Annotated in this window: 38 protein-coding genes, 1 tRNA gene and 1 pseudogene (1 of these 40 running past the window's edge); 13 read left to right on the top strand and 27 right to left on the bottom strand. The window is 71.0% G+C overall.

All coding sequences use genetic code 11. The features are described from left to right. The 3 genes in view from ACFXDE_RS29085 to ACFXDE_RS29075 are tightly spaced (each overlapping or abutting the next) and all read right to left on the bottom strand, a layout consistent with a single transcriptional unit that may run on beyond the window. A protein-coding gene (locus ACFXDE_RS29085; RefSeq protein WP_380497648.1) for a DUF6339 family protein crosses the window boundary here: on the bottom strand, window positions 1–153 show its start. The gene continues 753 nt to the left of window position 1, outside the view; the window shows 153 of its 906 coding nt (coding positions 1–153); the start codon lies at window positions 151–153; its stop codon lies beyond the left edge, outside the window. Further along, window positions 150–1,151 carry a hypothetical protein gene (locus ACFXDE_RS29080; RefSeq protein WP_380497647.1) on the bottom strand — a complete coding sequence of 334 codons (1,002 nt, stop codon included), beginning with the start codon at window positions 1,149–1,151 and terminating at the stop codon, window positions 150–152. The genes ACFXDE_RS29085 and ACFXDE_RS29080 overlap by 4 nt, the downstream gene beginning before the upstream one ends. Next, the gene (locus ACFXDE_RS29075) at window positions 1,148–3,292 is read right to left on the bottom strand and encodes a helix-turn-helix domain-containing protein (protein WP_380497646.1); all 2,145 of its coding nucleotides are present in this window, start codon (window positions 3,290–3,292) and stop codon (window positions 1,148–1,150) included. Before ACFXDE_RS29075 ends, ACFXDE_RS29080 begins: the two co-directional genes overlap by 4 nt. 608 nt (window positions 3,293–3,900) lie before the next feature. Here ACFXDE_RS29075 and ACFXDE_RS29070 point away from each other — a divergent pair. The 4 genes from ACFXDE_RS29070 to drmB are packed head-to-tail and all read left to right on the top strand — an operon-like array spanning window position 3,901 to window position 15,708. Then, window positions 3,901–8,667 carry a DEAD/DEAH box helicase gene (locus tag ACFXDE_RS29070; protein WP_380497644.1) on the top strand — a complete coding sequence of 1,589 codons (4,767 nt, stop codon included), beginning with the start codon at window positions 3,901–3,903 and terminating at the stop codon, window positions 8,665–8,667. Next, on the top strand, window positions 8,664–10,580 hold the full coding sequence (locus ACFXDE_RS29065; protein WP_380497643.1) for a UvrD-helicase domain-containing protein: 1,917 nt from the start codon (window positions 8,664–8,666) through the stop codon (window positions 10,578–10,580). Before ACFXDE_RS29070 ends, ACFXDE_RS29065 begins: the two co-directional genes overlap by 4 nt. Continuing rightward, window positions 10,577–13,846 carry a helicase-related protein gene (locus tag ACFXDE_RS29060; RefSeq protein ID WP_380497642.1) on the top strand — a complete coding sequence of 1,090 codons (3,270 nt, stop codon included), beginning with the start codon at window positions 10,577–10,579 and terminating at the stop codon, window positions 13,844–13,846. Before ACFXDE_RS29065 ends, ACFXDE_RS29060 begins: the two co-directional genes overlap by 4 nt. After that, window positions 13,843–15,708, top strand: coding sequence for a DrmB family protein (drmB, locus tag ACFXDE_RS29055; protein WP_380497641.1), 1,866 nt, complete (start codon window positions 13,843–13,845; stop codon window positions 15,706–15,708). The genes ACFXDE_RS29060 and drmB overlap by 4 nt, the downstream gene beginning before the upstream one ends. 96 nt (window positions 15,709–15,804) lie before the next feature. On the opposite strand, the gene ACFXDE_RS29050 is transcribed toward drmB, so the two are convergent. After that, complete coding sequence (locus ACFXDE_RS29050; protein ID WP_380497658.1) at window positions 15,805–16,812, bottom strand: DNA cytosine methyltransferase; 1,008 nt, start codon at window positions 16,810–16,812, stop codon at window positions 15,805–15,807. A 268-nt stretch (window positions 16,813–17,080) separates the two neighbouring features. Beyond that, on the bottom strand, window positions 17,081–17,584 hold the full coding sequence (locus tag ACFXDE_RS29045; RefSeq protein WP_380497640.1) for a DEAD/DEAH box helicase: 504 nt from the start codon (window positions 17,582–17,584) through the stop codon (window positions 17,081–17,083). Window positions 17,585–17,823: 239 nt separating this feature from the next. Here ACFXDE_RS29045 and ACFXDE_RS29040 point away from each other — a divergent pair, with 239 nt between their 5' ends. Then, the gene (locus ACFXDE_RS29040) at window positions 17,824–19,746 is read left to right on the top strand and encodes a DNA/RNA helicase domain-containing protein (RefSeq protein ID WP_380497639.1); all 1,923 of its coding nucleotides are present in this window, start codon (window positions 17,824–17,826) and stop codon (window positions 19,744–19,746) included. 104 nt (window positions 19,747–19,850) lie between these two features. On the opposite strand, the gene ACFXDE_RS29035 is transcribed toward ACFXDE_RS29040, so the two are convergent. Beyond that, window positions 19,851–20,780, bottom strand: a complete 930-nt coding sequence (locus ACFXDE_RS29035) for a phosphorothioated DNA-binding restriction endonuclease (RefSeq protein ID WP_380497638.1) — start codon at window positions 20,778–20,780, stop codon at window positions 19,851–19,853. A gap of 246 nt (window positions 20,781–21,026) precedes the next feature. Between ACFXDE_RS29035 and ACFXDE_RS29030 the strand changes: the two genes are divergently transcribed. Next, window positions 21,027–21,632 (top strand): hypothetical protein, encoded by a 606-nt coding sequence (locus ACFXDE_RS29030; RefSeq protein ID WP_380497637.1) that lies wholly within the window; start codon window positions 21,027–21,029, stop codon window positions 21,630–21,632. A 1,136-nt stretch (window positions 21,633–22,768) separates the two neighbouring features. On the opposite strand, the gene ACFXDE_RS29025 is transcribed toward ACFXDE_RS29030, so the two are convergent. The 4 genes from ACFXDE_RS29025 to ACFXDE_RS29010 are packed head-to-tail and all read right to left on the bottom strand — an operon-like array spanning window position 22,769 to window position 31,190. Next, complete coding sequence (locus tag ACFXDE_RS29025) at window positions 22,769–24,043, bottom strand: Wadjet anti-phage system protein JetD domain-containing protein (protein ID WP_380497636.1); 1,275 nt, start codon at window positions 24,041–24,043, stop codon at window positions 22,769–22,771. A 1-nt stretch (window position 24,044) separates the two neighbouring features. After that, complete coding sequence (locus ACFXDE_RS29020; protein WP_380497635.1) at window positions 24,045–28,307, bottom strand: TIGR02680 family protein; 4,263 nt, start codon at window positions 28,305–28,307, stop codon at window positions 24,045–24,047. Then, on the bottom strand, window positions 28,291–29,568 hold the full coding sequence (locus ACFXDE_RS29015; RefSeq protein ID WP_380497634.1) for a TIGR02678 family protein: 1,278 nt from the start codon (window positions 29,566–29,568) through the stop codon (window positions 28,291–28,293). Before ACFXDE_RS29015 ends, ACFXDE_RS29020 begins: the two co-directional genes overlap by 17 nt. Beyond that, window positions 29,565–31,190, bottom strand: coding sequence for a TIGR02677 family protein (locus ACFXDE_RS29010; RefSeq protein ID WP_380497633.1), 1,626 nt, complete (start codon window positions 31,188–31,190; stop codon window positions 29,565–29,567). The genes ACFXDE_RS29015 and ACFXDE_RS29010 overlap by 4 nt, the downstream gene beginning before the upstream one ends. Window positions 31,191–31,587: 397 nt before the next feature. Here ACFXDE_RS29010 and ACFXDE_RS29005 point away from each other — a divergent pair, with 397 nt between their 5' ends. After that, window positions 31,588–31,749, top strand: coding sequence for a hypothetical protein (locus ACFXDE_RS29005; protein ID WP_380497631.1), 162 nt, complete (start codon window positions 31,588–31,590; stop codon window positions 31,747–31,749). 199 nt (window positions 31,750–31,948) lie between these two features. Here ACFXDE_RS29005 and ACFXDE_RS29000 read toward each other — a convergent pair whose 3' ends face one another. Then, window positions 31,949–33,070, bottom strand: coding sequence for a Fic family protein (locus ACFXDE_RS29000; protein WP_380497630.1), 1,122 nt, complete (start codon window positions 33,068–33,070; stop codon window positions 31,949–31,951). 71 nt (window positions 33,071–33,141) lie between these two features. On the opposite strand from ACFXDE_RS29000, the gene ACFXDE_RS28995 reads away from it, so the two are divergent. Continuing rightward, window positions 33,142–34,410 carry a tyrosine-type recombinase/integrase gene (locus tag ACFXDE_RS28995; RefSeq protein ID WP_380497629.1) on the top strand — a complete coding sequence of 423 codons (1,269 nt, stop codon included), beginning with the start codon at window positions 33,142–33,144 and terminating at the stop codon, window positions 34,408–34,410. A 394-nt stretch (window positions 34,411–34,804) separates the two neighbouring features. Here the strand turns inward: ACFXDE_RS28995 and ACFXDE_RS28990 are convergent. The 7 genes from ACFXDE_RS28990 to ACFXDE_RS28960 all read right to left on the bottom strand — a co-directional run bounded on the left by ACFXDE_RS28990 (window position 34,805) and on the right by ACFXDE_RS28960 (window position 40,793). Next, window positions 34,805–34,878: transfer RNA gene (locus ACFXDE_RS28990), tRNA-Pro, on the bottom strand. Window positions 34,879–35,028: 150 nt separating this feature from the next. After that, window positions 35,029–36,348: an MFS transporter gene (locus ACFXDE_RS28985; protein ID WP_380497627.1), complete on the bottom strand. Its 1,320-nt coding sequence runs from the start codon at window positions 36,346–36,348 to the stop codon at window positions 35,029–35,031. 169 nt (window positions 36,349–36,517) lie between these two features. Next, a complete protein-coding gene (locus ACFXDE_RS28980; protein WP_380497625.1) occupies window positions 36,518–37,324 on the bottom strand; it encodes a DUF1684 domain-containing protein in 807 nt (268 codons plus the stop codon). 235 nt (window positions 37,325–37,559) lie between these two features. Beyond that, window positions 37,560–38,420: an acyl-CoA thioesterase gene (locus tag ACFXDE_RS28975; protein ID WP_380445366.1), complete on the bottom strand. Its 861-nt coding sequence runs from the start codon at window positions 38,418–38,420 to the stop codon at window positions 37,560–37,562. A 247-nt stretch (window positions 38,421–38,667) separates the two neighbouring features. Next, window positions 38,668–39,354 (bottom strand): alpha-ketoglutarate-dependent dioxygenase AlkB family protein, encoded by a 687-nt coding sequence (locus tag ACFXDE_RS28970; RefSeq protein ID WP_380497657.1) that lies wholly within the window; start codon window positions 39,352–39,354, stop codon window positions 38,668–38,670. 117 nt (window positions 39,355–39,471) lie between these two features. Further along, window positions 39,472–39,813 carry a transglycosylase family protein gene (locus ACFXDE_RS28965; protein ID WP_380497624.1) on the bottom strand — a complete coding sequence of 114 codons (342 nt, stop codon included), beginning with the start codon at window positions 39,811–39,813 and terminating at the stop codon, window positions 39,472–39,474. A 224-nt stretch (window positions 39,814–40,037) separates the two neighbouring features. Then, window positions 40,038–40,793: a transglycosylase family protein gene (locus ACFXDE_RS28960; protein ID WP_380497622.1), complete on the bottom strand. Its 756-nt coding sequence runs from the start codon at window positions 40,791–40,793 to the stop codon at window positions 40,038–40,040. Between the two features lie 582 nt (window positions 40,794–41,375). Here ACFXDE_RS28960 and ACFXDE_RS28955 point away from each other — a divergent pair. Together ACFXDE_RS28955 and ACFXDE_RS28950 are read left to right on the top strand one after the other, a co-directional pair. Continuing rightward, on the top strand, window positions 41,376–42,260 hold the full coding sequence (locus tag ACFXDE_RS28955) for a hypothetical protein (protein WP_380497621.1): 885 nt from the start codon (window positions 41,376–41,378) through the stop codon (window positions 42,258–42,260). A gap of 241 nt (window positions 42,261–42,501) precedes the next feature. After that, window positions 42,502–43,284 carry a hypothetical protein gene (locus tag ACFXDE_RS28950; protein ID WP_380497620.1) on the top strand — a complete coding sequence of 261 codons (783 nt, stop codon included), beginning with the start codon at window positions 42,502–42,504 and terminating at the stop codon, window positions 43,282–43,284. 259 nt (window positions 43,285–43,543) lie between these two features. Here ACFXDE_RS28950 and der read toward each other — a convergent pair whose 3' ends face one another. From der to ACFXDE_RS28930, 4 genes are all read right to left on the bottom strand, one after another. Further along, window positions 43,544–44,998: a ribosome biogenesis GTPase Der gene (gene der, locus ACFXDE_RS28945; RefSeq protein WP_380497618.1), complete on the bottom strand. Its 1,455-nt coding sequence runs from the start codon at window positions 44,996–44,998 to the stop codon at window positions 43,544–43,546. A 163-nt stretch (window positions 44,999–45,161) separates the two neighbouring features. Beyond that, window positions 45,162–45,899 carry a (d)CMP kinase gene (cmk, locus tag ACFXDE_RS28940; RefSeq protein ID WP_359965486.1) on the bottom strand — a complete coding sequence of 246 codons (738 nt, stop codon included), beginning with the start codon at window positions 45,897–45,899 and terminating at the stop codon, window positions 45,162–45,164. Between the two features lie 125 nt (window positions 45,900–46,024). Next, window positions 46,025–47,083 carry a DUF4419 domain-containing protein gene (locus ACFXDE_RS28935; protein WP_380497617.1) on the bottom strand — a complete coding sequence of 353 codons (1,059 nt, stop codon included), beginning with the start codon at window positions 47,081–47,083 and terminating at the stop codon, window positions 46,025–46,027. 70 nt (window positions 47,084–47,153) lie between these two features. Next, complete coding sequence (locus ACFXDE_RS28930) at window positions 47,154–48,239, bottom strand: prephenate dehydrogenase (protein WP_380445373.1); 1,086 nt, start codon at window positions 48,237–48,239, stop codon at window positions 47,154–47,156. 311 nt (window positions 48,240–48,550) lie between these two features. Between ACFXDE_RS28930 and ACFXDE_RS28925 the strand changes: the two genes are divergently transcribed. The 3 genes from ACFXDE_RS28925 (at window position 48,551) to ACFXDE_RS28915 (ending at window position 52,921) form a co-directional block, all read left to right on the top strand. After that, window positions 48,551–50,935 carry a DUF4139 domain-containing protein gene (locus ACFXDE_RS28925; RefSeq protein WP_380497616.1) on the top strand — a complete coding sequence of 795 codons (2,385 nt, stop codon included), beginning with the start codon at window positions 48,551–48,553 and terminating at the stop codon, window positions 50,933–50,935. A 2-nt stretch (window positions 50,936–50,937) separates the two neighbouring features. Further along, entirely contained in the window at window positions 50,938–52,482 is a 1,545-nt protein-coding gene (locus ACFXDE_RS28920; protein WP_380497615.1) for a mucoidy inhibitor MuiA family protein, read from the top strand. Between the two features lie 76 nt (window positions 52,483–52,558). After that, window positions 52,559–52,921 carry a DUF952 domain-containing protein gene (locus tag ACFXDE_RS28915; protein WP_380445376.1) on the top strand — a complete coding sequence of 121 codons (363 nt, stop codon included), beginning with the start codon at window positions 52,559–52,561 and terminating at the stop codon, window positions 52,919–52,921. Between the two features lie 55 nt (window positions 52,922–52,976). On the opposite strand, the gene ACFXDE_RS28910 is transcribed toward ACFXDE_RS28915, so the two are convergent. From ACFXDE_RS28910 to ACFXDE_RS28890, 5 genes and pseudogenes are all read right to left on the bottom strand, one after another. After that, window positions 52,977–53,960 carry a helix-turn-helix domain-containing protein gene (locus ACFXDE_RS28910; protein ID WP_380445377.1) on the bottom strand — a complete coding sequence of 328 codons (984 nt, stop codon included), beginning with the start codon at window positions 53,958–53,960 and terminating at the stop codon, window positions 52,977–52,979. 213 nt (window positions 53,961–54,173) lie between these two features. Further along, window positions 54,174–55,430 carry a pseudouridine synthase gene (locus tag ACFXDE_RS28905; RefSeq protein WP_380497614.1) on the bottom strand — a complete coding sequence of 419 codons (1,257 nt, stop codon included), beginning with the start codon at window positions 55,428–55,430 and terminating at the stop codon, window positions 54,174–54,176. After that, window positions 55,430–56,086 carry an SMC-Scp complex subunit ScpB gene (locus tag ACFXDE_RS28900; RefSeq protein ID WP_380497655.1) on the bottom strand — a complete coding sequence of 219 codons (657 nt, stop codon included), beginning with the start codon at window positions 56,084–56,086 and terminating at the stop codon, window positions 55,430–55,432. The genes ACFXDE_RS28905 and ACFXDE_RS28900 overlap by 1 nt, the downstream gene beginning before the upstream one ends. Before the next feature lie 314 nt (window positions 56,087–56,400). Further along, entirely contained in the window at window positions 56,401–57,264 is an 864-nt protein-coding gene (locus ACFXDE_RS28895) for a segregation and condensation protein A (protein WP_380497613.1), read from the bottom strand. A 134-nt stretch (window positions 57,265–57,398) separates the two neighbouring features. Next, window positions 57,399–57,671, bottom strand: a pseudogene (locus ACFXDE_RS28890) (hypothetical protein); the annotation flags it as partial.

The raw sequence follows: 57,671 nt of genomic DNA, 5'->3' as shown, positions 1-57,671 counted from the left end.
GTCGGCGTGCGGGAGCGGTTCGGTGACCTGGTTGAGCGCGATGCTCGGCACGTCCTCGCGGCCGGTGAGCAGGCCCTCGGTGAGGAAGTCGCCCACCTCGGCGTTCGGCAGCAGGGCGAGGCGCTCCGGGAAGTGGCTGGGCCGGTCGGTCATGCGTCCCCCTGCGTGAGGCGTTCCAGATCGCGGATGGTGGTGGAAAGCGTCCGGGGGACGTTGGCCCGCCGGGAGGCGGCGAAGTGGATCCGGGACTGGAGTTCCCCCCACCCTGCGGCGGACGAACCGATGCGCGCCGCGTGAACCTCCCGAAGCGCCTCCTCGGGCCGGCGGTCGGGGTACATGTCGGGAAGCATCTCGCGCAGCACCTCGCCCTGCCAGCCGTGCGGGAACACCGGGGTACCGTCGTCCTCCGCCTCGAGGTCTCCGACGGCCGAGTGGAAGACGGCCGTCCAGACCTCGGAGCACATCTGCGCGAGGAGGAGTTCCCGGACGGTCTTCTCCGGGCCCGTGCCGCCGTCGGCGCCGATCAGGTCGCCGAGGCCGTCGAAGTCGATGTTGACGCGCACGGCCGGGATCCGGCCGGTGGTGTCGACCAGCCAGGGAGAATCCTTGTAGCGCTGGAGTCGACTCGCCCCTGCGCCGAAGTTCACCATCTTGACTTCGAGTTCACGGGCGAGCAGCGGCACGACCTCGATGACGTCGACGAACCACTCCGCGTCGGAGGTGGCGATCACCCGGCCGGGCACGCCGTCGACGGTGGCCACGACGTGGACGACGAGCGATGCCCGGTCGAGGAGGTCGCGCCGGTAGAGGTACAGCTCGGCGGTCCGCTCCCGGCCGTCGTCGGAGACCGGGGAGAACTCCACGCTCGTCCGGGTGTTGGTGGCCCGCTCGGTCAGGACCGCGACGACCTTGACGTCCTGCCACGGCCCCGAGGGATCGAGCGCCCTGGCCGGGAGGCCTACGGAGAGCCGCAACCGGGCCTGCGTCCAGTCGGGGCGGTCCTCGTCCGGCCCGAGTGCGACGACGCGCTCGACGGTGGAGAGGTACTTGCTCTCCACGTCCTCCCACGGCTCGCCCTCGGCCTTGGTCTGGGCGCTCTCGACGCGCCAGGACACGTTGCCGGTCAGCCGCCGGTAAGGGTAGACCTTCACGCCTGCTCCCCCTTTCCGATGCGGAGTTCGACGACCAGCCCGGTGAGTTGGGCCCGGACCGGGTGGCGCGACACGTCGGTGACACCGCGGAAGACAGCCTTGCGGCTGCCCGGCGACAGCTGCAGGGCCCCGTCGACGACCTCGCACCCGCTGATGGCGACGAGGTCCCTCCAGGGCGCGGCCGGACGAGGGCCGGAACGCACGTCGAACTTTGCGACCGGTGTGACCGGACGGTCCGTGTCCGCGCCGGACGGGACCCTGAGGTCCACAGTGACCGACCAGGCTCCGGTCTCGTCGATCAACGCGTCCACGTTGTCCAGTTCGGGCAGGACCGCGGCCGCTGCAGGGCGCGGCTTCTTCGCGCCGCCGCCCACCTTGAGCCGGCCGGCGATCTTGGCCTCTCCCCCGTTTCGGCGCTTCGCCCGCGGCACGGCGACCAGGTCGCGCACCGCGGTGTTCGCCGCCGTGGTCAGGGCGGCGATGCGCCGGTAGGCGGAGGGCGAGTAGGCGAGGCGCAGTTCCTCCGTCTGCCCCCACTTGTCGTGCTCGGGCGGTTCGGAAGCACGGAGGAACTCCTCGGCCGCCTCGGCGCCGGGGGCGTCCGGGCCCGCCGCACGACCGGTGAGGAGGATGGCCTGGAAGGGGTCGGTGCCGATCGGGAGGTTGGTGACCGGACTGTCCTTGACGGTCATGCGGTTGCCCCGCATGGAGACCAGTCGGTTGGAACCGCCATCGGCGTCTTCGGCGGCGGTGACCAGGACCACCGCCTCGTGCGTCACTCCACCGCGCACCTGGCCTCCGTGCAGAGGCACGTTGAGCGTGACGGCGGTTCGGGCGACCTGCCCGGGGCCCGTGAGGCGGTCGACGGTGGTCCCCTCCAGGAAGGCACGCAGGGCACGGGTACGGGAGGGCTGGGTGACGACCGGATCCACGTCCTCGTCACGCACGAGGGAGCCGTCGATGTAGGTACGGACGGACGCCTCCAGGTGCGGCTTGTGGTCGCCACCGCCGGTCATGGCGGCCCAGAAGTTGCGGCCGAGCGCGTCGACGAGCCGGGCGTGCATGCGGAGGACGGCGTCGTGCTCGTTCTCCTCGGCTTCCACCTCGTCCTCGGTGCCCTTGGCGGGCACTCGGCTGGCGACGTCGTGAGCACCGACGATGAGGAAGGAGGTACCGGGCGCCGCGCTCTCGCGGGTGAGGTAGAGCTTCTCGACGGTATCCTCGTCCGCCCACCAGGAGCGGGCCACGTCCGCGGACTTGGTGGTCGAGTCGGGGCGCCCGAACCAGGCCGGCCCCGCGAACTCCCGGCCGTCGACCTCACGCCAGGGCAGATCGAGCCGGCCGATCAGACGACGTTCGGTTCGACCCTCGTGAGGTTCGGAGAGCGTGGAGTTCATCAGCACGAGGCCGAGCCGGCTGGTCGCCCACAGGGTGGCCTTGCCCAGGCCGTAGGAGCCGCCCGCCCCGAGGTCCCGCTTCTGGCTGTCGAGTTGACGCCGGACGACGGCAGCGAAGATCCCGTCGTCGTAGTCGCCACCGGTCAGGCCGGTGGCGTTGTAGTCGTCGATCCGGAGCAGCACCAGGCGGTGGCTCTGGTACATGTCACGCAGTCCACCGGCGATCGTGCGCGCGACCTTGCCCTGCTTGCCGTTGTCGACGGTCAGCGCGTCGTAGTGCGGAAGGAGGTTCTCCCAATCGATGGCCTCACGGAACCGGGCAACGGCCTCGCCGGAGAGGTGGTGCAGCGTGTAGCGCACCCGAACCGGCTCCGCCGGGTCAAGGCGCGCGTCGAGACTGTTCTGCGTGGCCTCGCGGGCGAGGACCTCGACGTCGGCCTCGAACGCGAACGCGGCGGCGTTGCCGTACTCGCGACCGCCGTCGGCGTGCGCCGGCCGGTGGTACCAGGAAACGGGAAGCCCCAGTTGGGCGTCGGCACTGCGCGTGTGGATGGTCTCCAGGTCGGTGTTGAGCACCTCGGCGATCAGCCGGATGGTGTCGTCGCGGGGCACCGAACGGCCCACGATCCAGGCCGAGACCGCAGCCCGGGTCACGCCCAAGTCCTCCGCGAGCTCCGTCTGGCTCTTCCCTGCGTTCTTGAGCTGGCGCGCCAGCCAGGGGCCGAAGTCCTCAGCCGCCTTCACGTCCCACCTGCTTCCGCATGGCTTGTTTCACGAGGTGGGAGCCACGCTACCGCACCACTGTTGACAGCGACACCCCATTGTCAATCAGCCTTTGACGGGTGCCATGTCCGGCGCAAACAAACCCCGAACGCAATCGAAAACTCCGGCCCGGCACCCGATCCCATTTGCCCGAATTCCTCCAAAAAAGCCTCGAATAGGCCCGGCGAACCAGGGTCTACAGGCCCCCCATCAGGCCTCTTGCGCGCCGACGGAGCCCGTGGCAGACTTGTCGCCACTTCCACGGCGAACGTCGTGGAAGTGGCCCTCGAATGGGCCCGGCTTCGTTGTTTTCCTGGGGGGAATTCATTACGGCCGCCTCCGGAATCGCTTCCTGGATTCCGTGGATTCTCGCGCGGTCCGCTTTCCCTCCTGCCCCACCTCGCACCACTTCGTCGCATGGTCCACGAAAGCGAAAGCGCAGGTAACCCCGGTGTCCCCGCAGAATTCCCCGCGTGCCATTCAGTTCATCTGCCGCACCGCCATGTTCACCGTGCACCAGGACCGTTGACGGAACGTCCGACGTACAGCGCCGCCCGACCTCTCCCTCCGCACCCGAAGTGGAACCATCCGTGGCCGACCTGCAGTCCCCCGTGATCCGCACCGTCGTCGAACAGTCCCTCCGCGTCCTGGAGACGTACGGCATCGACGCGGGCCTGATCCCCGAACACGCCAACGGCGAACGCCGCATCACCCAGGGCGGGTACGGCGACCGCCAGCTCTTCGAGCTCGTCCAGAACGCGGCCGACGAGCTGCGTGACGAGCCCGGCGGCCGGATCCACGTCGTCCTCACCGAAACCCACCTGTACTGCGCCAACCAGGGCAACCCGGTGACCCCCGAGGGCGCGGAGACCATCCTGCGCATGAGCATGTCCCGCAAGCGCGGCGGGCAGATCGGCAGGTTCGGCGTGGGGGTGAAGTCCGTCCTGGTGGTGACGGACGCACCCGAATTCTTCTGCCTCGAAGGGAGCTTCGGCTTCGACCGGGCCTGGTCCTACGAGTTGATCCGCAACGTTCCCGGTGTGCGCGAGCGGCTCGGCGAGGACTTCGAGGCGCCCGTACTGCGCATGGCCCGCGAGCTGGACATGGTCGCCGAGCGCCTCCGCGACCAGGTATTGGACGAACTGCTGGAGTGGGCCACCACGGTGGTCCGCCTGCCGCTGCTCCCCGGCGCCGCCGACCGGCTGGGCAAGGACATGCACGGGCACCAGGGCGTGGCCGGTCACGACACCCGCGAGGAGTTCCCCTCCGGCTTCCACCTCTTCTCCCCGCACGTGGGGCAGGTCGGCCTGGAGGACCGCCGGCCCCGTCCGATCGCACGCCGGGCGCTGCGCTCCGAGCGAGCCGGCAGCCTGCACACGATCCACGAGGAGCGGGTCGGCAAGCCGCCGGCAACGTCGCAGTGGCGGGTCTTCACCCGCACCCACGAGCCCACCGAGGTCGCCCGGCGCGACGCCGGCGAGCTGCACGACCGACTGACCGTCGACCTGGCCTGGGCGGTCCCGGCGTACAGCCCGGACGAGCGGACCGGACTGCTCGGCGCCGCCGACGCGCGGGGGCGCGGCCGGTTCTGGTCGTTCTTCCCGACCAAGTACGAGATGACTCTCAGCGGCATCCTGAACGGGGCGTGGAAGACCAACGAGGACAGGCAGAACCTGCTGGACTCCTCGCCGTTCAACGTCGAGATGATCCGGACCGCCGCCGGTCTGGTGGTCGATTCCCTGCCCGAACTCGCGCCGGCGGAAGACCCCGGGGCGTACCTCCCGCTGTTGCCGGGCCGTTCCAAGGGCGTGGAGACGATCAGTTGGGCCGACCGGCTGCTCACCGAGCAGATCTGGGCCACCACCGCGGTGCGCCCGTCGCTGCCCGACCAGGACGGTGTCCTGCGCGTTCCGGCCGGCCTGAACATCCACCCGGATCTGGGGAAGGACAGCACTGCGGTCAACCGCTGGCTGCGGGCCTGGCACGCGTACCCGGGGCGCCCGCGCAACTGGGTGCACCCCTCGGCCGAGGCCACCGACCTGCGGACGGGCAAGGTCCAGCACATCCTCGCCGCGGCCCGTCGGCAGCGGGCCTCGATCGTCGAGTGGCTGGAGGCGCTGGTCTCCGACGGCACCGCGGAGGCTTCGGCGGCCGCGATCCGGATCGTCGCCGACATGATCGCTTCGAACGCCGGCTGCGCCGCCGAGGCCCGCACGGCCAGGATCGTACTCACCGAGGAGAACGGCCTGGTCGCCCCGCGGGGACGCGAAGTGTACCGCCGGACCGAGGAGGACGGCCTGCGGGAGTCGCTGGTCTACGTGGATCGCGCTCTGTCCGACGACCTGTCGCTGCACTCCGCCCTCACCGCTCTCGGCATCCAGGAGGCCGACGTCCGGGGGCGTTTCGTGAGCGTCCTCGACCAGGGCTTCGGCTCGTACGGCCCGCAGGAGTGGAACCGGTTCTGGGAGCTCTTCCACCGTGCGGGCGCCTCCGTCGTGGGCCACGAGGTGACCAAGCGGGTGGAGTCGCCGCTGGAGACGCTGATGGTGCGAACGGCTGACGGCCATTTCCACGCCATGCGCGAGTGCATGCTCCCCGGTGTCGTCGTCGCCGCGGAGAGCGACCCCGCGATCGCGGTGGACATGCGCTTCCACTCCGACGACGCGGGATTCTTCCGCGAGTTGGGCCTGCGGGACCGCCCGACCGGCAAGCACAGGCCCGAGGAGGAGCCCTGGTTCGAGGAGTACCGGACGGCCGTGCACGCGGCGTACTGCCGCACGCTGGACGACCGGGCGAGTCGACCGACCCTGGCCAGGATCAGGATCGAGGGCTCGCCCGTCGGCGGGCCGCTCCACCTGCTGCCCCGTCTCTCGGAGCCCGCACGCGCAGCCTTCCTCCGGGAGCTGCCCGAGGACGCGCTGGTCGAGCACTGGACCCGGCAGATCGGGGCTCAGGTCGACTCCCGCCGATCGGTGTCGTCCCCCATCCGTTGGATGCTCTCCCGACACGGACTGGTCGAGACCTCGCAGGGCCTCAAGCCCCTCAAGGAGGCCGTGGGGCCACAGCTCGGCGCCTATCGCGACGTGCTTCCGGTCGCGTCGATCAGCGGCGAGAAGGCCCGGAAGCTGGGGCTCGCCGACAGCGTCGAGAAGGTCCGTCCGAAGCAGTGGGAGCAGCTCCTGGAGAAGCTTCAGGAGAGTGAGGACGACACGTTCGTCGGATCCACCTACGCCCTGCTGACCCGGCTGGAGATCCCCTTCCCCGAGGACTCGCTGACCCGGTGCCGGGTCGGCAACGCCTGGGACACCCGGGCGGACAGCGAGATCGCCGTGGCCGCGAACCCGGAGGAGTACCGCTCCTTGCAGACCGAACGGGTGCCTGCGCTGCTGATGCCGAACCAGGAGTCCGCCGACCTCATGGTCGAGCACTGGGGCATGCTGCGCCACGACGACGTCGTGAGTCGGGAGACCCGGCACGAGTCGAGCGTGGAACCGGTTCCGCTGGTCGAGGAGTTCCCGACGCTGCGACAGAAGATGGGCACTTCCGTCGGCACGTACTCCCTGCTGCGCTGCTCCACGCTGGAGGAGGTCGTCCGCACTCCGCACGGCGCACGGGCGAAATCCCTGGAGAGCGCCCGCCAGAACAACGTGATCAAGGTCCTGGACTCGCTGGACCGGCTGGGCACGCTCCGGGCGGTGGATCGCGAATTGGGTCTGCGGATGGGAGAGGCCGGCTGCCGGTCCCTCCTGGAGGCCCAAGCCCGTCAGGAGCAGGACGAGAAGGTGCGGTCCGCGCTCAAGGCGATCCGCGAGGCCACGGACGTGACGACCAAGCTGGAACTGCTGATCGGCGCGGAGGCCCTGCGAGACCGGCTCCCTGCCGGCCTCATGGATGCCGAACGCCAGGACCCGGACGGGCAGGAGCCCACCGGTCGGCGGATCGCACAGATGGCGTTCAACGCGCACGGCGACACCGTGTTGAAGACCCACACGCGCGACATCCAGGAGCGCTTCCCCAGCGCCCCGTCCTCCTACAGCGGAGGGCCAGCCGCGGTCTCCTTCGTCGCCGAACTCGGTCTGCCCGCGCCGTTCGCAGGCCACCGAGCCCCCGCCCTGGAACAGAGCCTGACCGTGGAGGGCCCCCGGGACTTCCCGCGCCTGCACGACTACCAGGAACGGCTCGCGCTCAACATCTTCGAGATGCTGGACCGACTCGCCCCGCAGCGGGCCATGCTCTCGCTGCCCACCGGCGCCGGAAAGACCCGCGTCACCGCCGAGGCCGTCATCCGCTGGGTCAAGCAGACGGGCACGCTCAAGGGCCCGATCCTGTGGATCGCCCAGACCGAGGAACTGTGCGAGCAGGCCGTGCAGAGCTGGCAGTTCGTCTGGAGCAAGGCCGGCGCGCAGGATCGGCTGACGATCAACCGGCTGTGGACCTCGAACGAGGCCGCCCCGATCACGGACGGTCCGCAGCTCGTGGTGGCCACCGACGCCAAACTGCGGGTGTGCCTCGAGACCGACCGCTACGCCTGGTTGCGCGAGGCCGCCCTGGTGGTGGTGGACGAGGCTCACGTGGCGACCAGCCCGAGCTACACCGAGATCCTGAGCCTGCTCGGTCTGACCCAGCACCGGACCGATCGGCACCTGCTCGGTCTCACCGCCACACCGTTCCGGGGCCACAACGAGGAGGAGACCCGCCGGTTGGTCAACAGGTTCGGCGCGCGCCGGCTGGACGAGGGAGTCTTCCCCTCCGACGATGCCTACGGTCACCTCCAGGAGATCGGCGTGCTGGCACGCGTCGAGCACCGGGAGTTGACCGGCGGCATCATCGAACTGTCCCGCCAGGAGCGTGAGAGCGCCGAGCAGTTCAGCCTGCTGTCCAAGGCCGCCGAACAGCGACTGGCGGAGGACCACGACCGCAGCCGCCGCATCGTCGAGGAGGTCGCGGCGATGGACGAGAACTGGCCCGTCCTGGTGTTCGCCACCTCGGTGGAGCACGCCAAGCTCCTGGCGGCCATGCTGATGGACCAGAAGATCTCCGCGACCTCGGTGGACGCGACCACCTCCGACGCCGACCGCCGGGCCCGGATCCGGGAGTTCCGAGACGGCCGGGTGCGGGTGCTCACCAACTACGGCGTCCTCACCCAGGGGTTCGACGCGCCGGCCACCCGCGCGGTGGTCGTCGCCCGCCCCGTCTACAGCCCGAACGTGTACCAGCAGATGATCGGACGCGGTCTGCGCGGGCCCCGCAACGGCGGCAAGGACACCTGCCTCATCCTCAACGTCCGCGACAACATCCGGAACTTCGACAGCGCCCTCGCGTTCACCCGGTTCGAGCACCTGTGGAGCGCCCGATGACCCTCTCCCCTGCGGACGGCCCCGCCCTCACCGCCGAACAGCAGGCCGTCGTCGACCAGCCGTGGGACGCCCGGATCCTGGTCACCGCCGGCGCGGGCACGGGCAAGACCCACACGCTGGTGCGTCGCATGGACGCGCTCATCGGCCGCACCGACCCGGACGAGGCGCTGGAGGCCTCCGAGCTGCTGGTCCTCAGCTTCTCCCGTGCCGCGGTCCGCGAGCTGCGGGACCGGATCGCCCGGCACGGAGAACACGCTCGACGGGTACGGGTCCAGACCTTCGATTCCTGGGCGTACTCCCTGCTGCTGCAGGCGTACCCGGACGGGGAGTGGTCGGCGCTCTCCTTCGCCGAACGCATCCGGGCCGCCACCGAGGCGATCGAGAAGGGTGCGCTCGAAGCCCTGGAGGCCGGCCCTCCCGCGCACGTCGTCGTCGACGAGGTGCAGGACCTGGTGGGTGCTCGCCGGGAGATGGTGGAGTCGCTGCTCGACCGGCTCCAGGATTCCTGCGGGTTCACCCTGGTCGGCGACCCGGCCCAGGCGATCTACGACTTCCAGATCGAGGACCCGGAGGAGTACGCCGATCGTGCCGACCTCTTCCTGCGCTGGGTGCGGGTCTCCTTCGCGGACGACCTGGTCGAGCTCCGCCTGACCCGGAACTTCCGGTCGGTCACCCCCGAGGCCCGCACCGCGCTCCCGCTCGGCCCCGCCGTCCAGGGCATCGGCAGTGCCGCCGAGGGCGCGGACGCGTCCGCCGAGCGCCTCCACGGGGAGCTGCGCGAACTCCTCCTCGGCCTCCCCGACCTGGGTCCGCTCACCAACTCCTTCACCCTGGACTCGCTCCGGTCGTTCCCGGGCACCTGCGCGATCCTGTGCCGGGACAACCGACAGGCGCTGGTGCTCTCGGAACTCCTGCACACCCAAGCGGTCCCGCACGCCCTGCGACGTTCGCTCCAGGACCGACCGGTGCCGTACTGGGTCGCCGAAGTGCTCCGTCGCACCCGGGCCGTCACTCTCGACGAGCAGCAGCTGCGCGCACTGCTCACGGCGATCCCGTTGCCCGAAGGGACCGACGTCGACCGCGTGTGGCGCTCCCTGCGGGTAGCGGCACGCGGCGCCGGTCGCGGCACGCTCGACGTGGCGCGGCTGCGCCGTCTGGTGGTGGAGCGCCGGTTCCCGGACGAGCTGGCGGATCCGGAACCCGCGCACCTGGTGGTGTCCACGGTGCACCGCTCCAAGGGCCTGGAGTTCGACCGGGTGGTCCTGCTCAACCCGCCGGCCATGACCGAACTGCGCCGCCGGACCACCGAGCTCGACGTCCCGGCCGAGGCGCGCGCGCTCTACGTGGCGATGACCCGCGCTCGGGAGGACCTGTACCGGCTCGCCGCGCCCGACACGGCGACGGTGCTCCGGCACAGGCCGACCGGACGGTGGTACCGGGGAGTCCCGAACCCGAGTCACCGGTGGCGCCGCGACGGGGTCGAGGTGCGGGCCGGCGACGTGGACACGCTGGAACCTGCCGACGCCCCGGTCGATGCCCCCGCGGCCCAGGCCTACCTGCTGGAGCGGGTGCGTCCGGGCGACGCGGTGACCTTCCGGTTGCGCGACGACCTCCCCACCGGCCCCGAGCAGAGCCCCCGGTACGCCTTGCTGCACGGAGATCGGGAGATCGGCGACGCCTCCGAAGCCTTCAGGAGCCATTTGCACTCCGTCCTGAAGGTCGGCACGAACTGGGAAATCCGCTGGCCCGTGGAGGTCTCCGGACTGCGGATCGACTGCCTGGAATCGGTCGCGGGCAGCCGGGCGGCCGGAACCAACGCGGGCCTGGGCGACCAAGGGGTGTGGATCGCCCCCCGCATCAGTGGAATCGGACGGTTCCGGCACGCCGCCGGAACCGAGGAGGAGCAGGAATGACCATCCACGCAGGACGGCACGCCGGGCACTACGAGGTCCGCGAGGACCTGGTGGCCCGGCTCCGCCGAGAGCTGCTCGGCCCCGACACCGACGCCTCCGTCGAGGACCGCGCCGAGGTCCTCGACCAGGACGCTCCGATCACCCGCTATCCGATCGGCGTGCTCTTCCCCCGCCCGGCGGACTCCGCGGCGGGCCGTCGCCTCCTGGAAGACGCCGCCGAGCAGGACGGCCTCGACGAGGAACCCGTGAGCAGGGCGGACAGCCCCGACGAATCCGGGGCGGCCGCCGAACGCCCCAACGCCGGCGACCGCCGTCCGTCCTCCGTCGGCCTGACCTTCGCGGTCGACCTCGACGCATGCCGGGAGATCGTGGTCTCGGCCCGCGCCGCCGCATACGAGCCGGAGGACTCCGAAGGGCGCAAGGTCTCGGCCCGCCGGAGCGAGGCCCGCACCACCGCCGACCAGCGGGAGCACTGGCGCCGGGTCGAGCTGGACCTGCCGGATACCACGGTCGACGTGACGTACCCGGGCCGCGGTGCCTCCCGCGACCTGCTCGACGGCACGGCCCGGCTGGAGGTCAACGTCCGCCGGCCCTCGCCGGAGACCGGTACGGTCACCGTCACGGTCACCCTGGTGAACATCCAGAAGGTCGGCGAGCGCGAACTGCAGGACGCCTTCGCCCTCTTCCAGACCGGGCTGACGGTCCGGGCCGGCAACGGATCGAGCGCCTTCGTGGAGCGCCCGGGCGCGCTGTCCGCCGTCGATTCCGAGCTGGAGACCAGCCGACTGCTGCACCGCCACGCCCCCACCTTCGCCGCGGGCCACGGCTGCGCGGCCGTGTGGGACTGGACCCCGTCTCCGATCGGCCTCACCGACGTGGTGCGAGCGGGCGTGGCCGAGGTCCGCACCGAGTTCGTGCCCACCCACGAAGTGCTGCTCACCGACTCCAACCCGACGATCGACGCGAGCGCTCTCACCATGCTCGGACTCGCCGAAGCCGACGACGCCGAGGTGACCTCCGCTCTGGAAGGGCTCGCCCTGGGCTACGAACGGTGGATCGACCGGAAGCGGGACGAAGCCGCCGCCCTCGCCGGCACCCCGTACGAGCAGGCCGCCGACGACCAGGTCCACGCGTGCGAGGAGGCCCTGGCTCGGATCCGCGGGGGCATCGCCCTGCTGCACGACAAGCCCGACCTGATGCGGGCGTTCCGCCTGGCCAACCGGGCGATGGCGACCCAGCGTGCCAGGGCCGCCTGGGTCAAGAACGGCCGAGCGGGCGAGCCGGACCCGGCCTCGGCGCGCTGGCGACCCTTCCAAATCGCCTTCGTACTGCTCTGCCTGGCCGGGGTGGACGATCCGAAGCACCCCGACCGTGGTGTGTCCGACCTTCTCTGGTTCCCCACCGGTGGTGGCAAGACCGAGGCGTACCTGGGCCTGATCGCGCTGACCACCTTCCTGCGCCGGATGCGCCTGGACACGGCGGGTGGCGGTGTCACCGTCCTCATGCGCTACACCCTGCGCCTCCTGACGCTGCAGCAGTTCGAACGCGCAGCCATCCTGATCTGTGCAATGGAACGGATGCGTCGGGAGAACCCCGGCGAGCTGGGCCACGAGGAGATCTCCATCGGCATGTGGGTGGGGCGTTCCGCCACCCCGAACACCCTGGACGTCGCCGCCCGGCAGCTCGGTACCGCCCGCTCCGGCCGGGTGCTCCAGAAGGAGAACCCCGTCCAACTGCACGCCTGTCCGTGGTGCGGCACCGCCCTCGACGCCCACCACTACTCGGTGGACGACGAAGCCCAACGGATGGACGTGCGTTGCCCCGGTGCGAACTGCGACTTCTCCGACGGACTGCCCGTACACCTGGTCGACCAGGCGGTGTACGCGGCCCGGCCCACCCTGGTGATCGCGACCGTCGACAAGTTCGCCTCGATGCCCTGGCGCGCGCAGACCGCCGCCCTCTTCAACCGGGACCGTCAGGACGCCACCCCTCCACCGGAGTTGATCGTGCAGGACGAACTGCACCTGATCTCCGGCCCGCTGGGCACCCTGACCGGCCTGTACGAGACGGCCGTCGACGTCCTCGCCGACCGCCCCAAGGTCATCGCCTCGACCGCGACCATCCGCCGGGCCGCCGACCAGGGCAGGGCACTGTTCTCCCGCGAGGTCCGGCAGTTCCCGCCCGCCGGTCTGGACGCCCGCGACTCCTGGTTCGCCGTGGAGACGCCGGCGAGCGAGAAGGCGTCCCGCCGCTACGTGGGGTTGCTCGCCCCGGGCACCAGCCAGTCCACCCTGCTGATCCGCACCTACGCCACCCTGCTCCACCAGGCAATGCGTGCCGACACCACGGACGAGGTGCGGGACGCGTACTGGACGCTGGTCGGCTACTTCAACAGCCTGCGTCTGCTGTCCGCTGCCGAACTCCAGGTGCACGACGACGTCGTGGCCTACCTGGACCACCTCGCCGACCGCGACGGGTGCGCACCGCGATCCGTCGGCAACCACTCCGAGCTGACCAGCCGGGTCGACGCCAGCGAGATCCCGGCCCGTCTCAAGCAGATCGAGCGCCGGCTGGCGGACGACGCGGCGGACGTGGTGGACGTCCTCCTCGCCACGAACATGATCGCCGTCGGCGTGGACGTGGACCGGCTCGGCCTGATGGCCGTCATGGGCCAGCCTCAGACCACCGCCGAATACATCCAGGCCACCAGCCGGGTGGGCCGCGCCCACCCCGGTCTGGTCGCGGTGATGCTCAACGCCGGCCGCTCACGGGACCGTTCGCACTACGAGAACTTCCAGCACTTCCACTCCGCGCTCTACCGCGAGGTCGAGTCCACCTCGGTGACGCCCTTCTCGGCCCGCGCACGCGCCCGCGGACTGCACGCGGTGATCGTCGCCCTGGCCCGCATCGCGATCCCCGCCGCCCGCAGGGACGAGGACGCGGGGAGGATCCACCTCTTCCGGGACGAGCTGCGGGAGACGATCCGCCCGCTGATCCTCGAACGGGTCGCGAGGGTCTCCCCGGCGGACACCGCAGCCAAGGAGGTCGCCCACGTCGCCGCGGCCTTCGACGAGTTCGTGGACTGGTGGTACGACGAGGCCGAGGCGCACGGCGGTCTGTACTACGAACCGAAGCGCGGGCGCTCCGTCCCCTCGCTGCTCAAGCCCTACAACGACGCCTTGGAGGACGTCGAGGCATGGGAGACCCTGTGGTCCCTGCGCGACGTCGACGCCGAGTCCGCCCTGTTCATGGAGGCATCCCGATGACCCCGCCCCCGTCCCGCCGCCGGCGCGGCACCGACGGCTCCACCGCACCGGCCCGCAATCTGCCCCGCCGCGGTGCGGTCCGCCGGGCCCAGGCCATCACCACCTACGGCGTGGGGTCGCTCATCGCCGTCGACCAGGAGTCCTTCATCGTCGCGGGCATCGACGGTGCCGCGGAGCACTGGCCCCACGACGAGGCACCGGTGATCCGCGAGCCCCGCCTCGCCCGGGTGTTGGACGTGCGACACTTCCGGCTTCCACCCGCCTCCGCCGACGACAGTCGGGACGGCATCCGGGTCCGCCGCTTCCCGCTCTGGCACCATTGCCCCGAGTGTCACGCCCTGGACCACGTGGGCAAGTTCAACCCACCTCCCGGACGCAACGAGTGCGGCGAGTGCGCCGAGCCACTGGTCCCCTCCCGCTTCGTGGTCGCCTGCGAGGACGGGCACATCTCCGACTTCCCGTACCGGGCTTGGCTGCACCGACGACTGCGCGGGGAAGGCACGGTCGTCACCTGTGACGGCCGGATGAGCCTCCGGTCGTCGGGCCGAACCTCGTCGCTTCGCTCGGTGGTGCTCTCCTGTTCCTGCGGAGTGCCCGAGGTGTCCATGGAGGGATCCTTCCGGGCCGGCGCCCTCAAGGAGCTGAACATCGGCTGCAAGGGCGAACGGCCGTGGCTGAAGGACGCACCCAAGGACTCCTGCCTCCTGACACCCCGTACCCTCCAGCGCGGTTCGTCCTCCGTCTGGCAGCCGGTGCTCCGCTCGGCCCTGTCCATCCCGCCGTGGAGCGACACCAGGGTGAACGCCCTGGACAAGCATTGGGACAAGCTCCGCGACTGCACCAGCCTCGTGGAGATGGAGATCCACCTGAAGCACATCTTCGACGGGGTGCCCTCTCCGGTGACCGCCCAGGAAGCCTTGGACCTGGTCGCTGCCATGGAGGCCGAGGACCCCTCCGGCGAAGACGCTCCCGACCGCGACCAGGAGCAGCGCTACCGGGCCCTGCGCGACCTCGAGTACCAACGCCTGTGCGCCGGCAACCCCGAGGAGTTCGGCCACCATACCGAGCAGTTCGTCTGCGAGCCGCCGGTCGGCGACGAGAAGCCCCTGACCGGCCTGGGCCTCGTCGCCCCGATGCTGGTGAAGAAGCTCCGCGAGGTCCGCGCGCTCAAGGCCTTCACCCGGGTCATCGACCCCGAGACCTCCTCCGAGGGCCACGAGGCGCCGCTGTCCCTCTCTCCCACCGACTGGCTTCCCGCCATGGAGGTGCACGGCGAGGGCGTGTTCCTCCGCTTCGACGAGGAGAAGGTCGACACCTGGGCCGAACTCCCGGCCGTCGCGGCCCGCGTGGCCCGGATGCGGCACCGCCATCAGCAGGTTCTCACCGAGCGGGCCTCCGACCCGACCCGGGCCCCGGTCTCGCCCGCCGATCCCCGCATGGCCCTGCTGCACACCTTCGCGCACGTGATGATCAACGAGTGGAGCCTGGACTCGGGGTACCCGGCCGCCTCCCTCCGTGAGCGGATCTACTCCGGCGACGAGATGGCAGGCGTCCTGATCTACACGGCCACCAGCGACTCGGCCGGGAGCCTCGGCGGACTGGTCGCCCAGGGGGAGATCGAGCGACTCGCCCGGGCCGTGCGCTCGGCCGTCCACCGCGCCGAATGGTGTTCCGCCGACCCGCTCTGCATCGAGACCGAGATCTCCGGTGCGGGCGGCACCAACCTGGCCGCCTGTCACGCCTGCGTGATGCTCCCGGAGACCAGCTGCGAACACAACAACGGCCTGCTCGACCGGGCCCTGATCGTCGGTACCCCCGAGGACCCGTCGATCGGCTTCCTTTCACACCTGCTCACCCACTGAGCACCGAGCAGTGACGCCTGCGGCGGACGGCACCCTTGTGCGCTGCCCCGCCGCGGGCGTCACCGTCACACCGCGACTCGGGTCACCCCGGTCCCGCTATGCAGGTGCGGGCAGGCCCAACGCCGCCCGGATTGCGAGCCCGAGGGCCCGGGCCACCGGGGGCGGCGACGCGTGCCCCACTTGCCGATAGCGGACCGTCTTCCCACCGGCGAAGGCCCAGTCGTCGGGGAATCCCTGAAGCCGGGCCGCCTGTTCGACCGTCAGCTTCACCATGTCCGTGCCGTCCGGCGAAGGGTCCCAACCGTCCTCGGGCCCAGGGACCCGGTCGGCGACGGTCCCGCCGTTCACCCTCATGCGGGCCCACGAGCGCTTCGATCCGGTCGGGCCCAGATCCGGCCCACCGCGGTTCCAGGAACCTCCGACCAGGGTCGGGGCGATCTCCCGGGCCTGCTCGGCCCAAGCCTCGGCATGCGGCCATCCGCGGGCCGCCATCGAGTCGCCCAACGCCTCCCCCACCGTCAACGGCGGCTCACCGTTCGGTGCCGGCGGCACGAAGTCACGCATGCCGTCGTCCTTCAATGCCACCAGGATCCCCTGCTTGCGGTCCTGGGGCACGCCGTGCCACTTCGCGTTGACGACGAACCAGTCGTACGTGTATCCGAGGTGTCGGAGCTCGACCTCGACCTGGGAGCGGATGGGTTCGTACCCGGGCTTGACGGCCAGCTCGGAGACGTTCTCGATGAGCAGGGCACGCGGCTGCACACCATGCAGGAGCATGACCGTCGCTTCGAGCAGGCGGAGTTCCGCGTCGCTGTCCTCGCGCCCCACCGCCGCACTGGCCTTCACCCGGGGCAGACCGGCCGCCACGAGGTCCACGTCGTAGACCTCCTGGTGCTCCTCCGGAACGAAGTCGAGGAGATCGGCCTCCAGGACGTGCCACTCCGGGCGGTTCAGCCTCAACGTCTCGCAGGCCACCGGACGGTTGTCCAGCAGCAGCACGGGATCGAACCCGGCCTGCTCCAAACCGAGCGCGAGCCCGCCCGCCCCGGCGCACACGGCGAGGGAGGTCAGGCGTTCGCGACGGGACTCTTCCATGATCACCATCTGCACTCGTCGGGAACTCGGCGAAGGCTGACGCCCTGAGCCACCGATGATCGCATCTCCCACCCACACACGTCGATGGTGCGGATGCGCACGACATGTGGTCGGGCAGGGTGGCCACGGATGCCGGCCGCTCACTCTCGGACAGTCGTGGGCGCAGCGAGCTTCCTCGGTGACGGCACGGAGCTTGTCGTCCAGCGATTCGGGCGCGGTGCTCTCGTTCTCGACCAGTGCGGTGGCCGCCGTGCCCCTGTCTTCGTGATCGTCGCTGTCACGCCTGCCACAGGTGCTCCATGCGAGTGTAGGCCAACCCCCGACCGAAGTTCTCGATGTTGTCGGCAACGTTGAGGATCAGGCAGGAGGCCTTCCCGCCATTGAGCTCGCCTCGCAGACCACGACCAATCATCTGGATATAGGTGTTCGGGCTGAAGGTCGGACGGGCGACCACCACGGCACGCACCGCGGGAGCGTCGAATCCCTGAGTCAGCACCTTGAAGTTGGTGAGGACCCGGATACCGCCGCCCCGGAAGGCCGCGATGCGCCTGCGGCGCGTGCTCGGAGGAGTATGACCGTCGATCGAGGCGGCGGTGATGCCCCGGTCCTGGAGCAACGCGGCCAGCACCTGCGCGTGTTCGACCGAGGTGGCGAAGACCAGGACCGGCCAGTTCGCCGGGAGCTGTTCGATCCGGTCCACGATGCGGCGCGTCCGCTCCACGTCCTGCGCCAGCCTCCGAACGACGTCTGCCGGCAGCGCCATCGCGTGAGTGCGCTCCATCTCACGCTCTTGGAGCTCGTCCAGGACACAGGAGGAACCACCGGAAACCGCCTGCGCCCTGCGAAAGCAAAGCGGGATGACAGGATTTGAACCCGCGTTGGCGAAGGCTCAGGTGCTCGGGTACGAGCTCGGGCTCTCCGTTGTAGATTTGGCCCTGTCATCAGCGCGGCCCGCCGGGCTTCCCTCCAGGGACATGCCCCCACCCGCACGAGTCACTTCGTGCTGCCTGGGAGCATTCCTTGCTGTTCCGCGACTCCGCGTCCGCGGTCGCCGCCGAGAGCCTGGCCGGATCACTGTTCGTGCGCCTCATCGACCAGTTCGTCCACAAGCACGGCCACAAGCCCAGCCCGTCCGAGGTGCGTTCGTGGGAGCGGAGCATCCCGGTCCTGACCAATGCTCTGCTGGACGCCGGGCTCGGCATGGTGGAGGTGCTCCTCGAGTACTCGCTTCCGCTCAACAGCAAGCGCGCGGACGTCATACTCGCCGGCGTCCACCCGGGCACGGGCGCACCGTCGTACGTGGTGGTCGAGCTCAAGCAGTGGAGCAGCGCGCTTCCGGAGGACGGCGAGCCGCTGCTCTGCCGGGTCGACGCGTACACCCGACCGGTGCTGAACCCGATCGAGCAGGTCCGCGGCTACTGCAACTACCTGATCTCCTTCAACGGCGCGCTCGCCGCTCATCCCGAGCAGCTGTCCGGCGTGGCCTTCCTCCACAACGCGACTGAGTTCGGCGTCCAGGGCCTCTACGAGGTGCCGCAGGACGAGCGCGGCCAGCTCTTCACCGCCGAGCGCCGCGGGGAGTTCGTGCAGTACCTCCGCTCGAAGCTGAAGCCGGCCTCCGGTGCGGAGGCGGCGGACCAGTTGCTCGCGGGCAAGGTGGCCCCGTCCAAGCAGCTGATGGCGGTCGCCGCCGAAGAGGTCCGCGAGCGCGAGCAGTTCGTCCTGCTGGACGAGCAGAGGATCGCCTACGAGCTGGTGCTGCGCGCGGTCCGTCGGGCGCAGCAGTCCGATCACAAGGAGGTCGTCGTCATCACGGGCGGCCCCGGCACCGGGAAGAGCGTCATCGCGCTGTCCCTTCTCGGCGATCTGTACCGGCGTGGCGTCACGGCTCTACACGCGACCGGGTCCAGCTCGTTCACCACCACGATGCGTCGGGTCGCCGGCGCACGGAAGCGTGCGGTCCAAGACCTGTTCAAGTACTTCAACAGCTTCATGACCGCAGAGCGCAACGGGCTGGACGTGCTGATCTGCGACGAGGCCCACCGGATCCGGGAGACGTCGGCGAACCGCTACACCCGGGCCGCCCAGCGCACCGGCAAGCCCCAGATCGAGGAGCTGATCGACGCCGCCCGAGTGCCCGTGTTCCTGCTGGACGAGCACCAGGTCGTCCGGCCGGGCGAGATGGGCACCGTGGCCCAGATCCGGGCCGCCGCCGCCGTGAAGGGCCTGGACTGCCAAGTGGTCGAACTGGACAGCCAGTTCCGCTGCGGCGGCAGCGACGCCTACCTGCACTGGGTGGTACGCCTCCTGGACCTCGAACCCGGCGGCCCCGTCGATTGGGAGCCCGACGGCAAGGTCGCCCTGGAGGTGGCCGACAGCCCCCAGGAGTTGGAGACGTTCCTGGACGCCCGGCGCGCGGAGGGGTACGGCGCCCGCATGTCGGCCGGATACTGCTGGAAGTGGACCACGAAGGTCGCTCCCGGAGACCCGCTCCCCCTCGACGTGCACATCGGTGACTGGGCCCGGCCGTGGAACGTCTACGGCGACCGCTCGATCGCCGGCGCCCCTCCCGCCGCACTCTGGGCCACCGACCCGGCCGGCTTCGGCCAGGTCGGCTGCGTGTACACCGCCCAGGGCTTCGAGTACGACTGGAGCGGCGTCATCCTCGGGCCGGACCTCGTCTGGCGGACCGACCGGTGGATCACCGACCGGACGGCGTCGAAGGACCCCGTCTTCCGCAAGTCCACCACCGACGCCGACATCGACCGCCTGATCCGCAACACCTACAAGGTGCTGCTGACGCGAGGAATGATCGGCACAGTCGTGTACTCGACGGACGCGGAGACCCGCGCCAAGTTGCGGGACCTGATCACCGGGCAGCAGACGGGCCGGATCGAAGCAGCGCACGACCGCGGCCGATTGCCACTCACCGATCACACGTGAGGCAAACGGGACGAACCAGTCTGCACGGTCGGAAACAGCCGTGCAGGCTGGAGTCGGACGACACATGACCACCGCTGATGGGTCGGCGATCGGACGGCCCGCTCTCAGCCGACAGGAGCCGGACCCAGAGCCGCTCGGGGCGTACCGCGGAAGACCTGTTCGGCGTGCCACTCCCGGTGGCGCCCGGCGACCGATGGAATCCCTGCCTGCGGGCCGATGACCGGCCGCCCGGCCAACGCGAGCACATGCTGCCTGCTGGCCTCGCTGCGTCCGACGAAGCGCTGCGAGACGAGTATGCGGTGCCCCGCGCCCAGGCCCAGGACGCCCTTGTCGAAGAGCTTGTGGTGCAGGGAGCACAGGCACAGACCGTTGTCGACCTCGTCCGGCCCGTCGTAGGACCACCAGCGCACGTGAGCTGCTTCCAGGCCCACCGTGCTCGCTCCCAGCATCCCGTCGTAACCACAGAAGGCACACTGGAACTCGTAGGCGGTCAGGACGAGTTCACGCATCCGCTTGTCCCGCTGCCGTCGCGCCGCCCGCTCTGCTCCGCCCAGGGTGCCGGTCATGCCCTCGGTCTCGACAAGGTCCAGGTCGAGACCGACGGCCTCGCACAGGTCGGTGTGCAGCGACGACGGGAAGTGGAAGTCCAGGAGCACCCGCGCAAGCCGCCCCAGCAGCGCCGGCTCCCTCCGCAGAGCCGTTCGCAACTCGGGCGCGAGCCTTCCGGTCGCGCCGCTGGAGCGGAGGACCCGCACCCCACTTCCAGGGCTCCCAAGCCCATGGTCGGTCCTGACCTCCCAGACACCGTCACTGACCAGATGATGGAACGGGTACGCAGGGGTCGTCGGATGGGACGGCCCGTACTCGTCGAGCAGCCGCTTCAGCTCCTCCTCGACGGCGCTGTACCTCAGTTCACCATCGGCGTCGCGCTGGAAGCTGCCCAGCGCGTACAACAGCAACAACGGTTTGTGCGGCGCCCGAACATCGTTGTTCGTCCACCGCCGCAGCTTCGCCACCCGCTCCAGCCAGTCCATGGCCGCCCAGCGTATTCCGGGACACCGACACCACCTCAGCCTCAGTCCTCCACACTGAAGATCGGCCTGGCGTCGCCGCCCTACACAGGGTGGTCCCAAACTCCTCCCGATGATCCTCCGCCTCACCAGGCAGCACTACCTGCTCCGTGCACCCTGAGATCCCCCGATGCGCCCTTGATCCACCGTGTCGTTCAGCGGATTGTCAGACCCTGAGTTGGTCACAGGACGATCGATCGGGGGATTCTCATGTCGGACGCACACTCCGCCAGTCCGTGGGCACGTACGGTCTTCGGTTCCCTCGCGGCCGAGGTCACGACAATCGTGCCCGCATGCCTTGTCCGGGCCCACGAACGTGCTCAAGGCGGCCACGAAGGCGTTCACACGCAGACGCTCGAAGCGTACGGACACGGGCTTTACGCCGCGCAGTACGAGGAACTATCGGCCGGCCTCTCTCAGCTCCCCGGCGTTGAGCTGGTGCGGCTCCAGGCGCGGACCGTCGCAGTGATCGCCGGCCATGTCATCTACCCCTACCGGTACGCGAAGAAGGACGTGCCCGTGACTGCTGCCAGACTCCGCAGCGCGTCAGGCCTTCGCGCTGACCTCATCCGCAGGCACGGCCCCGACCCACGTCAGGGAGAGCTGGATCTCGACATCGAACTGCCGGATGAGGACGAGCCTCATGCGGATCTCGCCCGCCTCTCGCCGGACACCAAACTTGTTCTCGTCGCCTACGCCTGCTCGCTGACTGACGGCGTGGTCCGCCTGGAATGGGGATCCGCGGAACTTCGCCGCGAAGATCGTTCACTAATCTGGCACCGCCATGAGCCCCTGCCTATCCCGCGGAAGCGCTGACGTGAGACCTCCCAGCGGGTGGCTGCTGAAATTCGACCAGCAGCGCACGGTGGCGGGTTGTGGCGGAGTGATGGCAGCTCCAACGCCATGCTGCGTCGGCGGACGCCGTCGAGGTGCTGCTGGTGTGGTGGAATCTCACCGCCGTAATCAAAAACCACCTCCACCTTGTCCGCCCGGGTCGTCTTCTCGCTGGAGCGGTGCACTGCGGCCACGCGGGCAAGTCTGCCGGAGAGCGCCTCCTTTGAGAGGATCGTGTTCTGCCAATCGGACGGCGCACCGCCACGCCCGCCCGCATCCTGATCGACTCAGAAGTCCCCGCTGGTCGTCGGATCGAAGACGCTGGGGCACTCGACGCTGTCGACCACAGTCAACGTCTACGGGCCCCTGCTCCCGCACGCCACCCGCGATGCGGTCACCGCACTGCGCCAGGCCCTGGACGACGCCTCGCCACCATCCGCCATCCCCAGCGGCGAGTCGCCAGTCCTCTCGAACGCCCCATAGCCGGCCGCGCGTCACGGGACCACAGGCCTGCCATCACCATTCACTCAAACGAGAACAGCGGGTCCGTCATTTCTGACAGACCCGCTGGTCACATACGTCGGGACGACAGGATTTGAACCTGCGACCCCTTGACCCCCAGGGCTTTCTTGTTGCTCAACTGCCCTGAGGTAAAAGTGAGTTGGGACTTCCCGATGGAGATGGCACTGCAAGCAGCTGACAGTTGATCAATGTTTACTTTGCGCACGAGTGTCCGTTTCGGATCATCGGCGTCCATGAGCGCTCATCGCGAATGGTCCCAAAGTGGCCCCAAGGCCGACCGCCCCACTGCTGTAACTGCCCGCAACCGGAATCTGTCGGCCATTCAGCAAGTGGCATCACGCGAGCTCGACGGCCGCCATTTCGGCGGCGCCGGCCAGCCCGCAGGGCAGGCGCCTGCCGGCGGATCAAGGTCGTCTACCCGCCGACTGCGGACTGTGATCTTCCGGGCGGTGTGTCGTCTTGAGCGTGTCATCTCCAGACGGTTCTGACGTGCCTCACGCACCGCCCCGCACTCTCTGCCACCACGCCCGGCACGGCGGCGAACCTTGGTCCCGGAACCACCCGGTCCGAGAGAAGGAGCACCTGACGGAGTGCCCTCATTCTCGCCGAGCAAGTTCGTTGAGCCATCGATGCAAGTGGGGAAGTACCTGCTCGTGGAGCCCTTCCTGCTCGCAGCGCATCCCCCCGTGGGCGACGATCGTTGCGACGAGCCCTTTGAAATACGCCGGAACGGATTCGGACATTGCCTGGGCAGCAGTTCGCCAGCGTTCCAACTCGGCTGGTTCTTCCTCAAGCTTGCGACCGTTGCGGTAGAGGACCGCGTCCATGCCGATCGGCCGGATGGCTCGGTTGCTCTTCTCTGCGAGGTTGAGGATGATCCCGACGCCCGGAGGGTCAAGGTCGCCCCAGGCCGCGATTGGAAGGGAGGGCGGTACACGATGGCGCAGGAAGATCGCCAGCGCGTCAGAGGCGAAGCCCCCGGTCCAGATGCACAGCCACTCGGTGGGGACAGACGTGCGGGAGGAGACGGCCTCGAAGGTCTCCTGGTTCTCGATCAGCAGGACCCCGACGGCCTGGAGGTCCAGCCGGCCGTCCCGGGCCGCGGCTCGGCCGGGCAGTTCGATGAATGGCTCGGCCAGGGAGAGGTCGGCCACGAGTCCCTGGCGGTGCCATTCGGCAGGACCGGTCATCCGCAGGCCGGTGTCCGCCGTATGGACGGCATCGCTGAACGGTCGTCCGATCAGATTGGAGAAGGCGGTTTTGGATGCATCGGTCCACTGCTTGCTTCCGCCGAGGGCTTGAGTCGCGAGTTCGCGCTCGCCGTACTTCCAGCCACGGCTTGAGCCCCGGTACCACTCCGCCGCGGCTCGCACGGCGGCGTAGTAGGTGGCCCAGTGGCTGGTTCCGGTGCGTGTGCCGGCCGGGGCGAGCCTGCGGTTGTCATCCGGAAGCGCCTCGAGCAGGGAGTGTTCCGTGGCGAGCTCCGGCACATCGGCCATCGCGGCCATCGCCTCGGCGCGTTCCCTGTTCACCTTCTGGCGTTTGACGATCGAGCGGTAGCGGGCTTGGCCGCGTTTGGTCCTGATCGGTCCATCCGCACCGATGAGGAGTTGCCTAAGGGGCAGCGCATGGAGGCTGCCGCGAAGTACCGCGTCGGCGCGCCCGAGGTGGATGCCCTGACTGGTAACGGCACCAGTACCGAAGAGGTCGACCAGGTCGGCACGTTCGCGCGCAGTCAGGCGCATGCGCATCGGGCGGTCCAGCTTCCCCCCGTTGGCGACGCGCTCACGGGCCAAGGTGCAGAGGAGCCTGCCGCCCGGTGTGGCCACCCACTCCGCGAGATCGGGGTGGAGTACGACGTGAGCGCGCATGTCAGTCCAGGTCCGTTTCGCTGATCGGGTCGTCCTTCCGGTTGTGGTGGTCGTCCTCGCCCTCGGCGTCGAAGACGTCTTCCTCGTCGTCCGGGTAGAGATCCTCCCCGTCCGCCTCTTCGGGGTCGTCGAGGTCATCGTCATCAATGCCGAAGTCCAGTCCCGCACCGCCGATGAGTGCCGGATCAACCATGACATGGCGTCGAGCCCCGTCCCAGATGATCGGTGTGGTCAGCACACCTTCGGTCTGGGGATCACGGAAGAGTTGGTAGGTCGCGACTCCGGGGACCTCCTCGTAGAAACCCCACTCGTCGTGGCTCGCCATGACGAAGTCCAGGTCGAGCTCGACGAGCAGACCCATGCACTCGCCCCGCATTTCGGCATCGATACCGGCGAATGCCTCATCCAGGTAGACAGGACGGGGAGCAGTGGGTGCCGCGCCGGCGTAGTGGGCGGCGGCAGCAGCGAAGAGCGGGAGTTGCAGCATCACGGCTTTCTCCCCGCCTGAGCCCTTGCCGTGCATGCCGGAGTCGATGTCGACCCACTTCTGCTGCGGTCCGGTCTTGTACTGGACGCGAATACGGCTCCAGGTCCGGTAGTCGAGAGCGGCCCGCAGATGGGCCTTCCAGTCGGTCCCGCCCTCCGCCTCGCGAGCTGTCGCGATCTGCTGGCCCAGGAACGTGATGAGGTGCTCGCGTGCGCTGTCGGGAAGGAACCGGCTTGCCTGCTTGTCCAGCGTGTCCAGAGCCTCCCTGGTCTCTCGGCCCTTTTCAGGGTCCGGTTCCCAGACCAGTCGCATGACCTGCCCGGAGGCGGTACGGCGCAACCCGAGTAGACGATTCATCTCGTCGACCAGTGCCCTGGCTCCAGCACGACGACGGCGCAGGTGGTCGCCGACCTGTCCGAGGAGGACCTCGGTGAAGAGGTCGTGCTCGCTCGTATCGAGGAGGCGAGTACGTTCGCGGACCTCCGTCTCGACGACCGCCAACGCCTGGGTGATCGTGTTGCTGCGACCGTTGTGGATCAGCCGGACGGTGACCAGCCGGTCGTCGTTGCCGCTGCGGACAGTCCAGTCCTGGCCGGCAAGCTCCCGTTCGAGCTGGTGCCTGGCCTGGTCGACGTCGTCGCGTGACTGGTCGAGAGCGCTCTGATCGCCTGGATCGTTTGCGAGTTCGGGAAGCAGCGCCCTGGCACGAACAGCGGCGCTCGCTTCAGGGTCTGGTCCGGTATGGTCGGCAGACACCAACTCCGTGAAGCCGAGCTGCTGGAGTTTGTCGTAGTCGGCGGACCGGTCGATCAGCGATTCCTTGCGCTGCTCAACGAGTTCGAGCTTCTGCCTGTGGGTCTCCTTGCGCAGGACTACCTGCTCCTTGACCTGGTCGACTACCTTGCCATTGATGTCCTCCTGCTTACCCGTCTCTGTGAGTTCTGTCTGGGTGGCGGCCAGCTCCGCCAGCACGGCATCGACATCCGCGCCGACCATGCGGTGACGCACCTCGTACTGCTCGCGCTTCTGGCGGGCGTCCCGGACTGCCGCCTTCTGGTCCTTGTCGACTACGGTCAGATGAACCTGGCAGGTGTTCAGGAGTGTGTCCGCGTCCTTGCACTGCTGTGTTTGGTGAGCCCAGGCCGCGACCTTGCGGAACAGGGCGTCAAGGCTCGTGCGGTACTCCTGCAGTGCGTGTTGCTCGGAAGCCAGTGCGTCCAGCCGGGTGGCGGTCCCGCGTTCCCATGCGTAGCGATCGAGATCAGTTCGGGAGTCCTCCAGCTCCTGCCGCCGCTCGGCCACGGCTGCCTCGTCGAGTTGTCGTTGTTTGTCATGGGCTTCGAAGACCTGCCTTGCGGTCGCCAGTTCCTGCTGGCAGCGACGCAGCGGTAGATCGAGACCGGCCGCATCCTCGTACTCGGAGGCGAGGTCGTCCTGACGCCCGCGAGTGGCTTTGAGCTGCTCGTCCAGCTCGAAGAGCAGGACATCCAGAGCAGCGATCTGCTCGTCGAGTGCCTTCAAGCGGCGCTGGCGCTCCGCTTCGCGGGCCGCGGCGCCGATGTAAGCGGGCTGCGAGGCGGTGGTCCGGCCATGGGCGGGTCCGATGCGCCAGGACCCGTCGGCAGCGATCCAGTCGCCGGGAGGCCGCGGGGCATCTGGTTGGGCGAGGGCGAGACCTGCGAGGACGCTGGCGGTCGCCTCGGCGGGGACCAGCGGGTTGTCGACCGGCTGCAGGACTGTCGTGAGCGAAGGTCCGGGAACTGGCGCACGGTTGGCTGGGAGGAAGGTGTCGAGGGTCGTGCTGCCGAGGACAGCGCCTGAGGAGGTGACCCAGGCGTCGAGAATGCCCGAGCCGAGGAGCGCGGCCTCCAGCCCGGTCTTCTCCGAGTCACTGAGGTGTGGGACGAACTCCAGTAGCCTCCACAGCGGTGCCCCGTCGGTGGCCGCAGTGCGGTCGCGGCGCTGATGGGGCGGTGGGGGCGGGAGTGGATCGGTCTCCTGAGCCACCCGCAGACGAGTCTGTGCCAGCGTGTTGTGATCGTCCGTAGCGCGCCTCTGGTCGCTCGCCAGACGGGCTTCCACGACTGCCAGTTGCTCGTGCCGGCGCCTGGCTAGGCGGGTGAGTTCCTGTGCCAGCGTGGAAGAGCCAGGTAGACCAAAAGTCGGTACGACCGTGTTCAGCGAGGTGTGCTCGTTGTCCGTCAGTCTGAACTCGCGGCAGCGGTCGCTCCAGTCGGAAAGGCCTTCACGGAGCAAGGAGATTTGGTTGGATAGTTCGTCCTCATGGTCGCCCATGGCCTTCTTCGATTTGTTGCAGAGTGCCCTGCTCTTCTGGAAGGTTCCATCGGCCTGGTCGAAAGCGGTCTGAGCCTTCTGGACAGCAGTTGCGAGTTCCACGGCTCGTTCGAGAACACTGGCACGGGCCTGTACATGGCCGATCAGTGTGGCCTCGGCCTCCTGCGGCTCTGTGCGGATCCCGGGAACGTGTTGGAGGTGGGTGTCCTCGATCCGGGTCTGTGCCGCACGGGACAGGGACACTTCCTCGGCTCTGCCCAGTGCGTTCACCGCATCGGTGAGGTGTTGCCTCTTCTCGTCAGCGGCTGACGCGGCGTCGGTTACCGCGGCTGCGGCCTCGTCGTACCGCTCCTGCAGTTCGGGGAGTTTCGCCTCGATCTCCTCGGTTTGTTCCTGCAGCCGGGAGAGGAGTTCGTGCTGCTCCATCAGCGGGTTGACACGCAACTCCCCAAGAGCAGTCTGAAGCTTCTCTCGCCGTGCCTTGAGTCGCTCCCGCTCCTGTGTGGCCTGCTCAAGTGCCCTCTCGGCAGCGGCCAAATCCTTGGACGCCTTGTCGCGGCCACGTGTGGCTTCGTCAAGCGACTGTTCGGCCTTGAGTACCTGGTCAGCCAGACTCCGTGTCCAACGCCGTGCATACCTGGTGTACACGGACCGGAATGCCTGCATGCCCAGGAGGTGCCGCTTCTGCTGAGCGAGGTCCTTACGGTCACGGGCCAACTGGTCGAAACGGACCGCGAGGTCGTCCAGGAGCGCGGTGCTGACCGGCGGGAGGCCGTTGCTGAGCATCCGGCTGAGCTTCTCGCCGTTGAAGTTCTCGCTGAGCTTGGGCTTGCGGAGCACGAGGAGCAACTCCACCAGGGAGGCCAGCCTCCCGGGGCTGAAGCCGAAGAGGCATTCGGCGACGGCAGCCCGGTACTCGCGGCGATCCTCGAAGACGCTGTGGGCGCCGAGCCGGGCTTCCAGTTGCTTCCGCAGATGCGGCTGCCGCTGCTCATTGAGTAGGTCGAAGTCCTGGCCGACGCGCTTCGCGGTGACAAAGAACCAGGGCTTGTGCAGCCCGCCCTTCACGGAGGTGCTGGCCCGCATACCGATGCCGATGGTGACGTACTCGTGGCTGCCATCCTCGGCGACACGCCCGTACTCGCACCAGCTGTAACCAACGCGCTGGCTGCGCCCGCGGTGCAGGAGGTTGTCCCGCATCGGGCGGGCTGTGGAGCCGAACGGGTCCAGCCGCCGGGCACTGAGGACCGCATCCAGCAGGAGTGGACTGGTGACCTCCATCACCTTTGTCTTTCCGGCCCCGTTCCGGCCGCGCAGGATCAGGCCATGACCGTATGAGACGAACTCCTGCTCCTCGTACTCCCAGATACCGATCAGGCCCAGGCGGAGCTGTTGGAACCGCTGACGTTCCGGTACAGGCAGTGCGCCGTCGAGAATTCGCTGCAGGACCGTACTCGGCGATCCGTCACTCGGTTCCGTCACCGTGGGGGTCTTCCATCTTCGAAGGGCGGACAGTCGATGGCGAGCCCTGCTCGGACCCGTCTGGCTCAGGGCCGAACAGCAGCAGCGCCTCTCCGTGGACACGGGCACCACGTCCGGTGGGATCGCGGTATCGGGCGACAGCGGCACGGACCCGGATGCCGTCCTCATGGGGGTCTACAAGGCCGAACTGGACCAGTACCGGAAGCGCGTATCGGAGCGTGACGGTGGCATCGACGGTCTTGCCTTCGATCTTCGACACGACGCGACTAATCTTCGCGGCCACCAGATCGGCCAGTTCGAGGAGGCGGTCGCCCCGGACCGTGAAGCTCGTGCCGGTGCCCGCGTTCGCCTCGCCGGCCAGCAGATCGGCCAGCGCCAGGGCAGCGACGGATGCAGCGCTCGCCGCAGGAAATTCCAGGTCGGAGAAGTCCTGGTCCACAATGGCCAGACCGTCGGCGCGGACTTCCACGCGGGTGTCCAAGCTGAGGCGGAGGTCGGCTACGAGTTCGTCCAGATGCTCGGCGAGGTAGATCCGCTGGGCAGCCGGCAGGTCATCGGCGTACACGACAGGATGATCGACGAGTCGGCGCATGACAGCCTGCCGCAGTTCGCCGTCCGTGGGTTCGTGGCCTGCGAGATCGCCGTCTTTCACGCGCAGCAGGCCATCCGGCCCTTCAGCCAGGCTGGGCGGCACGGGGCAGGCTATCGCGAAAGCAGCCGTGCGATGGTCGATGTCGTAGACAGCGTTTCCGCCGCCGGTGACGTAGGCCTGTTCGTGGTCCGCCGTGATCCCGGCGTCCCGGGTGGGCACCAGCACACCGTCATCAGTGAGGCGCCGAATTGCGGCGATCAGGTCGCGGCGCTCGCGGGTCATCGTCGCGTCGAACCGGCGGATCGAGCTGCTCGCAGTGGTGAGCGCGGTGACGCGGTCGGCGAGCTCGGTGATGATGGTCTGCTGCCCGCAGTCCATCAGAACGGCCAACACCATGCAGTACAGCGCGCACTGCCGCGCTGTCGGAACCGAGGGATCGGGGAAGCGGCCTGGATCCTCGGGGACCTTCAGCAGTCGCACGCGGTCTCGTTCCACCAGTAGCGGCCAGCCGAGTCGGTGGTCGAACCAGGCCCGGAGCTCCTCCTCGTGCTGACGGGCCTGATCGATCAGCCGTCCACGCCGGCCCCGTCGTCGCAGCGTCGGATTCCGCAGTAGCGCGCGGATCACTTCACGACACTCGTGGCCGTCCTGTCCCGCCCAGTTGCTCACCTTCTGCCCCGCTCGTTCAGCGACAGTGTGAGCTGGAAGTCCCTGGTGCTCAGCCGCCCGCCGCGAAGCCCCACTCCGGCTCCGGCACGTTCGGTCAGTGCGGAACCCAGGGTGACGAGAAGGCGCCCGTCTGGTGTCCGGGCACGTCGGATGCCGCCGGCTCGGCCTCGCACCGATAGCACCAGGGACAGGCAACCGAGAAAGACCTCAGCCTCGGCCGCGTTCAGCTGGCCAAGTTCCGACAATCTGACTGGCCCTCTGGCGGCGAGCGACCTCTCTGCGGCCTCCACGGTTGCATGCTCTTGCTGCTGCCGTGCAGCGAGCAGGCTTTTCGTGCGCCGCGGGTTACGGATGCGCGGCAACGGCCCCGAGTCCGCTCGGGGTCCCCGGGTCCGGAGCTCGGCGGAGACCGGAGCGGGGTCGCTGTTCCACCAACTGGTCTCGGCCTGCAGATCCGTGCCAACCTCTTGTGCCCCGGGATGACCGAGATGGCGAGCGGCGTAGTTCCCAAAGGCCGTGCGCCAGAGGGCGGTGGACTCATGCACGCTGCTTGCCCGGTCGAAGCTGTCGAACCAGCCAGCCAAGGCCACCAGGTCGGCCGTGCGGCTCGCCCGGCGGAATCTCTGGTCGTTGATGTGGCCAACGGTGAGGATGATGAAGTTGATTGCATCGGAAGCGCGATCGAGAAGTAGTTCCGCAACCGGTGGTCGATCGGTGGTTGGCACGAACCACCGGCGCAGGCCATTCCACCGCTCGCGCATCCGTTCCACCTCACGGTCAACGGCTTCCTCATGGCTCAGCCCGAGGACCGGAGCGGTTTCCAAGGCGGCGAGTTCCCCGAGCCTCGACAGCAGCCTCGCCCTCTCTGCCTGGGTAATCAGCTTGGCGATCAGAGGAGAGCTCTGATGCAGCACCACGGTGAATGAACGCAGGTATCGGACCACGATGTTCTTGTATCCAATGAAGGTCTCTGGGTCGCGGATTTCCTCAGAAGCGAGAGAGCCGTTGAGGCCCTGGACGAAGAGCTTCGCGTCCTCCGAAAGTCGCGCGAACCCGTTGGTGGTCGTCCGGAAGGCGCCCAGTGCCGCCTCCAGGTCCTCCTCACCTGGGCGCAGGGCGCGGACCAACGCGGCAAGGGATGTGAGGACCTCCGGCAGCATCGAGGACTGCAGTGCACCAGCATCAGCCATGTCCTGGTCGATCCGGGTCATTTCGCGGTGGACCCGGGCGCCGGCTGACGTCAGCTGGTACAAGAAGTCTCGCTGGAGATACTCCTCCGGCGTGGCGATCCGCCGGGTGTTGTGGATGCGGTCCACGTTGCCCCACCGGTACAAGTCATCCAGTAGAGCGTCGACGGAAGGGAGTTGTGCTAGGAGTTCCGGTTCGACCGACAGTGTTTCCTGAACTCGCTGAACAACCTCCGTCGTACTGAGGTGGATTCCCAGTCGAGCTTCCTCGTCCAGCAGTACATCCAGTACCACGCGGTAGAAGAGCGCTTTGTCGTGGTTCAGATAGGCAACGACCTTCATGCGCCCGCCGAACACGGATACCCCCTGCCATCGCACCCCATCAAGATCATCTAGATTCACAGCGCTGTAGCTGCGGCCCGGAGGATCGTTCATCTGGAGATTACGCCGCTCGTGCGCCGGCTGAGGCCGGTTCGGCTAATTTCCGATGCACAGGCCATACGTGCGAGAACGAAGCTATGGCTAGTTCGATCAACTGGCGACTCACGCCTGCGGCTCACCTGCTCAACTGTGAGCTGACGGCAATAGGGATGCCTCGCTCAGCTGAGTTGGAGCCAGACCTGCGTAGCCAGCAGAGCGCCACGGCCCCGATGGCCGACGTCTGGGCTCGACCACCTTCGGCACAGGTAACAGGCCCGGCTGCACCAGCGAGTGTCTGGACGCCAAGGGCAACGGTCGCGCCAACCTCAACCCGTCGGCCAGCGGCCATGCGCGGGCAGCCCAACCAGTCCTGGCCCTTGCCCGGTGACGGAACGTTCTAGGTCTTCGGCCAGTGCCGGGGACGGTGCTGCACAACGGCACCACCGATGGCACCCTGCTCAACCCGCAGTCCGCCAAGTGCCTCAACACCCCTGACTTCTCCCTCACCAGTGCCCCGCTGGCCATCTGGGACTGCAACGCCACCACCAACCAGGTCTGGATCCTGCGCGCTTGACGGGCTGGGACCTGATCCGGCGCCGGTGACCGCCGGCCCCTCGGCAACACCGACACAAACGGGCTATCGACGGTTTGGGCTTTACCCCGGCCCTGTGGCCACCCATGAACTGCGGCTCTGATCCGTGAACGTAACGAACGCCGGCTGGGACGGCACTCCGCCACCAGGGTGCCGAGTCCTCTCTTACTGCGGACAACACCTACGTGTACGGGTCGCGCAGCGGTCGGGGCTCGCGCACCCCGCGGGTGATCGCCTCGGGGAGGTCCAGTCCGGCGGTGTAGTAGCGGCCCTGAGCCTCGCCCTTCGCAGCGAGCCAGCCGACTCGGACGAGTTCGCGGATGTCGCGCTGCGCCTGCTGCTCGCTCAGCTCGGCGTCGGCCTGGTAGGTGGCGCGGCGGACTCGGTTGCCCATGGCGGCGGGGTAGAGGGCGTAGAGCATGCGGTCGGGCCAGCCGCGCTGCTCGACGGCTTCGTCGAGGCCACTCCAGACCTCACGGGTGGTGTTCACCTGGCGTTCGACGGTCTGCGCCTGCTGATGGTGGGCGCGCAGGCAGAAGCGGACCCAGGGGAGGGTGTCACGATCGGGGGTCCAGACGGGGCCGCCGACCTCGGCGAGGATGTCGTAGTAGCGGTAGGTGTTGCGGGCCCGGCCTAGCCACTCCTCGATGCTGGAGAACTCCGGCGCCATGATCCCTTCGCGGGCGAGGACTAGCGTGTGAAGGGCGCGGGACATCCGGCCGTTGCCGTCCGACCACGGATGAATCGCCACCAGGTTCAGGTGCGCCATCGATGCCCGCACCAGCCCGGGTGCGTCCAGGTCGCCCTCGTTCAGCCACTCCACCAGCTCACTGGTCAGTTCCGGCAGTTGCTGGCTATCGGGGGCGGTGTAGGCAGCGATCGTCGGGTCCTCAGCGGAGGTCACGTACACAGGCCCCGAGCGCCACCAGCCGGGCCGTTTGATCAGGTGGTGGCCCTGCATCATGAAGTGCAGCGCGTTGAGCAGGCCCTTGCTGTAGGCGAAGTCGTCGCCCGCTTCGGCGAGGCGCTGGATGTAGGTCATCGCCTGCCGATAGCCCTCAATCTCGGCCGTGACGATGTCGTTCGCATCGATCGGCGCTTCGCCGACCATGATGTCCTCGACGTCCGACACGCTCGCGGCGTAGCCCTCGATCGTGTTCGATCCTGCGATCGCCCTCGCCGTGAGATTACGCCGCAGCTGCCCTTCCCAGCGACGTGAAGTGCGCAGATGGAGACGCAACCGGTCGCGCATCTCGTCGATCTCCGCGAGGACGGACTGGTCGATGTCCTGCAGCGATGGCACACCATAGAGCATGAAGCAATGACACCATGACGGCATCAAACAAGCAAGGTGAATCGGCGCAACCATGGTGCATGAGTACTTCAACGCATCCCTGGAAGTCAGCCACCCCGGACCCGTTCAGCGAGATCACCACCGCCGACCTTCCGGCCCCTCCAAGCGGCTTGCGCTCGCAATACTGCACTTCGCCGCTCACCAGCCGCCGCCCGCCGGCCTCCCAGGCCACCCCAGCCCAGACACAGGCCTGGGCCAGCTTCCTGGCAGGGGCTGTCCACAATGGGCTCGACCCGACACTGGTCACCCAATGGCTGACCATTCTGGCCGACGCCACCGGCAGCCCTGTCCTCCCGTCTCTGGCCTCCATGCCGTTGGGTGACTACGTCAACCTCCGCTTCCCGGTCATCCTGACCGGGCTGGAAACCACCACGCACGCCCCATACCTCGCCGGCTGGCACCTGCGGATCGAGCCCGAGCTCGGGCGGCTCCCCCTCCGCCTGATCACCACCGCTCTCATCACTGCGGCAGTTTTCGGCTGGATCGCCGATGGCTGCAGCCGCTCCACCATCAAGAACACCCTCGCCATGCTCTCCCGCATCTTCGAGCAGGCCATCGTGGACGGCATCCTCGAACGCAACCCCGCCCACATCACCGGCTGGCAGCGCGAATACCAGCAGGTCGAAGACGAACTGCGGGACCCCCGTTCCCTCGCCCTGCGCGACTGGGACGCCCTCACCGAACTCGCCGATGCCCTGGTCGCGGCCTCATACAACCGCTATCGCGGATGGGGTGATGTCGTCGTCCACAGCGCCTGCACCGCCACACGGATCGGCGAGGTCTCCGGAGTCCGGGCCCGCGACATCGATACCGACAAGTGGCTCCTGACCTGCCGCCGACAGACCACCCCCGCCCCCGGCGGGCTGGTCGACAAGCACACCAAGGGTAGGGTCGCCCGCCTCATCCCGATCATCGAACCATTGCGCCCGCTCATCATCAGGCGGCTCCAAGCGACGCGAGGCGACCCGGACGCCCGCCTCTACACCGGCCCGCGCGGCGGTCGCATCAGCACCGCAGTCCTGCGCGACGCCACCCACTGGGACGACGTCACCCGGGACCTCGACTACGAACACCTGCGCCGCCACGACCTGCGCCACACCGGCCTGACCTGGATGGCCGACGCCGGCACCCTTCCGCACATCCTCAAGGAAATCGCAGGCCACCGGCTCATCACCACCACCCAGCGCTACTTCCACCCCGACGTGCTCCGGATCCTGGAAGCCGGCCAAGCCCTCACCCATCACCTCGAGAAGCTACAACGCGACGGCCAGATCACCCGCCGCTGGTAACACGCCGTAACTGCCATCGCCTCGAAATGGCCGCTGACAAGCCGCTCCGATGCTGCCCGAATCACACCACGGCAAGCAGTAGGCGCCAGAAGGGCCTTAGAAATGACCCGATATGAACCAGTTTGACCCACTTGACCCGCGGCCGGCGCGCTTGACCGAAGGTCAAGTGCGCCTCCACACCTCGCTCCAGCGAAACGGCAAGGAGGTCTCGCACTTCACCTTGAGATCGAAGAACAATCCGCACACCAGCCACTGGAGCAACGAGTGGCGAGGAATCTGCAGCCAAACCTGGGGACCATTTTGGGACCACTCGGGACCAAAAAACGGGCCCCGAAAACCAGAAAGAGCGGGCACTCGGTTTCCCAAGTACCCGCTCTCACAAGCGACTTCACAGTCGGGACGACAGGATTTGAACCTGCGACCCCTTGACCCCCAGTCAAGTGCGCTACCAAGCTGCGCCACGTCCCGTGGTCTCGGTGCCGGGCGGCGGGGCCTGGGGGGCTCTGCCGGTCGGCTTCTCGACCTTGTCTCCGGTTGTCCCGGCGACGTGGAAAACAATACAGCACGTGGAGGGGTGCTCGCTGCCGGGTTTCGAGGTGGGGCGGGGCGGGGGGTTGATCAGGGCGTCGGGTGGCGGGCGTCGTAGGTGAGGAAGGCGGGGCGGCGGGCGGCGAGGAGGAGGACGGCGGCGACGCAGGCGAGGCCGCCGGTGATCACGGAGGTCGCGGGGCTGGTGAGGGCTGCGACGGCGCCGGACTCGAAGTCTCCGAGGCGGGGGCCGCCCACGACGACGACCATGAAGATGCCCTGGAGGCGTCCGCGCATCTCGTCCGGGGCCGCGACCTGCATCATCGTGCTGCGGAAGATCATGCTGACGGTGTCGGCGCAGCCGGCGAGGGCGAGCAGGAGGAGGCCGAGCCAGAGGTTGTGGAGCAGGCCGAAGGTGGCGATGGCGAGGCCCCACGCGGCGACGGCGGCGAGAACGGCGACGCCCTGGCGGTGGATGCGGGCGACCCAGCCGGAGAAGAGGGCGCCGATCAGGGCGCCGACGGCTGGGGCGGAGACGAGGAGGCCGACGGTGCGGGCGTCGCCGCCGTAGAAGGTGACGGCGATGGCGGGGAAGAGGGAGCGCGGCAGGCCGAAGATCATCGCGGCGAGGTCGGCGAGGAAGCTGGTGCGCAGGTTGGGCTGCTCGCGCAGGAAGCGGAGGCCGTCGAGGACGGAGGCGCGGGCCTTGCCCTCGCCGAGTGGCCGCATGGCGGGCAGGCGCCACATCGCGTAGAGGGTGCCAGTGAAGGCGACGGTGTCGACGAGGAAGGCCGACTGGGCTCCGTAGGCGCCGATGAGGAGTCCGCCGAGCATGGGGCCCACGGTCATGCCGAGGTTCATGCTGACGGTGTTCAGGGCGTTGGCCGCGGGGAGCTGGTGGGACGGGACGAGGCGCGGGATCATCGCGGAGCGTGCGGGCGAGCTGAGGGCGAAGAAGCAGGCCTGGGCGGCGACGGCGGCGTAGAGGACGGCGACCTGGCCGAGGCCGGCGATGGCCTGGACGGCGAGGACGGCGGAGACGAGGGCCAGGCCCGCGGCGCCGATGAGGCCGAGCTTGCGTCGGTCCACGCGGTCGGCGATCACGCCGCCGTAAAGGCCGAAGGCGATGAGCGGGACGAACGAGAAGAGGCCGACCACGCCGGTGGCGAAGGCGGAGTGGGTCAGGTCGTAGACCTGGACGGAGACGGCGACGGCCGTCATCTGCTGGCCTATGGAGGAAACGGCCTGGCCCACCCAGACCCGCCGGTAGTCGGCGTGGTCGCGCAGCGGGCTGAGGTCGGCGAACGCCCGCCGGTACCAGGGGGCGGCGGCCTCCGGGGGCGGCGGGACGGGGTCGGCGGGCGGCGAGGCCTCTGAAGGACGCGTTGATGAATGATGGTCGTTCGGCACAACCGTCCATGTTCCGCCCCGCCGTCCGCATGCTCCCCACCGGGGCCCGGACGAACAGCCGCCGGGGGCCGGACGAGCGGCCACCTGCCCCGGGAGAGCAGCCACCGACGCCCGGGAGAAAACCGCCGGCGCCCCGGGAGAGAGCCGCCAGGCCCCGGCCGGCCCGTGGCTACCGGGTCAGGACCTGCTTCTCCCCCGCCTCCACCGCGAAGTCCAGCCGGTTGCCCGGCGGCGGGAACGGGCAGATGAAGTGGTCCGCGAAGGCGCACGGCGGCAGGTAGGCCCGGTTGAGGTCGAGCACGGTGCGGCCGTCGGCGTCCGGTGCGGGGAGGGTGATGAAGCGGAAGCGGTAGGTGTCGATGCCGCTCGTCGCGTCGGCGATGACGCCGCTGAGGCGGTCGCCCGTGCTGCTGACGGTCAGGGTGCGGTGCTCGCCGGCAACCGTGAACGCGATCTGCCCGGTGACGGCCAGCGGGCGCTCCTTGCCGTCCGCGTTCGGGACCACGACCGACTGCGCGTCGGCGGCGTCGAACGGGGTGAAGACGGCGGGGACGGCCCACTCCGGCGAGTAGGGGTAGGCGGAGATGCCGGCGAAGGACTCCCGGCGGGGCGCGGCGGGGTCGAAGACCCGCAGGGCCAACTCGCCCTCGCGCTCGATCGGGACGAGCAGGACGTCGCCGAGGGTGGCGATGTCGGCGGCCGGATCGGTGTCGGGGCGGAGCAGGACCTCGCCGTCGACGGGCGAGGCGTCGCCGCCGGCCGTGGCGCCGCCGACCGTGATGCCGTCGGCCGCCACCGCACGCAGTCGGACGCCCTCCGCGTCGGCCCACCAGAGCCCGGGCGGGCCGGGGAGCTCGCCGGGCTCGGGCTCCAGCCAGTGCGTGCCCGTGAGTGCGAGCTGCCCGTGCGGCGCGCTCACCGACGCCGCCCGGTGGTCGCTCCAGTGCTTCCAGTCCTCCGCGGCCGTCTCCGTCATCGGCAGACCCTCCCAATCCGGTCCGCGGCCCGCCGCCCGGCGGACCGCCCGTCTCGGCGACCAGCCGTTCCGCGGGCCGCCCTTTCTCGATCACCCAGCACAACACCGGCCACGCGGCCGGTCCATTCCCGTCACCGCCGCCCGACCGGAAACGGAAACACGGCGGCAACGGGACGCAATCGGACCGCTTCCCTCCAGCCCGTCACCGCTTCAACCCCGTCACCCCTCCAGCCAGTCACCCCTTCAGCCGCCGGAACAGGCCTTCCTGCACCACGGAAACGACCAGTTGCCCGTTCCGGTCGAAGATCTCCCCGCGGGCGAGCCCGCGCGCGCCGTGGGCGATCGGGGATTCCTGCTGGTAGAGCAGCCAGTCATCGGCGCGGAACGGACGGTGGAACCACATCGCGTGGTCCAGCGAGGCCATGTCGAAGTGTCTGGTGCCCCAGAGCGGCTCGACCGGGGCGCGCACGGCGTCGAGGAGCGTCATGTCGCTCGCGTACGTCAGGGCGCAGACGTGTATCAGCGGGTTGTCGGGCAGGGCGCCGTTCGTCCGCAGCCAGACGCCGCTGCGCGCCTCGACGTCCGTCAGCTCCTCCTTCGTCCAGCGCAGGCGGTCGACGTAGCGGATGTCGAAGGGCTGGCGGCGGCTGATGAACGGGGGCAGTTCGCCGAGCCGGGCGCCGACCTCCTCCAGGGCGCTGGGCAGCTCCTCCGGAGCGGGGACCCCCGGCATGGGGACCTGGTGCTCGATGCCGCCCTCCTCGGGGTGGTGGAAGTCGGCCGTGAGGGCGAAGATCGAGCGCCCGCCCTGGATGGCGAGCACCCGACGGGTGGTGAAGGAGCGGCCGTCGCGGATCCGGTCGACCTGGTAGACGATCGGCACGCCGGGAACCCCGGGGCGCAGGAAGTAGGCGTGCAGCGAGTGCACCGGCCGGTCGTCGTCGACCGTCCGCCCCGCGGCGACCAGCGCCTGTCCGGCGACCTGGCCGCCGAACGTGCGCTGCAGCGCCTCCTCGGGACTGCGACCACGGAAGATGTTCAGCTCGATCTGCTCCAGGTCGAGCAGATCGACGAGGTCGTCGACGGGGGTACCCATGGCTGCGCTTCCTCTCCGGGCTCTCCGGGACCGCGGCCCGGACGGAGGTATTCCGCCCGCCTGCCGGAGCCCGTTCCTCTCGAATTCTCCAGCTCACTCGAATCCTCCGGCGACCGCTGGAATTCCCGCTCCCCGGACCCGACCCCCCGATTCACTCGAACGAGTGCCCGATCGCCGACCTGCGGACCCGCCAACCCGCCGGCCTGCCGACCACCCACTCGCCGACCACCCGCTCGCCACCTCGGCCCTACACCAGCCCCGACTCCCGCACGGTGATGTTGAGCCGCCCCACGAGCCCCAGCGCCGGATCCGCCGTCCCCGCGAGCGTCCGCACCACCCCGTGGTACGCGAACCGGGCCGGCCCGCCGAAGACGAGCAGGTCGCCGCTGTACAGCTCCAGATCGGTCCACGGCCGGGTCCGGGTCTCGGTGTTCCCGAGCCGGAAGACGCAGGTGTCGCCGAGCGAGAGTGATACGACGGGGGCGTCCGTCCGCTCGTCGCGGTCCTGGTGGAGGCCCATCCTGGCGCCGTGCGCGTAGTGGTTGACGATCGCGGTGTCCGGCTCGTAGGACGCGGCGCCGGCGATCCGCGCGGCCCGCTCCCCGTACGCGTCCGCCACCGCGCGCCGGGCGAGGTCCGAGAGGAGCGGCGGGAACGGCTTGACCGGCGCGCCGTCGTCGGCGGTCCGCCGGTAGCCGTAGGGGTACCAGTGCCAGCCGAGGCTCACCATCCGGACGGACATCAGCCCGCCCGTGGGCATCCGGACGGCGTGCAGGCCGGCCGGGCCGCGGGCCCACTCCCGGCAGGCCGCGACGAGGCGCAGCTGGGCGTCGGCGTCCAGCCAGCCGGGGAGGAGGACGGCGCCGGGCGCCGGTTCGGAGCGCTCGCGCGGGGCGGAGGGCTCCGAAGGGTCACCGAACAGCTCGCCCTGGATCACGCCACCATCCTCGCGCACCACCGGCCGGAAGCCCCCACCCCAGCAGAAACCTCACCCACCAGAACCTCACCACCCAGAAGCCCCGCCGGAGACCGGAGACCGAGGCGGACGCCCTCACCCCACCAGCCCCAGTTCCCGCGCGCAGTCCGGCCACGCCTCCCAGCCCTGCCGCCGGAGGATCTCCTCCCCCACGGTGGTCTGCTCGCGGCGGGTCGCGTGGTCCGGCCGGTCGGCGAAGCGGAGGCCGCCCGCCTCCGTCCAGGTGGGCGCCCAGATCTGCAGGCCGCCGTAGTAGCCGTTGCCGGTGTCGGCCCGCCAGTCGCCGCCGCTCTCGCAGTCGGCGAGCTCGTCCCAGATGAGGTCCGCGACCCGCACGGCCGACCAGGCCCGTCCCCCGACCGGCACCAGTGCCGCCGCGCAGAGCGCCGTCACGGCCAGCAGGACGGCGACCGGCAACGCCGCAACGCCCCACCCGGAACGCTCATCACACGAATGCGGCACAGCAGCCGACCCTAGGCGCGCCGCGGCGACCCCCGCCCCGACACGCCGGACACGCCGACGGCCGCTCCCCCGCGCAGCGGAGAAGCGGCCGTGACGATGACCTGGACGAGGCAACGGGCACCCTCAAGGACCCCTGGTGTCACCCGCCGTCGATCGACGCCGATCACCGTCGATCGACGTCAGATGCTCAGGACCTGGCCCGGGAAGATCAGGTCCGGGTTGCCGCCGACGACCTTGGCGTTGTTCTTGTACAGGTCGTGCCAGTCGAGGCCCTGCGCGGCGGCGATGGCGCTCAGCGTGTCACCGGACTTGACGGTGTAGCTGCCACCCTTGGCCGGAGCAGCCGGGGCGACGGGCTTGGCGTCGTTCGAGCGGTTCCAGGACTGCGCGCCCTTGTCGGCCTTCGGCGCGGCCTTCACGGCGGCGTCGGCCTTCGGGGCCTGGGTGGGCTTGGCAGCCGGGGCGGCCGGCTTCGCGGCCGGAGCGGTCGGCTTGGCGGTGTTCGCGCCGGCCGAGGTGTCGACGGCGGCCGGGGCCCCGCCCTTGGTCAGGCCGGCCTTGACGGAGCACACGGGCCAGGCGCCCGGGCCCTGCGAGGCGAGGACCTTCTCCGCGACGGAGATCTGCTGCGCCTTGGTGGCCTGGTTGGCCTGCGAGGCGTAGGCGGTGCCGCCGAAGGCGGCCCAGGTGCTGGAGGTGAACTGCAGGCCGCCGTAGAAGCCGTTGCCCGTGTTGATGGCCCAGTTGCCGCCGCTCTCGCACTGGGCGACGGCGTCCCAGGTGGAGACGGGGGCGGCGGAGGCCGAGGTGGCCGTGACGAGGCCGGCCACCGGCAGGGCCGCGACGGCGGCGCCCGCGACGACCGCCATGCGCACGCGGTTGCGCTTGGTGGCGGTGGAGGTGGTGGCAGCGGCGGTCTCGTGACGGAAGGTCATGGGGTTCCTCTCGACAGCCCCGGGCGGGCAGGCGGAACCAGGCCCTGGAAGGGGCCGCGTTCCTTGCCGCGTCCGTCGGACGGCCGTGCACGTGTCGGACGTGCCGCTGCCGCCCCGGCCACCCAGCCGCTCGCCGACGACCTGTTCGAGCGGTCGCGTCGGCGGGCACGTGCCGCTGCCGGTGCGGGACCGGCGGGCTGTGCGTCGGGGGTGAACCCGGGTGGCGCTCGTTGCGCCGTCCAAGAAGCTACGAGGCGGTCGGCGGGGAAACCAAAACCCGAACGGTCTGCCCAGCTCACGCAAGGGTTACCAGCGGTAACGACAACACAATCCTGCCTGAATTGTCCGTTTTGGCCACTACTTCCAAGATCAAACATCCAGGCCGGGTGACCTACCTCACGGTTTCATTCCGGCAGGCCCGCCCACGACATCGACACATTGCGACCACAGGAACACGCACTGCGGTCGGATCCGGGGCAATTCCCGTCAGCCTCGACGACCACCCGTGACGCCTGACACAGGGGTCCGTTGGTTATGGCGACCTCCCCGTAACCGCAATCAAGACCCACTCCAGGAGACCCTGTGCCGCGCATGCTCGACGTCAGCGACGAGGTCCGGTCCGAGATCGGCGACGACGAGGCCGACCGCCTCCTCGGCGGCGACCGCGCCCCCGACAGCTACGAGTGCACCTCCTGCCGCACTCCCGGTGACACCTACTCGGACCCCACCAGCACGGTGCTGTTCGTGGGAGACGAGACCGCCGTGCTCGCCTTCGCCCACGCCCGCTGCATCCCGTCCCAGGTGGTGCCGGTGGCGGAGGAGCAGCTGGCCGGAGCCGTCCGCAGCATCAACCAGGCCCAGACCGACACGCCGGGCCTCCCCGCCGTCAACGCGCCCGCGCCGTCCGCCGTGGGGACGCCCACCGCCCCGGTCCCCGCGGCGACCACCCCGGCGCTCGGCGCCCCGGTCGCCGACGACCGGCCCAGCGCCCCCGGCCAGGCCGCCATCCTCGGCATCACCTGCGGCCTGGTGCTGCACGGCAAGGTCGGTCACGCGTCGCTCGTGGTCGAGCCGACCGGGCCGGTCGGCCGGCCGGGCAACACCACCGGCGAGGACGAGTTCCTCGACCTGCTCCAGGACGCCGGCTTCCAGCCCGTCGCCGACCTCGACGAGACGCCCGACCAACTCCCGGGCTGGTCGGTCCTGGTGGCCATGGGCAAGCTGCACGCGATCCTGCAGCCCGCGGCGGCCGGCGGCAGCACCGGCTGGTGGCAGGCGCACCAGCCGCTCCAGGTGACGGACGCGTGGCGGCTGGCCGCGAGTCAGCTGTCCGAGGTGACGATGTACGCCGTACCGGCCGGGACGGTCGGCCGGCAGCCGCGCGAGGACCTGCTCCGCCAGGCGCTGGAGCGCGCGGTGTCGATGGGCCGGGTCGTCGCCGCCTCCCTCCCGCTCGCCGGCACCTGAGCCGTACCCCGGCCCCACGCCACCCCAGCGCGCCGCCCGGCCCGCGCCCCCGCGCATCGACCACCCCACGCCACCCCACACCGCAACACCCCGCAGCACACCGCAGCACACCGCAAGACCCCGCACCACCCTGGCCCGACGCCCCCACGGCCGGAAGGCGGCCCTCCGATCGGCATAGGCCACCTTCCGGCCGGGTCCCCCGACCCCGCATCCCCGGACGACTTCGCTCGTTGGCCCCTGTGTGTACAGCTACGACGTCTCCGCGACCCCCGGCAGGACCGCCACCGTCCCCCGATCGATCCCGGGCATGCGCCCGTCGTACGACGCCGAGCACCCCCACTCGACGACGCCGATCTACGACGAGCTGTACTCCGAGTACCGGCGGCTGTTCCGCGCGCTGCCGGGCGACCGGTCGGGCGAGGAGGACCTGAAGTTCACCGGCTTCGCGATCCGGGAGGGGTACCCGCTACCGGTGGACCCGCGGTCGTACCCGCAGCAGCAGGCGTTCCAGACCTACGGGGGCCAGGCGGCGGGCCTGCCGCAGTTCATGCCCGCCCAGCAGGCGAACCCGCACCCCGCCAACCCCACGAGCGACGGCTACGGACAGGCCACGCAGCACGCCACCGGCCACCACCCAACGGGACACCACAGCACCGGGCACCACAGCACCGGGCACCAGACCACCGGAAACCACCCGGCCGGTCCCCACGCCACCGGCCATCACGCCACCGGGCCCCACACCCCCGGTGCACACGCCACCGGCCATCACCACATCACGAACCACCACCCCGGCGGGCACCACCAGCCGAACGGCCACCAGGTCCAGCCCACACCGCAGTTCACCAACGGCCAGGGCTGGGTGGCCGCCGGCTTCCTCGGCTCGCCGGGCCAGGTGCCCCACCCGATGCCCGCGCCGCCCCCGGTCCCGTCCCCGATGATGGGCACGGCCCCGTCCGCCGCCGCCGGCGGACGGCACCGGCAGATGCTGTCCCTCCCGCCGGGCCGCATGGGCGACCACCACTGACCCGCCGCCCGAACCGGGCACCACCGGGCACCACCGAACGACCGGGCCGGGCACGACGGGGCACCACCGGGCACCACCGAACGACCCGACCAGGCACCACCAGGCCACCCGCACCAGGCACCAGGCACCAGGCACCAGGCACCAGGCACCAGGCACCACCGAACGACCGAGGGCCCCGCCGCCGAAGCGACGAGGCCCTCACTCGCGAAGGTGCGCGGGCGCCTACGGCCCCACGCACCAAGCGGTGCCGGTGCTACTACTACTTCTTCTTGTTGCGCTTCTCCCGCACGCGCACCGAGATCGAGATCGGAGTCCCGACGAAGCCGAACTCCTCGCGCAGGCGGCGCTCGATGAAGCGGCGGTAGCCCGCCTCCAGGAAGCCCGAGGCGAACAGCACGAAGCGCGGCGGACGGGAGCCCGCCTGGGTGCCGAACAGGATGCGCGGCTGCTTGCCGCCGCGGATCGGGTGCGGGTGGGAGGCGACGAGCTCGCCGAGGAAGGCGTTCAGGCGGGCGGTCGGGATGCGGGTCTCCCAGCCGTCCAGCGCGGTCTCGATCGCCGGGACGAGCCTCTCCATGTGCCGGCCGGTCTTGGCCGAGACGTTGACGCGCGGGGCCCACTGCACCTGGACGAGGTCGCGCTCGATCTCGCGCTCCAGGTAGTAGCGGCGCTCCTCGTCCAGCTGGTCCCACTTGTTGTAGGCGATGACGACGGCGCGCCCGGCCTCGACGGCCATCGAGATGATGCGGGTGTCCTGCTCGGCCAGGGTCTCGCTGGCGTCGATCAGGACGACCGCGACCTCGGCCTTCTCCAGCGCGGAGGCGGTGCGCAGCGAGGCGTAGAAGTCGGCGCCGGCGGTGAGGTGCACGCGGCGGCGGATGCCGGCCGTGTCGACGAACTTCCAGGTCTTGCCGCCGAGTTCGATCATCTCGTCGACCGGGTCGCGGGTGGTGCCGGCCAGCTCGTTGACGACGACGCGCTCCTCGCCGGCGACCTTGTTGAGCAGGCTGGACTTGCCGACGTTCGGGCGCCCGATCAGCGCGACGCGGCGCGGGCCGCCGGGGGCGGCGCCGCCGAAGGTCTGCGGCGGGGCCTCGGGCAGGGCGGCCATGACGGCGTCGAGCAGGTCGCCGGAGCCGCGGCCGTGGAGGGCCGAGACGGGGTACGGCTCGCCCAGGCCGAGGGACCACAGGTAGGCGGCCTCGGCCTCGGTGGACTGGCCGTCGACCTTGTTGGCGCACAGGACGGTCGGCTTGCCGGCCCGGCGGATGATCTTGATCAGGGCCTCGTCGGTGTCGGTGGCGCCGACGGTGGCGTCGACGACGAACAGCACCGCGTCGGCCTGCTCGATGCCGAGCTCGGCCTGGGCGGCCACCATCGCGTCGATGCCGAGGACGTCGATCTCCCAGCCGCCGGTGTCGACGACCTTGAAGCGGCGGCCGTTCCAGCTGGCCTCGTAGCTGACCCGGTCGCGGGTGACGCCCGGCTTGTCCTCGACGACGGCCTCGCGGCGGCCGATGATGCGGTTCACGAGGGTCGACTTGCCGACGTTCGGGCGGCCGACGATGGCCAGCACCGGCAGCCGGAGGTGCTCTGCGGCGTCGAGGCCGTACACGTCGTCGAGGTCGAAGCCCTCTTCGGCGGCGAGGGCCATGAACTCGGCGTACTCGGCGTCGTCCAGCTCACCGTGGCCGGTGGCGTGCTCTGCGGTCATGTTCGTCTGTTCCGTTTCCCGGCCCGGCCCTTCCCAGGGGCGCGCCGTGCGTACCTGCCCCGCTCGGGGCAGCGCGAGTACTTCTCCTGCGGCACCTCGGCGGTGCCGCAGTTCGTTCGGGATCACCCGGGGCCGGAGCCCGGCGGGCCACCCCCGTGAAGGATCACACCGACGACAGGCCGGCCCGCTCCTCCACCAGGGCGACGATCCGCCCGATGACCTGCTCCAGCGTGAGGTCGCTGGTGTCCACGAGGACCGCGTCGGCGGCCTGGGTCAGCGGGGCCGTCTTCCGGGAGGAGTCGGCGGCGTCCCGGCGGGCGAGGTCGGCGGCCATCGCGGTGATGGTCGCCTCGTCGACGCCCTTGGCGCGCAGCTCGGCCGCCCGGCGCTCGGCGCGGGCGGTCTCGGAGGCGGTCAGGAAGATCTTGACGGTGGCGTCCGGGAACACCACGGTCCCCATGTCCCGGCCCTCCGCGACGATGCCGCGCTCGGCGACCCCGGCGCAGCCGCGCTGCAGCTCGACCAGCCGGGTCCGCACCGCCGGCACCGCGGACACGGCGCTGACCCGCGCTGTCACCTCGGGGCCGCGGATCGGGCCGGACACGTCCTGCCCGTCCACGGTGATGGTGGGCCCGTCGGCGTCCGTCCCCGACACGATCACCGGCTTGCCGCACGCGACGGCCACCGCCTCCGCGTCGTCCGTGTCGACGTCGTTGGCCAGCATCCACCAGGTCATCGCCCGGTACATGGCACCGGTGTCCAGGAAGCTCAGGCCCAGCCGGGCGGCCACGGCGCGCGAGACGGTCGACTTGCCCGAACCGGAGGGTCCGTCGATGGCGACGACGACCGGGGCGTGCGCTCGGTCGGCAGTGTCCACGGGGTCGAACCTCTCTCTGAGCATGGGATCCGGCGCCTGGACGGCCAGTGGGCAGGCGTTGAACAGGCATGCGGCCGGGGATTGTCTCCCTCAAGGTTAATGGACCGGCGCGGGCCCCCGCCCCGCCAGGCCCGACCGCCCCGACGGCCCTACCGCCCCAGCAGCTCCACGACCGCGTTCCCCAGCCGGGGCCGGACGTACTCGCCGTCCCGCTCGATGCCGAGCACCCCGCCCAGGAAGGCCATCGCGAGCTGCCCGTCCGGCCTGCCCCACGCGAAGGGCACCGTCGAGACGTGCGACGGAAAGGCGTTCTCCTCGAAGGACAGTCCCCGCCACCCGAAGACCGTCCGCGGCTCCGGCCCGGAGGGCCTCCGGGTGTGGGCGAAGAAGGCCGTGATCCACCCGGAGACGAAGTCCCCGCCGGAGTCCGACCGCCACTTGTACAGCGAGCGCCAGAACTCCTGGTCCACCGGCCAGCCGGCCGCCGTCCGCGCCAGGACCCTCAGCACCGGGCGCAGCTCCGCGAACCAGGGCGCGAGCGGCTCGAACCACGGCGCCAGCTCGCCGACCCGCTCCGCGAGCAGCGCCCAGTCGTTCGCGGTCCCCTCCAGGCGGACCCGGGGGATGCCGCACAGTGTCTCCCACCGGAACTCGTAGTAGGGGCTGACGACGTCCATCAGGGCGACCAGCACGGACGAGACGTCGTCCGGCGTGGTCGTCGAGAAGTCCGGCCGGAACAGCTCGACGAGTTCCGCCCCCACCGCCTCCGCCAGCGGCTCGCGCACCAGGCGGATCGACGCGGCCCAGTCCGGCTCCGGGCCCAGCAGGGAGTTGTCCCGGACGACGATCGGACGCTTCTCCCCCGACGGGTCCGCGCCGAACACCCCCGCGTACAGGTCCGCGTTCAGGCGCACGTGGACGGCCACCTCGTGCACCACCGCGTACCAGAGCACGTCCGGCGACAGGCTCAGCGGCAGGTGCCCGCAGAACGCGACGTGCGCCGCCCGCAGCAGCAGGCTCCACGTCGGCTCGTCCCCGGCCGGCCGCTGCCGTTCCGCCGGGGCGGCCAGCAACGAGACCGCACTGCGGTGGTGGAGGCGGAACTCCCCACCCACCACGGCCGCCAGGAACGCGTCGTTCCCGACGACGTCCAACTCCCCCACGTCGCCCGGCTCCTGGCCTTCACCGAGTGGTATCTCGACGATCACGACAGCTCCCCCGCGCCCCTCGGTCCCGCACGCTCTGCCCGCTCCCCCGCTCCCCCGTGCCCCGCGCCCCTCAGTCCCGCACGCTCCACCCGCTCGCCCGCAGCGCCGCCGTCAGCGGCTTCACGGCCGCCGGGGCGACGGATAGCTGGACGAAGCCGACCTGCTGCCCGTCGGAGTGCTCGATGACGACGTCCTCGATGTTGACCCCGGCCGCGCCGACCTCGCCGAAGAGGCGGCCGAGCTCGCCGGGCTGGTCGCCGAGGACGACCGACACGGTCTCGTACCGGGTGGGCGGCGCGCCGTGCTTGCCCGGGATGCGGGCCTGTCCGGTGTTGCCGCGCCGCATGACGGCCTCGATGCCGGCCGCGCCCGAGCGGCGTTCGGCCTCCTCGGCGGCGTCCAGGGCGCGCAGCGCGGTGACGGTCTCGCCGAGGTCCGCGGCGACCTCCTCCAGGATGTCGGCGACGGCGCCCGCGTTGGCGGAGAGGATGTCGACCCACATGCCGGGGTTGGAGGCGGCGATCCGGGTGACGTCCCGGACGCCCTGCCCGGAGAGCCTTATCGCCGTCTCGTCGGCGTGCTCCAGCCGGGCGGCGACCAGCGAGGACACCAGCTGCGGGGCGTGCGACACGAGTGCGACCGCCCGGTCGTGCGCGGCGGCGTCCATGACGATCGGCATCGCGCCGCACAGCGCGACGAGCTCCAGGGCGGCGTTGAGCGTCTCGGTGTCGGTGTCGGCGGTGGGGGTGAGCACCCAGGGCCGGCCCTCGAAGAGGTCGGCGCGGGCGGCCAGCGGGCCGGAGCGCTCACGGCCGGCCATCGGGTGGCTGCCGATGTAGTGGACGGTGTCGCAGCCGAGCGCCGCGACCTCGGCCCGCGGGCCCTCCTTGACGCTCGCGACGTCGGTGTACCAGCGGGCCAGGTTGCGGCGCTGGCAGTCGGCGAGCACCTTGCCGACCAGCGCGGGCGGGACGGCGATGACCGCGAGGTCGACCGGGCCGTCGGCGGGTTCGGTGGTGCCCGCGCCGAGCGAGGCGGCCGTGCGGGCGGCGTCCGGGTCGGCGTCCTCCAGGTGGACGGTCAGCCCGCGGCCGGTCAGGGCGAGGGCGGCGGAGGTGCCGATGAGTCCGGTGCCGACGACGACGGCAGTGCGCATGGCGGGTCGCTCTCCTTCACGGGCCTGTTCACGGGCCTGGCCGGCGGGCCGGGGTGTGCTCGCCCCATCCTCTCGCATGGCCCCCGCCCTCGCGCCCACCACCCACCCCACCACCGAAGAGGCCCGCCCCACCCCCGCAGCGACCCACCCCACCACCGGAGAGAACCGCCGACACCCGGTCCCCGTCCCACAGAGTGCACACGCCACCGCGCGGGCGAATTCCGGAGACGCCCGCCCGGAAGCGGGGCAGACTGGCCGCCCGACCAGAGACCGTCGGCGCAGGCGGCAGGACGCGAACGAAGGGGTTGCGCATGGACGATCAGCACAGTGGCGAGGTCCAGCGGCGGAAACCGGCGGCCGTACCGGCGCACCCGTCGGTCCTCGACTCGGTCGTGGTGTACGCCGAGGGCGCGGTCTGCCGCCGCCGGGCCACCGTGCCCGTCCCGGCCGACGGCCGCCTGCGGCTGACGGGCCTGCCCCGCACGCTGGACGGCCGCTCGCTGCGCGCCCGGGTGCTCGCCGGCCCGGCCGGCGCGGCCGTGACCGAGGCGCGCGTGGAGCAGCTCGCCGAGATCCGCGACGAGTCCGAACTCCCCTCCCTCCGACGGGAATTGGACGAGGCCAGGGAGCACCTGAGCGCCCTCGTCGAACGCCACCGCCTGGTCCTCGCGTCGATCGCCGAGACGAGCGACCTGCGCGCGGTGCCGCCGCAGCGGCGGCGGCCCGACGAAGTCCTGCGCCGCACCCCCGCCGACGCGTGGCTGGAGCTGGCCGAGTTCGTCGACGAGCGGCTGGCCGGGCTCCAGGCGCGCGCCGAGCAGCTCACCCGGGAGATCGAACTCGCGGACCATGCCTGCGAGTTGATCAACGACCGGCTGGAGCGCGCGTCCACCGCAGGACCGTCCCACCCGGTGGAGACGGCCACCACCGTCCTGCTCACCCTGACGACCGCCCCGGCCCCCGCCGGCGAACCGGACACCGCCGCACACACCGCCGCCACCACCCCCACCGCCGACGAACCGGACACCGCCGCACCCACCCCCGTCACCCCCGCCACCCCCGCCCACCTGGAGATCGAGCTGGAGTACGGCGTCGCCGCCGCCCGCTGGATCCCCGCCTACCGGCTGTCCTACCGGCACGGCGCCGACACCGGCCGCCTCGTCCTGCGCGCCTCCGTCGCCCAGCAGACCGGCGAGGACTGGACGGGCGTCCGCCTCGCGCTGTCCACTGCCGACCTCGACCGCCGCACCGACCTGCCCAAGCTGCGCTCGCTGCGGATCGGCCGCAGCCAGCCCGCGCCGCCGCCGTCCGGCTGGCGCGAGCCCCCGGGCGGCCTGTCCGACCTGTTCTCCGGCTACGACGCGGCCGACGAGCTGCCCGGCAGGCCCCGGCCCCGCAGCGGCGGCCCGCTCGCCGTCTCGGCGCCGACGCCCAGCCCCCCGGCCTGGCTGCAACAGCCCCGCCCGTCCGCCCCCCAGCCCGCGCCGCCCGGCCGCCCTGGACGCGCCGCTCGCCCCGGCGGCAGTCCGTACGGCGTGAGCGGGCGCGGCGGCGGCACCCTGGACGCCGCCGACGGCGACTACCCGCTGCCCGCATCGCCGCCCCCGCCCGGCCCCGGCTTCGCCGGCTACGGCGGCGCTCCGGTCCCCCAGTCGGGGCCCCCGGCACCGGTCGCGCCCGGCGGCCCCGCCCCCGCCGCCTTCGGCGCCCCGACGCCCGTGCCCGGAGCCGCCCCGGCCGCCCGGTCCGCACCGCCCGAGGCCATGAAGCGGATGGCCCACCGCAAGCGCGCCGGCGCCGTCGAATCCGCCGACGTCTGGAACGACGGCCCGCCGACGGCGCACGGCGGCCTCACCCCCGCCGCGGCCCTGCTCGACTACCCCGAGCTCGTCCTGGCCGGCCCCGACGAGCCCGCCACCCGCCGCGGCACCCTCCGCCCGCCCGCCGCCGCCCCGGACACGGGCCCCGGCAGCCCCGGCGCCCTCGGCGGCCTCGGCCGCGTGCGCGGCCTGCGCCTGCCCCGGCACGCCGTGGCGCCGCGCGTCTCGGCCGGCTCCTTCGACCACCGCTTCGACGCCGCCGCCCCCGCCGACATCCCGTCGGACGGCACCTGGCACACCGTCACGGTGGACGAGATCCCGCTGTCCGTCCGCCCCGAGTACGTCACCGTCCCGGCCGTCGAGGAGAAGGTGTACGCGACGCTCGTCCTCGCCAACCGCACCGACCGCGCCGTCCTGGCCGGCCCGGTCGAGGTCACCGTGGACGACGAGTTCCTGCTCACCGCCGCCCTGCCAACGCTCGCCCCCGGCGGAGTGCGGCGGGTGGGCATCGGCGTCACCGAGAGCATCGAGGTGGCGCGCCGCACCGAGCTGCACGAGGCCGCCGCGGGCAAGCTGAACGTGCTGAACAACAGCACCGTGCTCGACCACCGGGTGCACGTCGAACTGGCGAACCGGCTCGGCCGGGCCGTCACCGTCGAGGTCCGCGAGCGCGTGCCGGTCTCCTCCGACGCCGAGATCCGGATCGAGGAGCGCGCCGACTGGCACGCCCCGACGGTCCCGACCCCGGAGTGCCCGCCCAGCAGCCGGCTCTGGCGGGTCGAACTGCCCCCGGGCGGGCGCGCCGAGCTCGACGGCGGCTACCAGATCAAGATCCCGGCCGGAAAGGCCATCGTCGGCGGAAACCGGAGGAACTGAGAATGACCGGAACCATCCCCCTCCCCGTCACCGCCGTCACCTGCCTGGAGGACCGCAGCCAGGTCGAGCGCACGACGACGGTCGACCTCGTCGCGGGCGTCCAGCGCCTGCGCCTGGGCCCGCTCACCGCGCTCGCCGTGGACCGCACCCTGCGCGCCGAGAGCGGCACCCCCGGCAGCCGCGTCCTGGACGCCCGCCTGGTGCGCAGCTGGACCCCGCGCTCCCCGCAGCCGCCGGGCCCGGAGGACTCCGAACTGCGCCACCGGCTGCACGAACTGGACGCCGAGACCCGGCTGACCGACCAGGCCCGCACCCGCCTGGAGGCCCGGCTGGCGCTGCTCGCCCAGCTCTCCGCCGACCTCCTGCGCGAGGTCGGCGAGGGCGCCGGCGTCGGCGAGGTCGAACGCGCCCGCTGGACGCGCGAGCTGGACCGGGTGGACGCCGAGCGCGAGCGCCACGGCGAGGAACTGCGCGCCACCCGCTCCCGGCTGCGCCGTCTGGAGGAGGAGCGCTCGCAGGCGCTGACCGCGCTCGACGAGGCCGAGGAGGAGCCGGCCGAGCTGGTCGCCCACCTGGACCTCACCGTCGAGGCCGCCTCGGCCGGCCCCGGCACGCTGACCGTCAGCCACCTGGTGCCGTGCGCGCTCTGGCGCCCGTCCTACCGCGCCACCCTCGCCGGCGGGAGCCTGCGCCTGGAGTCGGAGGCCGTCGTCTGGCAGCGCACCGGCGAGGACTGGACCGGCGCGCGGCTCACCTTCTCCACCGCCCGCTCCGCCCTCGCCACCGCCCCGCCCGCGATCACCGAGGACGTCCTGATGCTGCGCGAGCGCACCACCGAGGAGCGCCGGACGGTCGAGGTCGAGCTGCGCGAGGAGACGGTCGGTACACTCGCCCCGGACGCCGCCGTGCCGGGCGTGGACGACGGCGGCGAGGTCCGGGTGCTGCCCGCGCCCGCCCCGGCCACCGTGCCGTCCGACGGCCGGGCGCACCGGGTGCCGCTGGGCGGCTTCGACGCACCGGCGAGCAGCGAGTACGCGTGCGCGCCGGAGCTGTCCCCGCTGGTCACCCAGGTGGTCCGGTTCCGCAACGCGGCCGGGCACCCGCTGCTGGCCGGCCCGGTCGAGCTGGTCCGCGGCAGCGGCTTCACCGGCCGGGGAGAGCTGCGCTTCACCGCGGCCGGAGCCGAGGCCGAGCTGGCGTTCGGCAGCTCGGACGGCTACCGGGTGGTCCGCGAGACCGAGGAGCGGCAGGCCACCGCCGGGCTCACCGGCCGCCAGACGACCACCCGGAAGGTCCGGCTGCACCTGTCCCGGTTCTCCGGCCCGGAGGAGCGGGACGAGCAGGTCGTCACGGTCCGCGAGCGGGTGCCGGTCTCGGAGGTGTCGGCGGTGGAGGTGCGGCTGCGCAAGGAGGAGTGCACCCCGGCCCCGGACGCCTTCGACGCCGAGGGCATCGTCCGCTGGGACGTGCCGCTCGGCCCGGGCGCCCGCCGGACGGTCACGCTGGTGTACGAGGTCTCGGCCTCCTCGAAGGTGGCCGGACTCTGACACCCGCGCCGGAGTGACACCGGATCAGCACCAGCCCGCTCAGCACCAGAGGGACCGAACCGGGTACAAAAGGAACATGATCCTCCATCTCGCACCCCTGGACGACTGGCTGGCCGACCCCGGCCGCCCGTACGCCGCCGCCTCGCTGCTCACCGACGGGTTCATCCACTGCTCGGCGGACGAGCGGACCGCGCTCGCGGTGGCCAACCACTTCTTCGCCGACGCCCCCGATCCGCTGATGGTGCTGCTGATCGAGGAGTCGCTGGTGGAACCGATGGTCAAGTGGGAGGCCCCGCACGGCGCACCGCCGCCCGGGGCCACGCCCGGCGTGCAGTTCCCGCACATCTACGGCCGGCTGAACCGGTCCGCCGTGGTGGGCCTGGAGAAGGTCCTGCGGGGCCCGGACGGCCGCTGGGCCTCCCTCACGCCCTGGAGCTGAGCCCGCAAGAGCCGGGCCCCGAAGCCGGGCCCTCGACGACCGTCAGGCCGCGGGCTCACAGCCACCCGCGCTCCCGCGCCGCCATGCCGGCCTGGAAGCGGGTGGTGGCGCCCAGCGCCCGCATCAGGCTCTGCAGCCGGCGCTGGGTGGTGCGGGCGCTCCAGCCGAGCGAGCGGGCGATCGACTCGTCGGTCAGGCCGGCCGCCAGCAGGCCCAGCAGCTTGCGGTGGTCGGCCGCCGGCTCCAGCGCCGTGTCCGTCGCGCCGATCGCGGCCTGGAGCTGGACGGCCCGCTCCCACTCGGCCTCGAACAGGGTGTCCAGCGCCTGGAGCAGCGCCGAGGGGTGGATGACGTAGGCGGCGTCGAGGACGCTGTCGCCGACGCTGATCGGGATGATCGCCATCCGGTCGTCCGAGATGATCATCTTCATCGGCAGCGTGGGCCGGACCCGCGCCTCCTCGCCGTCCGCGACGCCGACCAGGATGTTCTTCTCCAGCCGACCCGGCCAGGCGACCGCCTCCCGGTCGTAGATGGTCCGGAAGCGCAGCCCCTCGCGCAGCCGGTCGCGCTGCGTCGGCATGAGCCCCACCGGGTCCTGGATGTACGGCGGGCAGTCGAAGCCGCGCACCTGGTACTGGCTGGTCTCGGTGATGTGCTCCAGCCGCTGGGCGATCGCCTCGCCGCCGGTGAGCACCTCGACCGAGTGCGCCGGGTCGGTGTAGCGCGACGCCTCCCGGAAGGCGTCCATCAGCCGGTGCATCTCGGCGCGCGCGTGGCGCAGTTCGGACTCGCGGTGGCCTATCAGGGTCCCGATCGCGACGTCGGGGGCGACCGGCAGGTAGCGCTGGCGGTCCACCGGCGCGCGGGTGGCCATGCCCTGCTGGGCGAGCCGGTCGAGCGCGCGCACGCTCTGCTGGAGGGTCAGCCCGCAGGTCTCGGCCAGGTCCTCCGCGGTGGACTGCGGGTTGGCCACCAGCGCGGCGTAGACCTGCCCGTCCGGCTCGGCCAGTCCCAGTGCGCTGAGTGGTGCATCGGACACGACGCGGTCTCCCCCTGTTCGCCCCCACCGGCGCCCGCCCTGGCGCACTCCCGCCACGTGGCGCGGCGGTGGTCGGATGGCCATCCTCTGCCACGGATCACGACGCTGACAAGGCCGTGACCAGCGGGTGCGTCCCGGCTCACACACACGCCGGAGGGTCCCCCGCCACCACGGGCGGGAGACCCTCCGGAGAACTGTCGGTGAACCGGGGCCCTACAGGCCGACCTCGTGCATCAGCTGGCCGACCTCGGGGTTGGTGAGGCGGCGCAGCCAGCCCGACTTCTGGTCGCCCAGCGCGATCGGGCCGAAGTGGGTGCGCACGAGCTTCTCGACCGGGAAGCCGACCTCGGCCAGCATCCGGCGCACGATGTGCTTGCGGCCCTCGTGCAGGGTGACCTCGACCAGGTAGTTCTTGCCGACGTTCGAGATGACCTTGAAGCTGTCGGCGCGGGCGTAGCCGTCCTCCAGCTCGACGCCCTGGGCGAGCTGCTTGCCCAGGTCGCGCGGGATCGGACCCTGGATGGCGGCCAGGTAGGTCTTGGTCACGCCGTACTTGGGGTGGGTGAGGCGGTGGGCCAGCTCGCCGTGGTTGGTGAGCAGGATGATGCCCTCGGTCTCGGTGTCCAGGCGGCCGACGTGGAACAGCCGGGTCTCCCGGTTGGTCACGTAGTCGCCGAGGCACTGGCGGCCTTCCGGGTCCTCCATGGTGGAGACGACGCCGGCCGGCTTGTTGAGCGCGAAGAACAGGTAGGACTGGGTGGCGACGGTCAGGCCGTCGACCTTGATCTCGTCCTTCTGCGGGTCGACGCGCTTGCCCTGCTCGGTCACGGTCCTGCCGTTGACCTCGACGCGGCCCTGCTCGATCAGCTCCTCGCAGGCGCGGCGGCTGCCGATGCCGGCCCGGGCCAGGACCTTCTGCAGGCGCTCGCCCTCGGGCTCGCCGAAGGTCTTGGGCAGCTTGACGGCGGGCTTGTCGTGCCGGGCGAGGACGGCGTCCTCGATCCTGGCCTGGAGCTCGCGCGAGCGCTGCGGCTGACGGCGCGGGTCGCCCGGGGCGCCCTGGCCCTCGCGGCGCGGGCGCGGGGCCGGGCCGGGGCGCCGGCCGGCGAAGCTGCCGCGGGCGGGGGTGGCGTTGGGGCCGCCGCCGAACTCGGGGCGGTCGTAGCGCCGCTCCTCGGGCCGCAGCGGGCGGTCCGGGAAGCGGCGGTCGTCGCGCCGGTCGTCCCTGCGGTCGTCGCGGCGGGGGTCCCGCCCGGACGAGCCGGAGCCGCCGCGCGAGCCCGCGCCGCCGCCGTAGGAGCCGCCCCGCGAGCCGCCGCCGTACGAACCGCCGCCGGACGAACCGCCCCGCGAGCCCGAGCCGCCGCGGCCGCCGCCGCCCCCGTAGGAGCCGCCGCCCCGGCCCCCGCCCTGTCCGCCGCGACCGCTTCCGCCGCCGCTGCTGTTCCTGCCGTTGCCACTGCTACGCATCAAAGTGTCCGTACGTCGTTCCGTCTGGGATGTGCGGTCGTTTCGGCCGACCTCACCGCCCCCTGCCGATCGTGCTCAGCCCGACCGGCCTCGCCACTGCCGTCCGCGGCCTGCGCGGCAGCGGCGGCGACCGCCTCCGCGATCATCGTGCCCTCCAGGGACTCCGCTTCCACGTCGTCGACCTCGGGCAGGAAGGGAGCGAGCTCCGGCAGCTCGTCCAGGCCGCGGAGCCCCATCCGTTCCAGGAAGTAGTTCGTCGTCCGATACAGGATCGCACCTGTTTCGGGCTCGGATCCGGCCTCTTCCACCAGTCCTCGCTGTACCAGGGTACGCATCACGCCGTCACAGTTCACACCACGGACGGCCGAGACCCGCGATCTGGACACCGGCTGACGGTAGGCGACGACCGCCAGGGTCTCCAGCGCGGCCTGGGTGAGCCGGGCCTGCTGGCCGTCCAGGACGAAGCGGTCGACGGCCGGGGAGCAGGCGGCCCGGCTGTAGAAGCGCCAGCCGCCGGCGACGTGCCGCAGGTCGAAGCCGCGCCCCTGGGCGGTGTACTCGGCGGACAGCCCGCGCAGGGCGTCGGCGATCTCGGCCCGGGGCCGCTCCAGCACGCCGGCCAGCCGGTCCTCGGTCACCGGTTCCTCGACGATCATCAGGATCGCCTCCAGCTCGGCCCGCAGCCCGACGCCGGGCGCCCCGGCCTCCCCGACGTCACCGGCCTTCCCGGCTTCCTCTGCGTACTCGGCCTCCGCCGGGACCGCCGGCACGTCGGAAGTCGGCGGAGCCGACTTCTGGTGCACCACACGCGCCCCCGCCACGCGCACCTCAGCCACCGGCTCCGCGGCCCGCTCCGGCTCGTCCGGCACGAGCTCGAAGACCGGCTCCAGCCACTCCTCGGCCCGCGGCCGCCCGGGCAGCCCCAGCCGGCGGCGCTGCGGCCGCCCGCCGCCGTCCGCAGACGTCTCCGTCACCCGTCCTCCTCCTTCTCCCCCACCGGCCGGTCGAACTCGTCCGTGACCTCCACCGCGCCGCGTCCCGGCTCGGCCACCCACCGCACGGTCAGCTCCCCGAGCGCCTCCGGCTGCTCGAAGGCGAGCGCCTGCTCGCGGTAGAGCTCCAGCAGCGCGAGGAAGCGGGCCACGACGACCAGGGTGTCCGGCGCGTCCGCGACCAGCCGCCGGAACGACGCCTCGCCCAGCTCCGTGAGCAGGGCCGCCACCAGCCCGGCCTGCTCGCGCACGCTGACCGGCGGGGTGTGGATGTGGTCCACGTACACGACGGGCGCCGGCTTCGGCTCCATCGCCTTCGCCGCGAGCTGCGCGAGCCGCTCGGCGCCGATGGTGATGACCACCTCGGGCAGCAGCTCGGCGTGGTGCGGCTCCAGCCCGGCGGTGCGCGGGCGCAGGCGCAGCTCGGCGGCCCATCGCTCCCCGAACACCTCGGCCGCCCGCTTGTACGCCCGGTACTGCAGCAGCCGCGCGAACAGCATGTCGCGCGCCTCCAGGAGGGCGAGGTCCTCCTCGTCCTCGACCTCGGCGGCGGGCAGCAGCCGGGCGGCCTTGAGGTCGAGCAGGGTGGCGGCGACGACGAGGAACTCGGTCGCCGCGTCGAGGTCCCAGTCCGGGCCCATGGCCCGGATGTGGGCGAGGAACTCGTCCGTCACGGTGGCCAGCGCCACTTCGGTGACGTCCATCCGGTGCTTGGCGATCAGGCCCAGCAGGAGGTCGAAGGGGCCCTCGAAGTTGTCCAGCCGCACCCGGAACCCGCCCCGCGACCCGTCGTCGGTCCCGGGGCTCGCGGTGGTGGCAGGCGGTTCGGTGGTGCTGGGCATGGCGTTCCATCTTCACCCGGCCCCGGCCCCCGCCCCGCCCCGGGGCCGTCGACACGCCGTGCGCCCGAATCCCCGGGGCGCCCCGGGGACGCCCGCCGAGGCCCGGAGGGCCCTTGGCCCTGGCCCTGGGGCCCTCAGCGACCGCGCAGGCGCCGCACCAGGATGGAGGCCTCGCCGCGCTGCTCCAGGTCCGCCAGGACGACCGCGATGGCCTCCCGGACGATCCGCCCGCGGTCCACGGCCAGGCCGTGCTCGCCGCGCAGCACCAGCCGGGTGTGCTCCAGGTCCATGAGCTCCTCGGCGGACACGTACACGGTGATCTTCTCGTCGTGCCGCTCGCGCCCGCTGGGCCGCCGCGGCGCGCGGCCGCGCGGGCGGGCCCGTCCGGCGGTGCCCGCCTGCTCCTC

The organism is Kitasatospora sp. NPDC059408 (assembly GCF_042751525.1).
Taxonomy (GTDB): domain Bacteria; phylum Actinomycetota; class Actinomycetes; order Streptomycetales; family Streptomycetaceae; genus Kitasatospora.
The sequence above is the reverse complement of the archived record's forward strand: the minus strand, read 5'-3'. Positions and strand labels throughout refer to the sequence as shown.

Coding starts and splice junctions, on each gene's coding strand:
- ACFXDE_RS29035 (WP_380497638.1), bottom strand. CDS start 20,780: ATGGACTGGCTGGAGCGGGTGGCGAAGCTGCGGCGGTGGACGAACAAC.
- ACFXDE_RS29050 (WP_380497658.1), bottom strand. CDS start 16,812: ATGGTGATCATGGAAGAGTCCCGTCGCGAACGCCTGACCTCCCTCGCC.
- ACFXDE_RS29010 (WP_380497633.1), bottom strand. CDS start 31,190: ATGAACGATCCTCCGGGCCGCAGCTACAGCGCTGTGAATCTAGATGAT.
- ACFXDE_RS28925 (WP_380497616.1), top strand. CDS start 48,551: ATGGACGATCAGCACAGTGGCGAGGTCCAGCGGCGGAAACCGGCGGCC.
- drmB (WP_380497641.1), top strand. CDS start 13,843: ATGACCCCGCCCCCGTCCCGCCGCCGGCGCGGCACCGACGGCTCCACC.
- ACFXDE_RS29060 (WP_380497642.1), top strand. CDS start 10,577: ATGACCATCCACGCAGGACGGCACGCCGGGCACTACGAGGTCCGCGAG.
- ACFXDE_RS28905 (WP_380497614.1), bottom strand. CDS start 55,430: ATGCGTAGCAGTGGCAACGGCAGGAACAGCAGCGGCGGCGGAAGCGGT.
- ACFXDE_RS28895 (WP_380497613.1), bottom strand. CDS start 57,264: ATGCCCAGCACCACCGAACCGCCTGCCACCACCGCGAGCCCCGGGACC.
- ACFXDE_RS28960 (WP_380497622.1), bottom strand. CDS start 40,793: ATGACCTTCCGTCACGAGACCGCCGCTGCCACCACCTCCACCGCCACC.
- ACFXDE_RS28915 (WP_380445376.1), top strand. CDS start 52,559: ATGATCCTCCATCTCGCACCCCTGGACGACTGGCTGGCCGACCCCGGC.
- der (WP_380497618.1), bottom strand. CDS start 44,998: ATGACCGCAGAGCACGCCACCGGCCACGGTGAGCTGGACGACGCCGAG.
- ACFXDE_RS28930 (WP_380445373.1), bottom strand. CDS start 48,239: ATGCGCACTGCCGTCGTCGTCGGCACCGGACTCATCGGCACCTCCGCC.
- ACFXDE_RS28995 (WP_380497629.1), top strand. CDS start 33,142: ATGAGTACTTCAACGCATCCCTGGAAGTCAGCCACCCCGGACCCGTTC.
- ACFXDE_RS28920 (WP_380497615.1), top strand. CDS start 50,938: ATGACCGGAACCATCCCCCTCCCCGTCACCGCCGTCACCTGCCTGGAG.
- cmk (WP_359965486.1), bottom strand. CDS start 45,899: ATGCTCAGAGAGAGGTTCGACCCCGTGGACACTGCCGACCGAGCGCAC.
- ACFXDE_RS29045 (WP_380497640.1), bottom strand. CDS start 17,584: ATGGAGCGCACTCACGCGATGGCGCTGCCGGCAGACGTCGTTCGGAGG.
- ACFXDE_RS29030 (WP_380497637.1), top strand. CDS start 21,027: ATGTCGGACGCACACTCCGCCAGTCCGTGGGCACGTACGGTCTTCGGT.
- ACFXDE_RS29025 (WP_380497636.1), bottom strand. CDS start 24,043: ATGCGCGCTCACGTCGTACTCCACCCCGATCTCGCGGAGTGGGTGGCC.
- ACFXDE_RS28900 (WP_380497655.1), bottom strand. CDS start 56,086: ATGATCGTCGAGGAACCGGTGACCGAGGACCGGCTGGCCGGCGTGCTG.
- ACFXDE_RS28980 (WP_380497625.1), bottom strand. CDS start 37,324: ATGACGGAGACGGCCGCGGAGGACTGGAAGCACTGGAGCGACCACCGG.
- ACFXDE_RS28975 (WP_380445366.1), bottom strand. CDS start 38,420: ATGGGTACCCCCGTCGACGACCTCGTCGATCTGCTCGACCTGGAGCAG.
- ACFXDE_RS29065 (WP_380497643.1), top strand. CDS start 8,664: ATGACCCTCTCCCCTGCGGACGGCCCCGCCCTCACCGCCGAACAGCAG.